The organism is Paenarthrobacter sp. Y-19 (assembly GCF_029223985.1).
Lineage (GTDB): Bacteria > Actinomycetota > Actinomycetes > Actinomycetales > Micrococcaceae > Arthrobacter > Arthrobacter nicotinovorans.
The window spans coordinates 4,275,114-4,332,784 of sequence record NZ_CP119414.1; the positions used below are offsets into that span (position 1 = coordinate 4,275,114).

Annotated in this window: 50 protein-coding genes and 6 rRNA genes (2 of these 56 cut by a window edge); 42 read left to right on the forward strand and 14 right to left on the reverse strand. The window is 62.4% G+C overall.

The annotated features are described in order from the left end of the window. The 3 genes in view from PYR64_RS20120 to PYR64_RS20130 are tightly spaced (each overlapping or abutting the next) and all read left to right on the forward strand, a layout consistent with a single transcriptional unit that may run on beyond the window. A protein-coding gene (locus tag PYR64_RS20120; RefSeq protein WP_275777268.1) for a hypothetical protein crosses the window boundary here: on the forward strand, positions 1 to 824 show its 3' portion. 112 nt of this gene lie to the left of the window's left edge; the window shows 824 of its 936 coding nt (coding positions 113-936); its start codon lies off the left edge, out of view; the stop codon is at positions 822 to 824. After that, a complete protein-coding gene (locus PYR64_RS20125) occupies positions 821 to 1,252 on the forward strand; it encodes a phage holin family protein (RefSeq protein ID WP_018778355.1) in 432 nt (143 codons plus the stop codon). The genes PYR64_RS20120 and PYR64_RS20125 overlap by 4 nt, the downstream gene beginning before the upstream one ends. Then, entirely contained in the window at positions 1,249 to 1,824 is a 576-nt protein-coding gene (locus PYR64_RS20130) for a DUF3618 domain-containing protein (protein ID WP_275777270.1), read from the forward strand. Before PYR64_RS20125 ends, PYR64_RS20130 begins: the two co-directional genes overlap by 4 nt. 80 nt (positions 1,825 to 1,904) lie before the next feature. Here PYR64_RS20130 and PYR64_RS20135 read toward each other — a convergent pair whose 3' ends face one another. The 6 genes from PYR64_RS20135 to PYR64_RS20160 form a co-directional block, all read right to left on the reverse strand. Further along, positions 1,905 to 2,504 carry a hypothetical protein gene (locus tag PYR64_RS20135; protein ID WP_018778353.1) on the reverse strand — a complete coding sequence of 200 codons (600 nt, stop codon included), beginning with the start codon at positions 2,502 to 2,504 and terminating at the stop codon, positions 1,905 to 1,907. 93 nt (positions 2,505 to 2,597) lie between these two features. After that, positions 2,598 to 3,248, reverse strand: coding sequence for a hypothetical protein (locus PYR64_RS20140; RefSeq protein WP_275777272.1), 651 nt, complete (start codon positions 3,246 to 3,248; stop codon positions 2,598 to 2,600). Beyond that, positions 3,220 to 3,855, reverse strand: coding sequence for an RDD family protein (locus tag PYR64_RS20145; RefSeq protein WP_026267254.1), 636 nt, complete (start codon positions 3,853 to 3,855; stop codon positions 3,220 to 3,222). The genes PYR64_RS20140 and PYR64_RS20145 overlap by 29 nt, the downstream gene beginning before the upstream one ends. A 46-nt stretch (positions 3,856 to 3,901) precedes the next feature. Beyond that, the gene (locus tag PYR64_RS20150; protein WP_018778350.1) at positions 3,902 to 4,708 is read right to left on the reverse strand and encodes a hypothetical protein; all 807 of its coding nucleotides are present in this window, start codon (positions 4,706 to 4,708) and stop codon (positions 3,902 to 3,904) included. Further along, positions 4,705 to 5,718, reverse strand: coding sequence for a hypothetical protein (locus PYR64_RS20155; RefSeq protein ID WP_018778349.1), 1,014 nt, complete (start codon positions 5,716 to 5,718; stop codon positions 4,705 to 4,707). The genes PYR64_RS20150 and PYR64_RS20155 overlap by 4 nt, the downstream gene beginning before the upstream one ends. A 220-nt stretch (positions 5,719 to 5,938) precedes the next feature. After that, a complete protein-coding gene (locus tag PYR64_RS20160) occupies positions 5,939 to 6,430 on the reverse strand; it encodes an inorganic diphosphatase (RefSeq protein ID WP_039239147.1) in 492 nt (163 codons plus the stop codon). A gap of 212 nt (positions 6,431 to 6,642) precedes the next feature. Between PYR64_RS20160 and dacB the strand changes: the two genes are divergently transcribed. The 19 genes from dacB to rrf (PYR64_RS20255) all read left to right on the forward strand — a co-directional run bounded on the left by dacB (position 6,643) and on the right by rrf (PYR64_RS20255) (position 28,976). Continuing rightward, on the forward strand, positions 6,643 to 8,088 hold the full coding sequence (gene dacB / locus PYR64_RS20165) for a D-alanyl-D-alanine carboxypeptidase/D-alanyl-D-alanine-endopeptidase (protein ID WP_275780019.1): 1,446 nt from the start codon (positions 6,643 to 6,645) through the stop codon (positions 8,086 to 8,088). A gap of 61 nt (positions 8,089 to 8,149) precedes the next feature. After that, entirely contained in the window at positions 8,150 to 9,271 is a 1,122-nt protein-coding gene (locus PYR64_RS20170) for a zinc-dependent metalloprotease (protein WP_018778346.1), read from the forward strand. A 110-nt stretch (positions 9,272 to 9,381) separates the two neighbouring features. Next, complete coding sequence (gene tilS, locus PYR64_RS20175) at positions 9,382 to 10,452, forward strand: tRNA lysidine(34) synthetase TilS (RefSeq protein ID WP_345799348.1); 1,071 nt, start codon at positions 9,382 to 9,384, stop codon at positions 10,450 to 10,452. Positions 10,453 to 10,483: 31 nt separating this feature from the next. Then, positions 10,484 to 11,035, forward strand: coding sequence for a hypoxanthine phosphoribosyltransferase (gene hpt, locus PYR64_RS20180; RefSeq protein ID WP_011772910.1), 552 nt, complete (start codon positions 10,484 to 10,486; stop codon positions 11,033 to 11,035). Positions 11,036 to 11,206: 171 nt separating this feature from the next. Further along, entirely contained in the window at positions 11,207 to 12,052 is an 846-nt protein-coding gene (locus tag PYR64_RS20185) for a hypothetical protein (RefSeq protein WP_275777281.1), read from the forward strand. Between the two features lie 193 nt (positions 12,053 to 12,245). Beyond that, complete coding sequence (ftsH, locus tag PYR64_RS20190; RefSeq protein WP_018778343.1) at positions 12,246 to 14,315, forward strand: ATP-dependent zinc metalloprotease FtsH; 2,070 nt, start codon at positions 12,246 to 12,248, stop codon at positions 14,313 to 14,315. A gap of 10 nt (positions 14,316 to 14,325) precedes the next feature. Then, positions 14,326 to 14,958, forward strand: a complete 633-nt coding sequence (folE, locus tag PYR64_RS20195) for a GTP cyclohydrolase I FolE (RefSeq protein ID WP_018778342.1) — start codon at positions 14,326 to 14,328, stop codon at positions 14,956 to 14,958. 6 nt (positions 14,959 to 14,964) lie between these two features. Further along, positions 14,965 to 15,870, forward strand: coding sequence for a dihydropteroate synthase (folP, locus tag PYR64_RS20200; protein ID WP_018778341.1), 906 nt, complete (start codon positions 14,965 to 14,967; stop codon positions 15,868 to 15,870). Between the two features lie 12 nt (positions 15,871 to 15,882). Further along, the gene (gene folB, locus PYR64_RS20205) at positions 15,883 to 16,242 is read left to right on the forward strand and encodes a dihydroneopterin aldolase (protein WP_018778340.1); all 360 of its coding nucleotides are present in this window, start codon (positions 15,883 to 15,885) and stop codon (positions 16,240 to 16,242) included. After that, on the forward strand, positions 16,239 to 16,784 hold the full coding sequence (folK, locus tag PYR64_RS20210; protein WP_055976521.1) for a 2-amino-4-hydroxy-6-hydroxymethyldihydropteridine diphosphokinase: 546 nt from the start codon (positions 16,239 to 16,241) through the stop codon (positions 16,782 to 16,784). Before folB ends, folK begins: the two co-directional genes overlap by 4 nt. Continuing rightward, the gene (locus tag PYR64_RS20215) at positions 16,781 to 17,302 is read left to right on the forward strand and encodes a DUF3180 domain-containing protein (protein WP_275777284.1); all 522 of its coding nucleotides are present in this window, start codon (positions 16,781 to 16,783) and stop codon (positions 17,300 to 17,302) included. Before folK ends, PYR64_RS20215 begins: the two co-directional genes overlap by 4 nt. Next, positions 17,283 to 17,795: a PH domain-containing protein gene (locus PYR64_RS20220; RefSeq protein ID WP_018778337.1), complete on the forward strand. Its 513-nt coding sequence runs from the start codon at positions 17,283 to 17,285 to the stop codon at positions 17,793 to 17,795. The genes PYR64_RS20215 and PYR64_RS20220 overlap by 20 nt, the downstream gene beginning before the upstream one ends. Then, positions 17,792 to 19,336, forward strand: a complete 1,545-nt coding sequence (locus PYR64_RS20225; RefSeq protein ID WP_227453627.1) for a PH domain-containing protein — start codon at positions 17,792 to 17,794, stop codon at positions 19,334 to 19,336. Before PYR64_RS20220 ends, PYR64_RS20225 begins: the two co-directional genes overlap by 4 nt. Beyond that, the gene (locus PYR64_RS20230) at positions 19,329 to 20,237 is read left to right on the forward strand and encodes a DUF2520 domain-containing protein (RefSeq protein WP_275777287.1); all 909 of its coding nucleotides are present in this window, start codon (positions 19,329 to 19,331) and stop codon (positions 20,235 to 20,237) included. The genes PYR64_RS20225 and PYR64_RS20230 overlap by 8 nt, the downstream gene beginning before the upstream one ends. A 6-nt stretch (positions 20,238 to 20,243) precedes the next feature. After that, positions 20,244 to 21,146: a pantoate--beta-alanine ligase gene (panC, locus tag PYR64_RS20235; RefSeq protein ID WP_079581979.1), complete on the forward strand. Its 903-nt coding sequence runs from the start codon at positions 20,244 to 20,246 to the stop codon at positions 21,144 to 21,146. 105 nt (positions 21,147 to 21,251) lie between these two features. Beyond that, positions 21,252 to 22,739: a DHA2 family efflux MFS transporter permease subunit gene (locus PYR64_RS20240; protein WP_275777289.1), complete on the forward strand. Its 1,488-nt coding sequence runs from the start codon at positions 21,252 to 21,254 to the stop codon at positions 22,737 to 22,739. Between the two features lie 764 nt (positions 22,740 to 23,503). Beyond that, positions 23,504 to 25,019: ribosomal RNA gene (locus PYR64_RS20245) — 16S ribosomal RNA — on the forward strand. Positions 25,020 to 25,564: 545 nt separating this feature from the next. Further along, a 23S ribosomal RNA gene (locus tag PYR64_RS20250) occupies positions 25,565 to 28,707 on the forward strand. A 152-nt stretch (positions 28,708 to 28,859) separates the two neighbouring features. Further along, a 5S ribosomal RNA gene (gene rrf, locus PYR64_RS20255) occupies positions 28,860 to 28,976 on the forward strand. Between the two features lie 203 nt (positions 28,977 to 29,179). On the opposite strand, the gene PYR64_RS20260 is transcribed toward rrf (PYR64_RS20255), so the two are convergent. After that, on the reverse strand, positions 29,180 to 29,773 hold the full coding sequence (locus PYR64_RS20260; protein ID WP_275780021.1) for an HhH-GPD-type base excision DNA repair protein: 594 nt from the start codon (positions 29,771 to 29,773) through the stop codon (positions 29,180 to 29,182). Positions 29,774 to 30,241: 468 nt separating this feature from the next. On the opposite strand from PYR64_RS20260, the gene PYR64_RS20265 reads away from it, so the two are divergent. The 3 genes from PYR64_RS20265 to rrf (PYR64_RS20275) all read left to right on the forward strand — a co-directional run bounded on the left by PYR64_RS20265 (position 30,242) and on the right by rrf (PYR64_RS20275) (position 35,715). Beyond that, positions 30,242 to 31,760: ribosomal RNA gene (locus PYR64_RS20265) — 16S ribosomal RNA — on the forward strand. A 545-nt stretch (positions 31,761 to 32,305) separates the two neighbouring features. After that, a 23S ribosomal RNA gene (locus PYR64_RS20270) occupies positions 32,306 to 35,447 on the forward strand. Between the two features lie 151 nt (positions 35,448 to 35,598). Continuing rightward, a 5S ribosomal RNA gene (gene rrf, locus PYR64_RS20275) occupies positions 35,599 to 35,715 on the forward strand. The 16S, 23S and 5S rRNA genes sit together here, the layout of an rRNA operon. A 96-nt stretch (positions 35,716 to 35,811) precedes the next feature. Here rrf (PYR64_RS20275) and PYR64_RS20280 read toward each other — a convergent pair. From PYR64_RS20280 to PYR64_RS20290, 3 genes are all read right to left on the reverse strand, one after another. After that, positions 35,812 to 36,645: an alpha/beta hydrolase gene (locus PYR64_RS20280; protein WP_275777291.1), complete on the reverse strand. Its 834-nt coding sequence runs from the start codon at positions 36,643 to 36,645 to the stop codon at positions 35,812 to 35,814. Positions 36,646 to 36,709: 64 nt separating this feature from the next. Then, positions 36,710 to 37,564, reverse strand: coding sequence for an alpha/beta hydrolase (locus tag PYR64_RS20285; protein WP_039239168.1), 855 nt, complete (start codon positions 37,562 to 37,564; stop codon positions 36,710 to 36,712). 9 nt (positions 37,565 to 37,573) lie between these two features. Then, on the reverse strand, positions 37,574 to 38,470 hold the full coding sequence (locus tag PYR64_RS20290; RefSeq protein WP_064723495.1) for an alpha/beta hydrolase: 897 nt from the start codon (positions 38,468 to 38,470) through the stop codon (positions 37,574 to 37,576). A 76-nt stretch (positions 38,471 to 38,546) separates the two neighbouring features. Here PYR64_RS20290 and lysS point away from each other — a divergent pair, with 76 nt between their 5' ends. From lysS to PYR64_RS20365, 15 genes are all read left to right on the forward strand, one after another. Then, complete coding sequence (gene lysS, locus PYR64_RS20295; protein WP_039239172.1) at positions 38,547 to 40,076, forward strand: lysine--tRNA ligase; 1,530 nt, start codon at positions 38,547 to 38,549, stop codon at positions 40,074 to 40,076. Positions 40,077 to 40,078: 2 nt separating this feature from the next. Then, positions 40,079 to 40,252, forward strand: a complete 174-nt coding sequence (locus PYR64_RS20300) for a hypothetical protein (protein ID WP_018780099.1) — start codon at positions 40,079 to 40,081, stop codon at positions 40,250 to 40,252. Positions 40,253 to 40,381: 129 nt separating this feature from the next. Then, positions 40,382 to 40,705 (forward strand): Lsr2 family protein, encoded by a 324-nt coding sequence (locus PYR64_RS20305; protein WP_018780100.1) that lies wholly within the window; start codon positions 40,382 to 40,384, stop codon positions 40,703 to 40,705. Between the two features lie 357 nt (positions 40,706 to 41,062). Further along, positions 41,063 to 43,555, forward strand: coding sequence for an ATP-dependent Clp protease ATP-binding subunit (locus PYR64_RS20310; RefSeq protein ID WP_018780101.1), 2,493 nt, complete (start codon positions 41,063 to 41,065; stop codon positions 43,553 to 43,555). Positions 43,556 to 43,635: 80 nt separating this feature from the next. Continuing rightward, a complete protein-coding gene (locus PYR64_RS20315) occupies positions 43,636 to 44,844 on the forward strand; it encodes a glycosyltransferase (RefSeq protein ID WP_275777301.1) in 1,209 nt (402 codons plus the stop codon). 84 nt (positions 44,845 to 44,928) lie between these two features. Beyond that, positions 44,929 to 47,031, forward strand: coding sequence for an alpha/beta fold hydrolase (locus PYR64_RS20320; RefSeq protein ID WP_275777303.1), 2,103 nt, complete (start codon positions 44,929 to 44,931; stop codon positions 47,029 to 47,031). A 273-nt stretch (positions 47,032 to 47,304) separates the two neighbouring features. Then, entirely contained in the window at positions 47,305 to 47,814 is a 510-nt protein-coding gene (locus PYR64_RS20325) for an amino-acid N-acetyltransferase (protein ID WP_275777305.1), read from the forward strand. 178 nt (positions 47,815 to 47,992) lie between these two features. Further along, positions 47,993 to 49,438, forward strand: a complete 1,446-nt coding sequence (locus tag PYR64_RS20330; RefSeq protein WP_275777307.1) for an FAD-binding oxidoreductase — start codon at positions 47,993 to 47,995, stop codon at positions 49,436 to 49,438. A 14-nt stretch (positions 49,439 to 49,452) separates the two neighbouring features. Then, positions 49,453 to 49,641 (forward strand): hypothetical protein, encoded by a 189-nt coding sequence (locus tag PYR64_RS20335; RefSeq protein ID WP_018780106.1) that lies wholly within the window; start codon positions 49,453 to 49,455, stop codon positions 49,639 to 49,641. A gap of 147 nt (positions 49,642 to 49,788) precedes the next feature. Further along, positions 49,789 to 50,790 carry a dihydroxyacetone kinase subunit DhaK gene (gene dhaK / locus PYR64_RS20340; RefSeq protein WP_018780107.1) on the forward strand — a complete coding sequence of 334 codons (1,002 nt, stop codon included), beginning with the start codon at positions 49,789 to 49,791 and terminating at the stop codon, positions 50,788 to 50,790. Between the two features lie 2 nt (positions 50,791 to 50,792). Then, positions 50,793 to 51,455, forward strand: coding sequence for a dihydroxyacetone kinase subunit DhaL (gene dhaL, locus PYR64_RS20345; protein WP_275777312.1), 663 nt, complete (start codon positions 50,793 to 50,795; stop codon positions 51,453 to 51,455). Continuing rightward, positions 51,452 to 52,150, forward strand: coding sequence for a dihydroxyacetone kinase phosphoryl donor subunit DhaM (gene dhaM, locus PYR64_RS20350; protein ID WP_064723490.1), 699 nt, complete (start codon positions 51,452 to 51,454; stop codon positions 52,148 to 52,150). Before dhaL ends, dhaM begins: the two co-directional genes overlap by 4 nt. An 89-nt stretch (positions 52,151 to 52,239) precedes the next feature. Beyond that, complete coding sequence (locus PYR64_RS20355) at positions 52,240 to 52,416, forward strand: CsbD family protein (RefSeq protein ID WP_018780110.1); 177 nt, start codon at positions 52,240 to 52,242, stop codon at positions 52,414 to 52,416. A 91-nt stretch (positions 52,417 to 52,507) separates the two neighbouring features. Next, positions 52,508 to 52,768, forward strand: a complete 261-nt coding sequence (locus PYR64_RS20360) for a DUF4235 domain-containing protein (protein ID WP_018780111.1) — start codon at positions 52,508 to 52,510, stop codon at positions 52,766 to 52,768. Positions 52,769 to 52,770: 2 nt separating this feature from the next. Then, a complete protein-coding gene (locus tag PYR64_RS20365) occupies positions 52,771 to 53,130 on the forward strand; it encodes a VOC family protein (RefSeq protein ID WP_275777315.1) in 360 nt (119 codons plus the stop codon). Here the strand turns inward: PYR64_RS20365 and PYR64_RS20370 are convergent. Further along, on the reverse strand, positions 53,127 to 53,639 hold the full coding sequence (locus tag PYR64_RS20370) for a VOC family protein (RefSeq protein WP_275777317.1): 513 nt from the start codon (positions 53,637 to 53,639) through the stop codon (positions 53,127 to 53,129). The genes PYR64_RS20365 and PYR64_RS20370 overlap by 4 nt on opposite strands. A gap of 117 nt (positions 53,640 to 53,756) precedes the next feature. Between PYR64_RS20370 and PYR64_RS20375 the strand changes: the two genes are divergently transcribed. Continuing rightward, positions 53,757 to 53,957, forward strand: coding sequence for a hypothetical protein (locus tag PYR64_RS20375; RefSeq protein WP_018780114.1), 201 nt, complete (start codon positions 53,757 to 53,759; stop codon positions 53,955 to 53,957). A 30-nt stretch (positions 53,958 to 53,987) separates the two neighbouring features. On the opposite strand, the gene PYR64_RS20380 is transcribed toward PYR64_RS20375, so the two are convergent. After that, entirely contained in the window at positions 53,988 to 54,719 is a 732-nt protein-coding gene (locus tag PYR64_RS20380; protein WP_275777319.1) for a GAF and ANTAR domain-containing protein, read from the reverse strand. A 262-nt stretch (positions 54,720 to 54,981) separates the two neighbouring features. Between PYR64_RS20380 and PYR64_RS20385 the strand changes: the two genes are divergently transcribed. Next, positions 54,982 to 55,788: a helix-turn-helix domain-containing protein gene (locus tag PYR64_RS20385; RefSeq protein ID WP_275777321.1), complete on the forward strand. Its 807-nt coding sequence runs from the start codon at positions 54,982 to 54,984 to the stop codon at positions 55,786 to 55,788. Here PYR64_RS20385 and dctA read toward each other — a convergent pair. Both dctA and PYR64_RS20395 read right to left on the reverse strand, forming a co-directional pair. Further along, positions 55,748 to 57,133, reverse strand: coding sequence for a C4-dicarboxylate transporter DctA (gene dctA, locus PYR64_RS20390; RefSeq protein ID WP_275777323.1), 1,386 nt, complete (start codon positions 57,131 to 57,133; stop codon positions 55,748 to 55,750). The two genes, PYR64_RS20385 and dctA, sit on opposite strands and share 41 nt — an antisense overlap. A 158-nt stretch (positions 57,134 to 57,291) precedes the next feature. Further along, on the reverse strand, positions 57,292 to 57,671 hold the 3' portion of the coding sequence (locus tag PYR64_RS20395) for a hypothetical protein (protein ID WP_055973723.1). The gene runs 103 nt beyond the window's last position; the window shows 380 of its 483 coding nt (coding positions 104-483); its start codon lies off the right edge, out of view; it ends in the stop codon at positions 57,292 to 57,294.

Here is a 57,671-nt window from a genome sequence, read left to right on the forward strand (position 1 = left end):
CCGATGCCACGTTAACAACTGGTTCCGCAGGTTCCGGTACCGGATCTGCGGATTCCGGCACCGTTGAAACTGCCAAGCAAGAGGCCGCGGGTGTGGCCGGAGCCGTCGGTGACGCGGCCAGCGGAGTGGTGGACACCGCCAAAACCGAGGCCGGCCACGTAGCCCGTGAGGTCAAGGTGAACGCCCGCCAGCTGCTCACCCAGACCAAGGGTGAGCTTGCCGACCAGGCCCAGGTCCAGCAGCAGCGCGTTGCCGAAGGGCTGCGCTCCATCTCTGACGAACTGTCGACCATGGCAAATTCCACCCAGGACGGCGGCGTTGCCACGGATCTCGTCCAACAGGCTGCCCAGCGGTCTTCATCCGTTGCGCAGTGGCTGGAAGGCCGCGATCCCGGTTCGCTGCTCGACGAGGTCAAGGGCTTCGCCCGCCGCAAGCCAGGGACGTTCCTCCTGTTGGCCGCCGGAGCCGGTGTCCTTGCAGGTCGACTGGGCCGTGGCATGGCCGGTAACGCCTCCGATGCCGCCTCGGCGCAAAGCACGACGCCGGCAACCACCCCCCGCGCGGAGTACTACCCCTCTTCCGGCGGAGCGGTAACGCCTCCGGCCGTGGATCTGCCCGGACCGCAGGCAACCACTGCAGGATACGGCTCGGCAACCACCGTGGGAACTCCCGGAACGCCTGGGTACGACGCCGGAACCACCGGAGGCTTCGAAGGCTCCACGCTCCCGTACCCGGAGACCGAAGCCGGCGGGATCAAGGCGCAGGGCGATCCGCTCGCGGGCCCGCTTGATCCGGACAATTCGCAGTACGGAGGTAACCGATGAGCAGTCCCACCGACTTGCCCCCCACCGCGGCCCACGAGAAGGCGGAAAACCTGCCACTCGGCGAGCTGCTGGGCGACCTGACGCGTGACGTTTCGACGTTGATGCGCCAGGAAGTGGAGCTGGCCAAGGTGGAACTCAAGGAGTCCGCCACCAAGGCAGGGAAGGGCGCCGGACTGCTGGGCGGAGCTGCCTACGCCGGCCACATCACGGTGCTGTTCCTGTCCATAGCCCTCTGGTGGGCCTTGGGCCAGCTCGTTGGACTCGGGTGGTCCGCCGTCATCGTCGCGGTCATCTGGGGAATCGTCGCTGCGGTCCTGGCGGTCAAGGGCCGCAAGGAACTGAACACCATCAAAGGCATGCCCCGGACCGCTGAGACGGTCAAGGAAATACCACCCGCTTTGAAACCCAACACTGAGGAGACACGATGACGCAGAACCCCGACGCCCTGCGCGCGGACATTGAAGAAACGCGCCGCCGGCTCAGCACCAACGTTGATGCCGTGGCTGACAAAGTCACGCCGTCACACATCGTCAACCGCCGGGTGGACAAGATCAAGACAGCTGTTTTCGGCGCCCGCGACGACGTCCAGGACCGGGCAAGCACCGCCGCCCACCAAGCACAGGACTCTGTGTCCGGAGTGGTTTCGGATATCGGCGATGCCCCGCAGGCCATCACCCGCAAGGCCCAGGGCAGCCCTGTCGCCGCAGGGCTGATTGCTTTCGGCGCCGGCCTTCTGGTCTCCTCGCTGTTCCCCGCCTCTGAAAAGGAGCGCGAAGCAGCGCAGGCAGTCAAGGAAGCAGCCCAGCCGCTGACCGATGAGCTGAGCCACGCGGCACAGGAAGTCGCGGAGCACCTTCGCGAGCCCGCCCAGGACGCCATGCAGAACGTCAAGGACAGCGCCACGGAAGCTGCTGCCAACGTCAAGGATGAAGGCCAGGCCGCGGCCGCCGACGTCCAGGACCGGGCAGAGACAGCCAAGGACAACGTCAGCAACCAGTAAGCTGGCCTGCAACCCGGGAAGGGGACAGCAAACGCCGCAGTGCATCCTCATTGCGACGTAAGTTGTCCCCTTTCCGGGTGTCAGCGTACTTCGAGGATCATTTGCAGCAGCCGCGCAGCAGCCGGGCGTGCTGCGTGCTCTTCGGCCCATTGCGCGCGGGCCAGTGCCTTGCTCACAGCCTGCGTAGTGATACCCAGTTCCTGGGCAACGGCTTTTTGCTGGCCCCGGACTCCGGGCGTCAGCAGGTCCAGCACCCGCCACTCCGCAGCGCTGCGGTGTTGAACAATATGGCCAAGAAGCCGCAGTACGGCTTCTGCTTCGGAAGCCAGGGCGGCCAGAGGGCCGTCCACCGCGACGGGTATCCGCTCCTTGCTGGACCGCAGCCTGTCCACGGCCCGCCTGGCATATACCAGCCCGTGGCCTGAGGCGTCTTTCACCAGGTTGGGCAGCGGCTCATTGATGGGGCCAACACCAATTCCCACATACCACTGGCCGGTCCGGAGCGCGATCAAGGCGGTCTCCACGGCCTGGTGGCTGGATTCCACGATGCCCTGCACCTCATCCTCAACCGAGCGGTCGAAATCCAGGCGGGCAGGAATGTGCCGCAGGTCCTTGAGCAACTGCGGCACAAGATCGCCGTCGCGGCGGCTGTCGCGCTGGTTGATGGTGAGAGTGAACATAGTGGATCAAATGCTACCGGCTGGTAGCAGCTCTGCAAGGGCACAATTCCCCTGTTACTTGCTTCGTGACGGGCTCCGCGAACTTCCGGCGGCTCAGTCCAAGGCGGTGGGTCCAGTCAGTACGACGGCGGGCAGCGCACCTGCCGCTGGACGGCCGGCGCCGGGTGTGTCGGAATCGCGCATGGCTCCTTGGATGGCCTTCACCAGCGGGGCCGGATCCTCGTTCGCGGCGAAGACCCAGAACGTATCGCGGGCCCGGAACACTACTGCGTTCCTGCCGCCCGCACCCAGCGAGACCTTGTTCCTTGCCACCAGGCGCCTGTCCGGATCAGTGTTGTCGGCTGTAGTCACGGCCTTGAGCGTCCCAGGCGCGATCGCGTTCCAAGGAAACACCAGCAGGGTGCTCTTTTGCGAGTACTTGGCCACGATTCCCCCGTCAAAGACCAGGAGTTTCCGGAAACTGCCCAGCAGGGTCATGGACCACAGCACCAAACCGGTGAGGGCGCTGGCGGCAATGAAGAGCAGGGGATCACCGAAATGTCCGGCCTCCCGGGTGGAGCGGAGCGGGCTGACGAACTCGGCGATGGTTCCAAAGAGGAAGCCAACCAGCAGGCAGGGAATCAGCGCCTTCCAGTAGATGCGCCGCGAAGAAGCGACATACCGGAGTCGCCCCAGCCCGGGTCCAAGCCGGCGCTCAACACGTCGTACCAGCCAGTTACGGCCGCGCATCCGGGCGCTGGCCATAGAGGTTGGGCAGGTTTTGCTGTTGTGCCGAGGCCGCTTGCTCCGCGGCAACGGCTTTGGGATCCGGGACCGGCTGCTGGCCTTTGGCGATGCCGGAGCGCCGGTCCATGGCAGCAAACTTGGGATCCCAGGTGTCATCTCCGCCGCCGCTCAGTGCAGCAGCGATAACCATGACCACGAAGAACGGGAAGAACGACCAGCAGATGGCGCGCCATCCGCCCAACCAGGCACCCGCCGTCGTGCCGTTCTTGATCCGCACCGAGCGCATGCCTGCAGCGGCGTCACCGACGCTGCCCACAGTTCCCCAGATCATGCCGTAGATGAACAGACCCACGAACCACAGGACGACGTACAGGGTCAGCCAGAAGCCGTCATTGAACCCGAGCGTCGATCCGTTGTTCATCATGGACTCACGGACCACTGCGGCGATGGCTGCCAGGATGACGTAGCCCACCAGGAACACGACCGCATCCAGCACGCGGCCCCAAAAGTGGGCTGCTCCGGATGCCTTGACGAAGTACGCGCCCGTGTCGGGGTGGCGGCGTACGGCACGTCCGGTGAGGGGGTCCACCATGCCGGTTGCGGTTGTGGGCTTCGTAGCGCTCATGAGGGGCTTTCGGTTCGACGGCGGGTTGCGGCTTGATTGCGGGAGATCAGGCCAGCCCGGCAAGTCCGCCCAGGACGCGGGCCAGGGACGGGGCCGATGTTTCCTTCAGTTCGAAGGAAACGCCCTCGCCCTGCTCCGGAAGGCCGGGCTCCTGCGAGCCCTCCACGCGAGGCGTCAGAACGTGGACTCCGGACGGGCCGGTGTAAACGGTGACGGTAGGAAATTCATTGGTGTCGGAGTTGAACGCAACAACGTTGCTTGCGGCCTGCGTATCGGCCAGGGCCGTGGCGGCATGGGCTTCGAACTGGGCTTCCGTGTACACCGCAGGGTCCGAGTCGCGGGCGGCCGCGTGCTCGGGATCCACGAATTCGGCGAGGCGCGGTACCAGTTGATCCCGGGTGACAACGGTGAAGCCGTGAAGGCCGCCTTCGTCCACTTCCTCCAGCAGGACGCCCTCGTCGTGGACGTAGCCGTACAGCCAGCGCTTGCCGGTGGAGACGGTCCGCTCGACGGAGACAACGTTGCTGCCGCTGCGGCGAAGGGTCAGGGCGCCGGTGATTTCCTCCGTGGCGTGCAAACGGGAGGGTTCCGTTTCGCCTTCGAAGATCACCGGGTATACGAGTTCCTTGGCGAGCAGCCCGCGCAAGGCCACGGCGCACATGATGTCCTTGTTGGCGTCCTGGGCTGAAAGCCAGGGCAATGCCACCAGTTGCTCGTGCTGGACGCCGTCCAGTGCCACGACTTCCTCATCGGTCAGCGTGGGCAGGGGCGCTCCGATGGCGCTGGCTGATGCCAGGACCTTGGCTGCGGCCTGGACATCCCGTTCGGTCCAATTCATGGTGCTCGTTGTCATCCGAATATCCCTCCGACAAAGTTTCCGACCGACTTGGCGGCATTACTGACTCCGTCTGCCACCTTACTGCCTACATCCTTGGCGAAATTGCCCACTTCCTTGGCGCCGTCGGCAATGTAACTGCCGGGGTTGCGGGCAAAGTTGGAGATGGAATCCCAATTGTCAGCCACCAGGTTGCCCAGCGCCCACGCTCCGGCAACCAGCCCGGCACCAATGACGATCGGCGCACCGATGGGACCCAGAAGGGCCGCGCCGCCGGCCGTCATGAGCATGATGCTGCCCACGCCGCCCACCACGGACAGCCCGCCGGCAACCCTGTCGCCGGTTCCGCGCCAACCGTCGTGCTGGGGGCTGATCATATCGCTGATGCCGCCCACGATGTTCAGTGGTGCAGCGACAGCTCCGGCGATCCGGAGCCCCTTGGAGAACTTGCTCGCCTCCTGGAATGCCGTGCTGTACGGGATGTTGGCTTTGAGGTCGGTGATGACGTCCGTGACCTTTTCGCCGTTGCGCAGCGCGGTGATGCCGTCCCGCAGCACGCTGCCACCGGCGCGCCAGTTGGTCAGGATCTCTTTGGTCTGCCCGTACCGCAGGTGCCGGGGGATGACGTTTCCGGCGGCGTCCGGCTTGACCGGAAGGAGGTACTTGAAGGCCGTCCACAGCGGAGCAGCCACACCTTTGGCGCCCATGGCGGTGTCGTAGACATCCTTGAGGACGCCCACCGACGTGCCCGAGCCGTCATTGTGGCTGGCGAATTCCTGCTGGTTGGCGTGCTTCTTCAGCTGGCTCGCGTTTTCCCGGAGCATGTTGGCGGCCTTGACCAGGCTCTGCCGGTGCTGGCTGTTCCAGTCACCCTTGAAGACCGTGGCGTCGCGGCCCTGCCAGGCTGTCGTGGAATTGATCGCGTTGGACAGCTGCGTGCTTTGCAGGCTGATGGCGTCGGCGGCTTTGCCCATCACACCCGCCAGACTGCGAAGTTGCGCGATATCCGCGCCGTAAAACCCAGCCATATGGAACCCCCTGTGTGCAAGCATCGAAAAGTCTCGTCCCAGCCTAGGGGGCCGGGCAAGCTCCCGCGATGGGTAGTCATGCCCATCAAAGCAACGCGGGGTCACTTATGGCCCATGTTCGACTCCCGAATGGGCCATAAGTGACCCCGCGTTGCTTTAAAAGCACGACGGCGGTTGGTGGGGTTCCAGGGAACCCCGCCAACCGCCGTCGTGGTCTGCGTTAGTGGCCTGCGGCCGGAACGTAGCGCTTGATGGAGGCTTCCAGCTCGGCTTCGGCGGCGGCGCGGTCGCCCCAACCCTCGGCCTTGACCCACTTGCCGGGCTCCAGGTCCTTGTAACGGGTGAAGAAGTGCTCGATTTCCTTGATCAGGAATTCGCTGACGTCGCTGACTTCCTGGATGTGGTCGAAGCGTGCGTCAACGGGAACGCAAAGGACCTTGGCATCTCCGCCGCCGTCGTCGGTCATGTTGAAGACGCCGATGGGGCGGGATTCAACGATGACGCCCGGGTGGAGGTCGAAGTCCTGCAGGAGCACCAGTGCGTCCAGCGGGTCGCCGTCTTCGCCCAGAGTGTTCTCGAAGAAACCGTAGTGCGTGGGGTACTGCATGGAGGTGAACAGGACGCGGTCCAGGCGGACACGGCCGGTTTCGTGGTCAACTTCGTACTTGACGCGCGATCCCTTGGGGATCTCGATGGTCACGTCGTGCTTCATGGAATGCTCCTTGACGGGTGAGGGTGGGGCGTTGCTCCGCCGAAGCGGCCGCCACGGGTGACGGTGCCTCAGGCAGGCTGCTTAGCCCGGGGCTGGCGGCAGGCAAAAGTACAGCCGGTGCCGCCGACTACTATTGAGGATATAGCGAGAGGCCCGGGTTTCTTGAACCGGCGGTGACATTTCAGGACTGACAGGACCAAGCAACTTCCATGATGGGCGTTAAAAACGGGGGTTCCCGGAAGAGGGTGCCCACGGTGTGGGGGCGCTTGATGTGGCCGGTGCTGTTGGCAGTTGTCCTGCTCTGTGTCGGCGCCGTCGTGGTGTCCGGAATGGCGCCCGGGTTGTTCAGTGTTCCCCGGCCTTCGCCGTCGATCCCCGCGTGGCAGCAGCAACCCACGCAACTGTCCGGCTCCAGCGCGCTGCTGCCCCTGGATGACAAAGCGCCCGTCCCCCTGCCGTCCGAAGTGTCCCGGCTCCTGGACGGGACCCTGAAACCAGATGGCGCGGGCAACATCAGCGGCATGGTCATCGACGCCATCACGGGGAAGGTCCTGTTCGACCGCGACGCCAACGCCAACAGGATCCCGGCGTCCAACATGAAATTGTTGACCGCCGTGGCCGCCCTGAAGGCACTCGGGCCCGACGCGCGGTTCACCACCAAGGTTCTCGGATCCGACAATCCCTCCACAGTGGTCCTGACCGGCGGCGGGGACGTGCTGCTGGGTGCGTCCGCTTCCGACCCTTCCGCCATTCTTGGACGTGCCGGCCTGGCTTCCCTGGCCGCGGACACTGCGGCAGCCCTGGCCGCAGCGGGTGTGCAGGGCCCCATCACGGTGAAGGTGGACGACTCCCTCTTCACCGGACCGGCCCTGAACCCGGCCTGGAGCCTCGACGACGTGGCGGCCGGCGAAACTGCTCCCTTGTATTCCCTCGCGCTGAACTCAGGACGCTATTCACCCGGCGTTCAAACAGGTCCCAGGCCCCAGGACTCTGCCATGACCACCGCCCAGGCTTTCGCGGAGCAGTTGGCGGCGGCCGGCGTCGTGGTGAGTCCCGGCGTCGAACGCGCCAAAGGCCTCCCCACCAAAGTCCTGGCCGCCGCTGAATCCGCCACGGTCAGCGAGCAAGTGGACCTGATGCTGGAGACCTCCGATAACTTCCTGGCCGAGGCCCTGGGGCGGATGACCGCTGCCGCCAGCGGCAAGGAAACCACCTACGACGCCGCCACTGCAGCCGTGCGGCAAAGGCTGGGGGAGTTGGGCATCGCCACGGACTCAATGCAGCTGGCCGACGTTTCGGGACTGGCGTTGGAGAACCAGGTCAGTGCCCGGCAGTTCGCCGAGGTCGTCCGGGCCATTACCAGTGGTCCGGATCCTGCGCTTCGTTCAGCCCTGGACGGTTTTCCCGTTGCGGGACTCACCGGCACCCTCAACGACAGGTACGGCGACGCCAGCACCGCCGGGGGAGCGGGACTGGTCCGCGCCAAGACCGGAACCCTCAACACCGTCATCGCCCTGAGCGGTTATGTGGTGGATGCGGACGGACGGCTCCTGGTGTTCTCCTTCATAGGCAACGGACTGGACCCCGGCGCGGCCGGGAACAAAGTGGCCATGGACCGATCCGCGTCCGTACTGGCCTCCTGCGGCTGCCGGGGCTGAAAGCTCCGCGTCCAGCGAACTTAAGGGTTCACTGTCAGCCACGTGTGGTGTGATGGACCGTATGGTGTCATCTGCCCGCGAATCGTCAGCAGGGGCCCAGTCCCTGATCAATTGGGATCTGGCCGCCGCTACGGCTGCCCGACTTGCCCCCTCCGGCCCTGAGCTCAGCGCCGGGGAAATCGGCAAGGCGGTAGAGAACCTGCGCTTCAACGCGGATATCTCCGTGCCCCACGTGCACGACATCACAGGGCTGGACGCCGCGCGGGACCTGCGCGATTCCCATGTCCTCGTGGTGGACCGGGCCTCGTGGTCCAAGGCCAATACCCAGAGTTTCTCGGTGATGCTCCAGCCTGCGCTGAAGAAGATGCTGGAAAGCCGCAGCGGGGTTGCCATGACACCGGCGGCAGCTGCAACCAGCGGGGCCATCACCGGAACCCAGCTCGGCGCCGTACTGGCCTTCCTCTCCAGCAAAGTGCTCGGCCAGTATGATCCCTTCGCTGCCCTGGCACCCGATTCCACTGTGCCCCCGGGCGGCCGCCTCCTGCTTGTGGCGCCGAACATCATCTCCGTGGAACGCGAACTCAACGTCCACCCGGACGACTTCCGCCTCTGGGTGTGCCTCCACGAGCAAACGCACCGCGTCCAGTTCGCTGCCGCACCCTGGCTCAGGCACCACATGCTCGACGAAATCGAGAAACTCAGCGGCAACCTCCTGGGCAACATGGACTCCCTCGTTGAACGGGCCGGCGCAGTGGCCAAGTCCCTCCGGGACCGCAACCCCACAGAGAAGACACCGGGCCGTGGCGCCATTCTGGACCTCCTGCAGAATCCCGAAGAAAAAGCGTCCCTCTCCCACATCACCGCTGTCATGAGCCTCCTCGAGGGCCACGCCAACGTCGTGATGGATGCCGTCGATTCCAGCATCGTCCCCTCCGTGAAGACCATCCGCCAGCGCTTCAACGACCGCGGCAAGGACCGGGGCGTTGTGGAGAAGTTCATCCGCAACCTCCTCGGCCTGGATGCCAAGATGCGCCAGTACACCGACGGCGCCAAATTCGTCCGCGAAGTCGTTGCCGTGGCCGGGATGGAAGGCTTCAACAAGGTCTGGGAATCCGCCGAGTACCTGCCCACCGAAGAAGAAATCCACAACTCCCGGCTGTGGCTAGAGCGGATGGGCCTTTGAGCCTTCCGGCCGGTTCCGGTGCTGGTTCAGGTTCCGGTGTGGGTTCAGCAGGCAAAGGACGACGCCGGCCCGGACGACTGGCGCCAGTCGTCGGCAAAGCACGGAAACAGTTGCAGAACGCCCTCGCCGTTGCCGGGTACCCCGCGCGGGTGCTCGTGGCCTGCAGCGGAGGTCCGGATTCCCTGGCGCTCGCAGCCATTGCAGCCTATTTCGGCAGGCGCGGCCACGTGGATGGGCATCCGGTGTCCGTTGCCGCCGTCGTGGTTGACCATCAACTGCAGGACGGATCGGCGGAAGTAGCTGCCAGGACCGCATCTGTTTTGCGCGAGCTGGGGCTTTCTCCCGTGGAAGTGCGGACAGTGGACGTCGCAGCAACCGGGTATGGCCCCGAGGCCGCAGCGCGGGACGCCCGGCATGCGGCCCTTGAATCCGCCGCCGATGACCTGGGGTGTGATGCGATCCTGCTCGGCCATACCCTGGATGACCAGGCTGAACAGGTGCTCCTCGGCCTGGCCCGGGGTTCCGGGACACGCTCCTTGGCAGGCATGCGCCCTGCCCGCGGCCGGCTTCTCCGCCCATTCCTCGGTCTCCGCCGCCAGGAAACAGTGGAGATCTGCGACGTCGAGGAACTGGACCCCTGGCACGATCCGAGCAACGCCGATCCCGCCTTCGCCCGCTCCAGGACACGCGTGGAAGTCATGCCGGTCCTCGAAGAAAAGCTTGGGCCCGGGGTGGCTGAATCCCTGGCCCGGACTGCGGCGATCCTTCAGCAGGATGCGGACTTCCTCGAGGATTTGGCCAACGAGACCTATCTCTCACTCGTCCATCGTGAGGATGGGGGCGTCTGGCTGCCGGAGGACGCCGTCCGCGGACTTCCGCCGGCGTTAAGGTTCCGGGTCATCGCCAAGGCTGCAGCCGACGTCGGGGGTCAACAACCCGGGTACGGTCGGCTTCAAGCCGCGGAAGCCCTGCTGCGCAGGCAGGGGTCGGCCGGGCCCGTGCAGCTTCCCGGCCACGTCAGCGTTTCACGTCTGTCCCTCAGCGATCTGGCGCAGGAAAGGACCGTTTCCGCGGGCGCTCCGCCGGCGGATGCGACCGGTGATTCGGCCAACGCCGGTCCCCGCGAAGCCGCGCGCTGTGGGAAGCTAGTATTCCGGCATCAGAAACCGTCCCAGCAGTAGCCGCACCCGAGCATCAAAACAGGAGCCATTGGTGGATTCAAACGACGTCCAGGCAGATCTCAAGCACGTTCTTTACACCAAAGAGCAGATCCAAACGCGTATCGCGGAACTCGCAGCGCAGATCGACAAGGACTACGAAGGCCGCGACATCCTCATTGTCGGGGTCCTCAAGGGTGCGGTCATGGTCATGGCTGACCTTGCCCGCGCACTGCACAGCCACGTCAGCATGGACTGGATGGCTGTCTCGTCCTATGGCTCCGGCACCCAGTCCTCCGGCGTCGTCCGGATCCTCAAGGACCTCGACACCGACCTCATGGGCAAAGACGTGCTCATTGTTGAGGACATCATCGATTCCGGCCTCACTCTTTCCTGGCTGAAGTCGAACCTCGAATCCCGCGGTACCGCCAGCGTCGAGATCTGCACCGCTTTCCGGAAGCCGACCGCCGCCAAGGTGGAAATCGACGTCAAGTACGTCGGCTACGACATTCCCAACGAGTTCGTTGTCGGCTACGGCCTGGACTACGCCGAGAAGTACCGCAACCTCGACTTCGTGGGCACCCTGGCCCCGCACGTTTACGAGTAACCACCCGGTTCCCGCTTCGCCGCGCCACTTTCCGCCGACCGCACCTGCAACCGGGTGCCTTTGGTGGAAGGGGCGCGGCGTTGCTGATTAACGGGTGCGAATGGCCTGGGTGGTTGATCTTTGGCTTGACCGGGCCTGCCGCCTCTCCGCTTGCCGGGGCTAAACTGAACCATGACCGGTGCTTCTGCCCGTCTTCTGACCTGGCTTGCCGTCATGGCGACGCTCCTCACGGCCTGCACTCCCGCCGTCGACCTCCCCGGGACCGATGCCGGCCAGCCGGTCGCGACCTCTTCCGCCATGCCGACTGCGAGCGAAACCACCGCGGCCCCGTCTACGAACACCCAACCTCCCCCTCCGGCTGTGGCTCCAATCCCAGCTGCACCTCCCGTCCCGGCGGCGCCTCCGGCGATTCCCCAGCCGTTCGCGTTCAACCTGTACCAGGCGGGTGACTTCGTACCGCAGTACACCTTCGATTGGTGCGTTGCGGCGAGCGTCCAGATGGCCCACAACCTCATTGACGACACCGGCGGGGCTTCCTGGACCGACTCTGCGCAGCAGGGTCAACTGTGGGAGATGGCAAGGGCCAGATCATCCGATTCGTTCAACGGTGCCAACCCGTTCGGTTGGGCGCAGGTGCTGACCGAATCCGGCATGGGGCCGTACACGGTGGTGAGCGTCGCGGATTATGGCGGCGCCCTGCAAACGGCTGCGCGCGCCATGGCGGGTACCGGGCGACCGGTTGGCCTGGTCATGTGGAGCGGCCGCCACGCGTGGGTCATGAGCGGATTCGAATCGATGGGCGATCCCGCCCAGTTCCCGGACTTCAAGGTAACGGGGATTCACGTCATGGATCCGCTGTACCCATACGGCAGCGGGCAGTGGGGGCCATCGCCCGAGCCCAACAGCCTGCTCAGTCCGGAGCAGCTGGCCACGCAGTTCGTGGTCCGGGAGCCCCGACGCTGGAGCAGCGGACTCCCGACCGGCTACTTGCTGGTCCTCCCCGTCGCTGCGGCCTGAACGAACCAGCAACAAACCCTGTCCACTCGAGCCCACCGCGAGTATCCTGTGTACGCCCAGAGGGAACTTTTGGACTTTCCAGTGCGTGAATTACTGGGAACGGTGTATAGCTTGAAACCGAAGCAGCACCACTCGCGCGCAGAAGTTGCGCCTTGCAGCACTACCAGGAGGGACGGGGCAAAACCCCGATCAGATGAAAGCTAAGAGTTTCTTCAAGGGCCCGGGCATCTGGATTGTTGTCGTCGTTGGCTTGCTCCTGGTGGCATTCGCAACACTGGCTCCGGGCGGTTCCACACGCATTGACACCAAGGAAGGCCTGGATCTCCTGTCGCAAAGCGGCAAGGTCGAGCAGGCCAAGATCTTCGACGCCGAGAACCGCGTCGACTTGGTGCTGAAGGACAACCTGAACCTGGATGGACAGGACAAGGGCAAGAATGTCCAGTTCTTCTACGTCACGGATCGTGGTCCGGATGTCGTGAAGGCTGTTACCAACGCCAACCCGGACAAGGGCTTTACTGACCAGCCCGTCGAGAACAACTGGTTCTCCGGCCTGTTCTCGCTCCTTATCCCGGTGCTGTTGCTCGGTGTCCTGTTCTGGTTCCTGCTGTCCCGCATGCAGGGCGGCGGCTCCAAGGTCATGCAGTTCGGCAAGTCCAAGGCCAAGCTGGTCAACAAGGACATGCCCCAGGTGACGTTCTCCGACGTTGCCGGTGCTGACGAGGCCGTGGAAGAGCTCCAGGAAATCAAGGAATTCCTCCAGGAACCGGCGAAGTTCCAGGCGGTCGGCGCCAAGATCCCCAAGGGTGTGCTGCTCTACGGCCCTCCGGGTACCGGTAAGACCCTGCTCGCCCGTGCTGTCGCAGGCGAAGCCGGTGTTCCGTTCTTCTCCATCTCCGGCTCGGACTTCGTGGAGATGTTCGTCGGTGTGGGTGCCTCCCGCGTCCGCGACCTCTTCGAGCAGGCCAAGGCCAGTTCGCCGGCAATCATCTTCGTGGATGAGATCGACGCCGTCGGCCGTCACCGCGGTGCCGGCATCGGCGGCGGAAACGACGAGCGTGAGCAGACCCTGAACCAGCTCCTTGTGGAGATGGATGGCTTCGACGTCAAAACCAACGTCATTCTCATCGCGGCGACGAACCGTCCCGACGTCCTGGACCCCGCACTGTTGCGCCCGGGCCGTTTTGACCGGCAGATCACCGTGGAAGCTCCGGACATGATCGGTCGCGAACAGATCCTCAATGTCCACGCCAAGGGCAAGCCCATGGCTCCCGGCATCGACCTCAGGGCTGTTGCCAAGAAGACCCCCGGCTACACAGGTGCCGACCTGGCCAACGTCTTGAACGAGGCCGCGCTGCTGACCGCCCGTTCAAATGCGAACCTCATTGATGACCGTGCGTTGGACGAGGCAATCGACCGCGTCATGGCCGGCCCGCAAAAGCGCAGCCGCGTGATGAAGGAACTCGAGCGCAAGATCACCGCCTACCACGAAGGCGGCCACGCCTTGGTGGCGGCAGCACTGCGGAATTCCGCCCCGGTCACCAAGATCACCATCCTTCCCCGCGGCCGTGCACTCGGCTACACCATGGTGATCCCCGAGGACGACAAGTACTCGGTCACCCGCAACGAACTGCTCGATCAGATGGCCTACGCCATGGGCGGCCGCGTCGCAGAGGAGATCGTGTTCCACGACCCCTCCACCGGTGCCTCCAACGACATCGAGAAGGCCACCTCCACTGCCCGCAAGATGGTGACGCAGTACGGCATGAGCGAACGCGTTGGTGCCGTGAAGCTGGGCCAGGGTGGCGGCGAGCCGTTCCTCGGCCGCGATGCCGCACAGGAGCGCAACTTCTCGGACCAGATCGCGTACGTCGTGGACGAGGAAGTTCGTCGCCTGATCGACCAGGCACACGACGAGGCCTACGCCATCCTTACCGAAAACCGGGACGTCCTGGACCGCCTGGCACTGGAACTCCTGGAACGGGAAACCCTGAACCAGGCTGAGATCGCCGAGATCTTCCACGACATCCGGAAGCGCGATTTCCGCGAGATCTGGTTGTCCAAGGAATCCCGTCCGGTCCAGTCCATTCCGCCGGTGGAAAGCCGTGCAGAAAAGGCCGAGCGGGAAGCCCAGGAGGAGGCCAAGAAGGCTCGCCTGGACGAACCGTTGGACACCGTAGCTCCGCACGCACAGGGCGTCAGTAGCCAGGACTCCTTCCAGGCGCCGCAGCCCGACGGCGGCAACGACCACCCGCATCACGGCTAAGCTTTCTGCTGTGACTCATTTCGACGACGACGACCTCGCCGCCGCCCACGGTTCCGCCACGGGCTCCAAAGCCCACTCCAAGGTGGACCGTCCGCGCATTGAAGCGGCTGTCCGCGAGATCCTGCTGGCAATTGGTGAAGACCCTGACCGTGGCGGGCTGCAGGACACGCCAAAGCGCGTGGCCAAAGCCTATGCCGAGGTGTTCGCGGGCCTGCACCAGCACCCCGCGGACGTCCTGTCCACCACCTTCGACCTCGACCACGAAGAGCTTGTCCTGGTGAAGGACATTCCCTTCTACTCCACGTGCGAACACCACCTGGTGCCGTTCCACGGAGTAGCGCATGTCGGTTACATTCCGTCACATGACGGCAAGGTGACCGGCCTCAGCAAGCTGGCACGGCTGGTGGATATCTACGCCCGCCGGCCGCAGGTGCAGGAGCGCCTCACCACGCAGATCGTGGAGGCCCTGGTGAAGCACCTCAACCCGCGCGGGGCGATTGTCGTCGTCGAATGCGAACACATGTGTATGTCCATGCGCGGCATCCGCAAGCCCGGCGCGAAGACCGTCACCAGCGCGGTGCGCGGTCAACTCCATGACCCGGCCACCCGCGCCGAGGCCATGAGCCTCATCATCGGAAGGTAAGCATTTATGGACTCCCTCGCTGCAGCACCCGGAACCGGCCCGGCCACAAGCCCGCTGCCGGTTCTCCGTAAGCCGCGGCCCGCGGCCAGGTTCGAGGACCTGCCCACGGACCGCACGCTCGTCATGGGAATCCTCAACGTCACCCCGGATTCCTTCAGCGACGGCGGCACGCACCGCACACCGGACACAGCCATTGCGCTGGGCCTGCGGATGTTCTACGCCGGCGCTGACATCATCGATGTCGGCGGCGAGTCCACCCGTTCGGGCGCGGAACCTGTTTCCCCCGAAGAAGAACAGCGCCGCGTGCTGCCGGTGATCCAGGCCCTGGTGAAGGCCGGTGCGCTGGTCAGCATCGACACCATGCACACCTCCACGGCGGCCGCCGCTGTTGAGGCCGGAGCTGCCATCATCAACGATGTGTCCGGCCTGACCATCGAGCCCGATATGCCCGAGCTCGTGGCCCGCACCAAGGTCCCGTACATCCTGACGCACCGCCGGGGCGACGCCCTGACCATGGACAGCCTGACGGACTACAACAACGTCACCGAGGACGTGGTGGCCGAGCTGAGCGGCGTCCGCGACAAGCTGTATGCCGCCGGCGTTGCCCCGGAACAGATCATCGTCGATCCCGGTATCGGGTTCTCCAAGAACGAGAACCAGAACTGGGAACTCCTGAAGAACCTGGACCAGTTGTTCGTCCTGGGACACAAGGTGATGGTGGCCGCTTCACGCAAGCGCTTCCTTGGCTCGCTCCTCACAGTGGCCGGCAAGTCGGCAGCGCCGTTGGAGCGCGACTCCGCCACCGCCGCCATCACCGCTCTGAGTGCTGCCCAAGGCGCTTGGGCTGTCCGCGTCCACGACGTCGGCCCCAGCCTTGACGCCGTCAAGGTTGCCGCCCGTATCGCCCGCTGATTGGATAACGCTGTGGACAGGATTACGCTGACCGGCGTCACCGCCGTCGGTTATCACGGGGTGTTCGATTTCGAGCGCCGTGACGGCCAGCCCTTCGTCGTGGATGCCGTGCTGCACACGGATTTCACCAAGGCTGCCGAGACCGACGACCTGCAGTACACAGCGCACTACGGCGAAGTCGCCGAGTTGATCACGAAGCACATCGAGGGCGAGCCCTTGAACCTGATCGAGGGTCTCGCGGTCAGGATCGCCGAGGCCATCCTCGCGAACTACAGCGTGACCGCCGTCGACGTTACCGTCCACAAACCCAAGGCGCCCATTGAGGTTCCGTTCGGCGATGTGACCGTCAGCGTCCACCGGGAGCGATCATGAGCCCTGGCTATACCAAGGTCATTCTGGCTTTGGGCAGCAACCTGGGGGAGCGCAACGACACTCTTTCCACGGCCGTTGCCGACCTCGTTGATCCGCCGGAGGTCCGCCTCCTGGGGGTTTCTCCGGTGGTGCAGACCAAAGCGGTCGGCGGGCCGGAAGGACAGCCTGATTTCCTGAATATGGTCATGGCGGTGGAGACCACGCTCACTCCCTTGGAGCTGCTCAAGCATTGCCACGAGATCGAACAGAAGCATCACCGAACCCGTGAAGTGCGTTGGGGTCCCAGGACTCTTGATGTGGACATCATCGTTTTCGGGGACCTTGCAAGCGACGACCCCGTCCTCACCATCCCGCATCCCAGGGCAGCCGAGCGGGCTTTCGTGCTCTACCCCTGGTCGCTGCTTGAGCCACACGCCCGGCTGAATGGCCACAGCGTGGCTGAACTGGCCGCCGTCGCAGCCGACATGCCGGACATCCGCAGGTTCGACGGCTTTGGCGACGTCGCCGGCGTACCTGCCACAGGGGCGGTGGAGCCGCAGTGAAAGCCATGCGCCCGGTTGTTTTGGTGCTCATCGCCGTCATCGCTGCCGTCGTAGGCTGGCTGGCCACTGTCTCTACCAACCGTTTCAGCATGCCCACCCCTGTCCTGCCAACGTCCGCGTTGATCACCATGGGTGTCATCGCCGGACTCACGCTCGTCATGGGCGTGCGGGTCCTGCGGTGGCGAAACGGCAAGAAGAAGAACATGCTGAATCCGATTCTTGCCGCCAGGACCCTGATCCTTGCCCAGGCCTGCGCTTACGCTGGAACGCTCCTCCTTGGCTGGCATGCGGGTATCGGCGTGGACCTCCTGCGGATCGGCACGCTGCGCACCGGTGAAGGCATCCTGTGGAATGCACTGCTGATGGGTGGCGGCGGTGTGGTGATGGTGGTCGTCGGCCTGGTAGTGGAGCGTTTTTGCCGGATACCGCCGGAGGACATCGAAGGCGGCTCCGCCGGTCCTGAAACCCGCCGGGGCGAAACCAAAGGCGAAGGCGAATATGCCTACCGAGGCGATTGACCCTCCCGGCGTCCAGTGGCTCCGGGTTTCCCCCAAGTACGTCACTGTCCGCTTGGTGGAGTGGGCCATCGGAAATGTGCTGATGGTTGCCGTCCTCAGCCTGCCGCTTGTCTTCGTGCTTCTGGGATGGTGGCGGTGGCCCCCGTTGTGGCTGGCCATTGCTGTTCCTGCCGTGATGCTGGTGCTCGCACTATGGCGTCTGGCCCTCATTCCGCGCCAGGTGCGTGCCATTGGATACGCCGAACGCGACGATGACCTGCTCATTCGCCGGGGCATCTTCTTCCAGCGCACCATGGTGGTTCCGTACGGCCGCATGCAATACGTTGATGTCGCCGTCGGGCCGGTTGAGCGCAGCCTGGGGCTGTGCACGCTGAAACTCCACACCGCTTCCACCGGTACGAATGCCCAGCTCCCCGGCCTTCCTGCCCAGGAAGGCGCCCGCTTGCGCGAACAGCTTTCGGCCCGCGGAGAAGCCAGGCTGGCCGGGCTGTGAGCCCGGGAGACTCTGCGGTGGTGTTACCGGACAAAGCCGTCGACGGCGACTGGAAGCGGGTCCATCCTGCCTCGCCTTTCGTCCGCGGCTGGGTGGCGTTGGCCGCCGTCGGGTTCTTCTTCAGCAGGGACGCTTTCGAGCGGATGCTGCAGGGCCGGGATTTTGTGGATCCGCACCTGAGCGGCCGGGTGCCGTGGCTCCTGGCCGGTGGCGCTGTGGTGCTGCTCCTGACAGTCGGCGGTTTCATTCTCAGCTGGTACTTCACCCGCTACCAGGTGGCCGAAGGCTTTGTCCGGGTGAACACGGGTTTCCTGTTCAAGCAGCAGCGGCAGGCGCGCCTGGACCGCGTTCAGGCCATCGACATTGTGCAGCCGCTTCTGGCGCGGATTTTCGGTCTCGCAGAACTCAAGTTTGAGGTGGCCGACGCCGGCGAGTCGGCCGTGCGGCTGGCGTACCTTCCCATCGACCAGGCCAAGCAGCTGCGCGCCACGATCCTTGCGCGGGCGGCGGGTGTGGTCAGCGGGGCCGGGTCGGAGCAGGAGATCCCGGAAGCCCCGGAGCATGTTGTCCTGTCCGTGCCTCCGGCGCGCCTCCTCGGTTCCCTGCTGCTGAGTGAACAGACCGTGGGCATCCTCCTCGGGGCCGCCGCGGTGGTCTCAACCTCGGTCCTTCTGGACAACACAGCAATCTTCCTGGCCCTCATCCCCGCCATCCTAGGTATCGGCGCTTCGTATTGGAGTTCATTCAACAAGGGCTACAACTTCACCGCGGCCATATCGCCGGACGGCATCCGGCTCCGCTACGGACTCCTGGATACGCAGGCCCAGACGCTCCCCCCGGGCCGTATCCAGGCCGTGATGGTCAGGCAGCCCCCCATCTGGAGGCTCTTCGGTTGGTACCGGATGCACGTCAATGTGGCCGGCTACGGCGCCGCGGGGAATTCCGACGGCGCTGCCCGCACCATGCTGCTCCCCGTGGGGTTGAAGCCGGACGTCCTGCGGATGATGTCCTTGGTGTTGCCGGATCCCGGGGTGGACGAACCCGCGGCCGTCTTTGATGCCGGTTTGGAGGGACTGGCGCCGTCGGGCCGCGTCCCGGCCGGCACTGATGGATTCGTTACGACACCCCGCCGTGCACGGTTGCTGGCTCCGTTGGGCTGGCGTCGGAACGGCTTTTTGGCCACCGGGACCGCCCTGCTGATCCGGTCCGGCCGATGGTGGCGCACCCTGGTAATGGTGCCGCATCAACGCACACAGTCCATGGCGTTGCACCAAGGGCCGCTGGCACGGCGCTTTGGTGTGGCTGATCTTGTCCTCCACACCACAGCGGGCCCGGTGCTTCCCCGCGTGTTCCAGGCCGGGGTGTCCCAGGCAGTTGAGCTTTTCGACCAGCAGGCCGCCCGTGCCCGGGAGGCACGGAAGCGGCAGACCAGCGAACAATGGCTGGCGCAGGTGGCGCCGCAAGCCCCGGAAGTTGCCGCAGCGGCAGCACAGCCAGAAGAACCCCAAACACCTAACCAGGAGGACCGCCACGATGGCTAAGCCAGGACGACTCGGAGTCGGGATCGTAGGTGCAGGCAAAGTGGGCGCTGTCCTGGGCGCGGCTTTGCGCGCGGCCGAGCACGCCGTCGTCGGGGTTTCCGCTGTGTCCGAGGCGAGCCGCGAGCGGGCCGAAAATCTGCTGCCGGGCGTTCCGATCCTTGAAATCCAGGACATCGTCGAGCGTTCCGAGCTGGTGCTGTTGGCCGTGCCGGATGATTCGCTGGGCGAATTGGTGGCGGGCCTGGCAAAGCTGGGAGCCTGGCAGCCCGGCCAGTTGGTGGCCCACACCTCGGGCCGGTTCGGGGTCGGAATCCTCAACCCTGTGCGGTCCGCCGGCGCGATTCCACTGGCCCTTCACCCGGCCATGACCTTCACGGGCATGAGCCTGGACCTGACCCGCCTCATGGACTGCACTTTCGGCGTCACCGCGGACGCTGCCATGCTGCCGATTGCCCAGGCGCTCGTAGTGGAGATGGGCGCCGAGCCCGTGGCGATCGCCGAAGCCGACCGCACCCTCTATCACGCAGCCCTTGCACACAGCTCGAACCACATGGTCACCTTGGTGGCCCAGGCCTCGCAGATGCTGCGGGAAATCGGCGTTGAGACACCGGAATCCATGCTCGGTCCGCTGCTGCGCGCCACGCTGGAAAATGCCCTCGCATCGGGCGAATCCGCACTGACCGGCCCGGTGGCCCGCGGAGATGTGGGTACGGTAACGGCGCACGCCCAGGCGTTGAAGGAGTACGACGCCGGTGCGGGCGGCGATGTCCTCGCGGCCTACCAGGCCATGGCCCGGGCCACCGCACTCAGGGCAGGCAACAGGGGACTGCTGCGCCCGGAACAATTGACTGGTATCGACGAGGCTTTGGACGCAGATCCCAAGGCGCCGGAAGGAAACTGAACAACAATGGCCATCAAACTCGTCACCACAGCATCGGAATTGCGTGCGGAAAGTGCCCGGCTTCTCGCTGAAAAACGCGGGAGTTCTCAGGGCCTGGTCCCCACCATGGGCGCACTGCACCAGGGCCACGCAGCGTTGGCCCGCACTGCGGTGGCTGATAACGATGTTGTGGTGGCCACGGTTTTCGTCAACCCGCTGCAGTTCGGTGATGCCGTGGATCTGGACCGTTATCCCCGCACGCTTGAGGCCGACATGGACCTCCTCGATGCCGAAGGCGTGGACCTTGTTTTCGCGCCGTCCTTGGAGGAGGTCTACCCGGGCGGGCAACCGTTGGTGCGGGTGACCGCCGGCCCGCTGGGCGAAAAGTGGGAAGGCGCCTCGCGTCCCGGGCATTTCGACGGCGCCCTGACCGTGGTTGCCAAACTGCTGCACTATGGACTCCCCGGCGGAGCGGCAGCGGACGGCACGACGGCGGCCTACCGTGCCTACTTTGGGCAGAAGGACGCGCAGCAGCTGGCCTTGGTGAAGCGGATGGTCTCGGACCTGAACTTCCCCGTGGAGATTGTTCCCGTGCCGATTGTCCGGAGCGACGACGGATTGGCGCTGTCCAGCCGCAACCGGTTCCTCTCGGACGAAGAGCACGAGGCCGCCTTGGTGTTGTCGCGGGCTTTGCGCCTTATTGAGTCGCGCGCAAACGCGCACGAACCGCTTGACCTGGATTCCGCCGTCGCGCTTGTTGAATCCCAGCCGTTGGTGGAATTGGACTACTTCGACGTCGTCGACCCCGCCACCTTGGAACCCCTCGCCGAAAACTGCAAGGAAACGCCGTTCCGCGGCGAAGGGCTGGCGATTATCGCGGCCAAAGTCGGTCCGGTCCGGCTCATCGACAACGCCCCATTGTTTTCCTAAGGTTTGGTTTTTCCCCCGTGACGGGAATTCGCTGGGCGTTTAGACTGTTCAAGTCTTCACCGGCACCGCTCGCCGGACACCAAATCCAAACCTTGGGGAATCCTCATGTCTACCGACGTCACGTCCGACGCTAACGGCAAACCCGAATCCGGCACTTCCGGAGCCGCCGCCTCGGCAGGGACAACGTCCACGCAGGCTCCGGCCTCCGGAAAGATGTCGCGTGAGTCCGTGACGGTCATCGTCACGCTGCTGGTGGCGACCTTCGTGGTGATCCTCAACGAGACCATCATGAACGTTGCCTTGCAGCGCCTCATGACGGATCTTCAGGTGAGTGCTTCCACGGTTCAGTGGCTTGCCACCGGGTTCATGCTCACCATGGCAGTGGTCATCCCCACCACGGGCTTCATCCTGCAACGCATGAGTACCCGGGGCGCGTTCATGCTTGCCATGGGACTCTTCAGCGGCGGCACTTTGCTGGCGGCGTTGGCACCCGGATTCCTGGTGCTGCTGCTGGCCCGCATCGTCCAGGCCGGCGGAACGGCCATCATGCTGCCGCTGCTGATGACCACCATCCTCACGTTGGTTCCCATGTCCAAGCGCGGCGCCGTCATGGGCAACGTGAGCATTGCCATTTCCGTGGCGCCTGCGATGGGGCCCACCGTTTCCGGCATCATCCTTGACCATTTCTCGTGGCGTTTCATGTTCGTGTTCGTGTTGCCGGTCGCCTTGGCTGCTTTCGCGATTGGTGCCAAGTACCTCACCAATGTGGGGGAGCGCGAGAAGACGACCCTCGACGTCACGTCCGTGATCCTGACGGTTCCGGCCTTCGGTGGACTGGTCTATGGCCTTAGCCAGATCGGTGGTTCCAACGCGGGGGTTGTTCCGGTGATCGCCCTGGTGGTCGGCCTTCTATGCCTGGCGCTGTTTGTCGTCCGGCAGCTCAAGCTGCAGGAGTCCGATGCTCCGCTGCTGGACCTGCGCGCCTTCAAGTTCCGCATGTTCACGGTGTCCACGTTGTTGATGGTGGTGGCAATGATGGCGCTGTTTGGCGGAGTCATCCTGCTTCCGCTGTACCTGCAGAACACCTTGCACTTGCAGCCCCTGGAGACCGGGCTGGCCTTGCTGCCCGGCGGTTTGGCCATGGGCCTGCTGGGCCCCGTCATCGGCAGGATCTTCGACAAGGTGGGCCCTTTGCCCCTGACCCTGTCCGGTTCGGTCCTGATGGTGCTGACCTTGTGGCAGTTCTCGCGGCTTGATGAGGCCAGTTCGCTTGGTTGGGTGATTGCCCTTCACGTGGCCCTGAGCTTCGGCCTTGCGCTGCTGTTTACTCCGGCCTTCACCACGGGCCTGAACCCGCTGCCGCCGCACCTCTACTCGCACGGTTCGGCGATTATCAGCACGGCCCAGCAGGTTTCAGGTGCAGCCGGTACCGCGCTGCTCGTGTCCATTTACGCTGTGGTTTCTGCTTCGTCTGGTCTGGTGGCCGGCATGCAGGCGGCCTTCCTGGCCGCGACCGTCATTGCCCTCGCCGCCGTGGTGCTCAGTGCCATGATGCGGAAGACCGAAGGCGCGGGAGGCCACGGCGGCCACTGACCCTCACTCACATCCCGCGGGTTTGGGCGTGACCCTCGCTCACATCCCTCGGGTTTCAGGCCGACGCTTGCTCACATCCCTAGGGTTTGGGCCGGTCGCTTGCTCATTTTCTTCGACGCTCTCTCACTTTGGTGGGGGAGCGTTGTTGTTTTGGTGTCGGGTGTCGTCTTTGGGGGTTCGACGGCGGTTGTTGGGTTGGGTGTGTGGGTGTCCGGGGGGTTTGGGTGGGTTGTGATGGGGTTCACGGTGGTTGTTTTGGTGGGTTTGGGGGTGGTTTGCTGGGTTGGTGGGGTTGTTTGGGTTGTGTTTGCGGGGTTTTTGGGTGGTGTTGGGGTGGATTTGGTGTGGGGGTGGGGCGCGTGTAAAGTTATTCGAGTCGCCGCCGCTGATGCGGAAAGATAGCGACCGACTCCCTTTCAAATCACCGGTTCCGGTTGTGCTTTTGTGTGCTTCTGGTGGGTGGGGGAGGCCCGGGGTTTGGTTTGCTTTGTGCGGCCGGTTCGGGTAAGTTTGGAAAGTTGCTCCGGAGCGATCCTGGACCCTGTGGGGTGTGGGTGGTGCCGGTAGTGTCTGTTGTTTGAGAACTCAATAGTGTGCCAAGTTTGTTGATACCGATTGTTTTATTGATTGGTTGAAATTTTGCCAGGTTGCTGCGCACCCCCGTGTGTGGTGGTCTGGTTTTCAGCTGGTTTCGAATTTTGTGCAGCCGCGTTTTGCCGTTATTTCCGGTGGGTGTGGTTGTGTCTGTTTGATTTTGTTTTATTTCAACGGAGAGTTTGATCCTGGCTCAGGATGAACGCTGGCGGCGTGCTTAACACATGCAAGTCGAACGATGATCCCAGCTTGCTGGGGATTAGTGGCGAACGGGTGAGTAACACGTGAGTAACCTGCCCTTGACTCTGGGATAAGCCTGGGAAACTGGGTCTAATACCGGATATGACTCCTCATCGCATGGTGGGGGGTGGAAAGCTTTTGTGGTTTTGGATGGACTCGCGGCCTATCAGCTTGTTGGTGGGGTAATGGCCTACCAAGGCGACGACGGGTAGCCGGCCTGAGAGGGTGACCGGCCACACTGGGACTGAGACACGGCCCAGACTCCTACGGGAGGCAGCAGTGGGGAATATTGCACAATGGGCGCAAGCCTGATGCAGCGACGCCGCGTGAGGGATGACGGCCTTCGGGTTGTAAACCTCTTTCAGTAGGGAAGAAGCGTAAGTGACGGTACCTGCAGAAGAAGCGCCGGCTAACTACGTGCCAGCAGCCGCGGTAATACGTAGGGCGCAAGCGTTATCCGGAATTATTGGGCGTAAAGAGCTCGTAGGCGGTTTGTCGCGTCTGCTGTGAAAGACCGGGGCTCAACTCCGGTTCTGCAGTGGGTACGGGCAGACTAGAGTGCAGTAGGGGAGACTGGAATTCCTGGTGTAGCGGTGAAATGCGCAGATATCAGGAGGAACACCGATGGCGAAGGCAGGTCTCTGGGCTGTAACTGACGCTGAGGAGCGAAAGCATGGGGAGCGAACAGGATTAGATACCCTGGTAGTCCATGCCGTAAACGTTGGGCACTAGGTGTGGGGGACATTCCACGTTTTCCGCGCCGTAGCTAACGCATTAAGTGCCCCGCCTGGGGAGTACGGCCGCAAGGCTAAAACTCAAAGGAATTGACGGGGGCCCGCACAAGCGGCGGAGCATGCGGATTAATTCGATGCAACGCGAAGAACCTTACCAAGGCTTGACATGAACCGGAAAGACCTGGAAACAGGTGCCCCGCTTGCGGTCGGTTTACAGGTGGTGCATGGTTGTCGTCAGCTCGTGTCGTGAGATGTTGGTTAAGTCCCGCAACGAGCGCAACCCTCGTTCTATGTTGCCAGCGGTTCGGCCGGGGACTCATAGGAGACTGCCGGGGTCAACTCGGAGGAAGGTGGGGACGACGTCAAATCATCATGCCCCTTATGTCTTGGGCTTCACGCATGCTACAATGGCCGGTACAAAGGGTTGCGATACTGTGAGGTGGAGCTAATCCCAAAAGCCGGTCTCAGTTCGGATTGGGGTCTGCAACTCGACCCCATGAAGTCGGAGTCGCTAGTAATCGCAGATCAGCAACGCTGCGGTGAATACGTTCCCGGGCCTTGTACACACCGCCCGTCAAGTCACGAAAGTTGGTAACACCCGAAGCCGGTGGCCTAACCCTTGTGGGGGGAGCCGTCGAAGGTGGGACCGGCGATTGGGACTAAGTCGTAACAAGGTAGCCGTACCGGAAGGTGCGGCTGGATCACCTCCTTTCTAAGGAGCTGCTTGCAATGGCTGGTGCCCTGCATGGGGTGTCTGGTTGTTGTCAGTGTTGCCCATTGCGCAGGCGTTTGTTCTGCGGTGGGTGCTCATGGGTGGAATATCAACGAATCATTTTTTTGGCATGGCTTTCGTGGTTGTGTCCTGGTGCTAGTACGGCGGTTCGTGCTCCTGCTTTGTGTGGGGGTGTGGGTTGTTGGGAACGTGTCCGGGGTGCGGCTGGTGGGGGTTGTGTTTGGCGCACTGTTGGGTCCTGAGGCAACAGGACCTTTTTGCAGCAATGCAGGGGGGCACTTCTGGTGTTTCTTTTGTTCCTGCAGCCGGTTCCTCCGGTCTTTGTGTTGCGGCCTGCGTGTGTGGGTTGTGGCGGGTTGGGGGGTTGGTTGATGGGGTTGTTGTTTGAGAACTACATAGTGGACGCGAGCATCTGGGACATACACGCTTTGGTGTGTGTGTTCCATACAGCAATTTCTTATGAATGAACCTTGGGCCGTAGTGGCTCGTGGTTCTCTCGAGTAAGTTTTTGATCATGTTTGTGTGGTCAAGTTTTTAAGGGCACACGGTGGATGCCTTGGCATTAGGAGCCGAAGAAGGACGTAGGAATCTGCGATAAGCCTGGGGGAGTTGATAACCGAGCGTTGATCCCAGGATGTCCGAATGGGGAAACCCCGCACAACGCTGTCATGGTGATTGTGTGACCCGCATCTGAACACATAGGGTGCGTGGGGGGAACGCGGGGAAGTGAAACATCTCAGTACCCGCAGGAAGAGAAAACAAGAGTGATTCCGTTAGTAGTGGCGAGCGAACGCGGATCAGGCTAAACCGTTTCCATGTGTGATAGCCGGCGGGCGTTGCATGGGCGGGGTTGTGGGACTTTCCGTTCTGGTTCTGCCGGGCCAGTGAGGTGAGAGTGCGTGCATAGGTGAACGGTCTTGAAAGGCCGGCCAGAGAGGGTGTGAGCCCCGTAACCGTAATGTTGTGTGCCGCCTGGAGAGTATCCCAAGTAGCACGGGGCCCGAGAAATCCCGTGCGAATCTGTCAGGACCACCTGATAAGCCTAAATACTTCCTAATGACCGATAGCGGACCAGTACCGTGAGGGAAAGGTGAAAAGTACCCCGGGAGGGGAGTGAAACAGTACCTGAAACCGTGTGCTTACAATCCGTCGGAGCAGTCTTGTTACTGTGACGGCGTGCCTTTGAAGAATGAGCCTGCGAGTTAGTGTTACGTCGCGAGGTTAACCCGTGTGGGGTAGCCGTAGCGAAAGCGAGTCTGAATAGGGCGAGTGTAGTGGCGTGATCTAGACCCGAAGCGGAGTGATCTACCCATGGCCAGGTTGAAGCGACGGTAAGACGTCGTGGAGGACCGAACCCACTTCAGTTGAAAATGGAGGGGATGAGCTGTGGGTAGGGGTGAAAGGCCAATCAAACTCCGTGATAGCTGGTTCTCCCCGAAATGCATTTAGGTGCAGCGTTGCGTGTTTCTTGCCGGAGGTAGAGCTACTGGATGGCCGATGGGCCCTACAAGGTTACTGACGTCAGCCAAACTCCGAATGCCGGTAAGTCAGAGCGCAGCAGTGAGACTGTGGGGGATAAGCTTCATAGTCGAGAGGGAAACAGCCCAGACCACCAACTAAGGCCCCTAAGCGTGTGCTAAGTGGGAAAGGATGTGGAGTTGCGAAGACAACCAGGAGGTTGGCTTAGAAGCAGCCATCCTTGAAAGAGTGCGTAATAGCTCACTGGTCAAGTGATTCCGCGCCGACAATGTAGCGGGGCTCAAGTACACCGCCGAAGTTGTGGATTTCACACAGTACCCTAGCCTTCGTGGTTCAGGGGTGTGGAGTGGTAGGGGAGCGTCGTGTGGGCAGTGAAGTCGCGGTGGAAACCAGCGGTGGAGCCTACACGAGTGAGAATGCAGGCATGAGTAGCGAAAGACGGGTGAGAAACCCGTCCGCCGAATGATCAAGGGTTCCAGGGTCAAGCTAATCTGCCCTGGGTAAGTCGGGACCTAAGGCGAGGCCGACAGGCGTAGTCGATGGACAACGGGTTGATATTCCCGTACCGGCGAAAAACCGCCCATGCCAAGCGGGGGATACTAACCGCCCGGAGCCTGCCCGCTCACCCTTGTGGTGTTGTGGGTTTTGGCCGAGCGCGGGACCTGATCCCGGGAGGTAAGCGTATTAACAGGTGTGACGCAGGAAGGTAGCCGGGCCGGGCGATGGTTGCCCCGGTCTAAGGATGTAGGGTCAGGGATAGGCAAATCCGTTCCTGTGTGCTTCGAGCACGTTCCTGAGATCTGATGGGACTCCCGTAAGGGGGGATCCGGTGATCCTATGCTGCCAAGAAAAGCATCGACGCGAGGTTTTAGCCGCCCGTACCCCAAACCGACACAGGTGATCAGGTAGAGAATACCAAGGCGATCGAGAGAATTATGGTTAAGGAACTCGGCAAAATGCCCCCGTAACTTCGGGAGAAGGGGGGCCTGCCCCGTGATGGAGACTTGCTCTCCGTGAGCGGGTGTGGGCCGCAGAGACCAGGGGGAAGCGACTGTTTACTAAAAACACAGGTCCGTGCGAAGTCGCAAGACGATGTATACGGACTGACTCCTGCCCGGTGCTGGAAGGTTAAGAGGACCGGTTAGCCACTTGTGGCGAAGCTGAGAATTTAAGCCCCAGTAAACGGCGGTGGTAACTATAACCATCCTAAGGTAGCGAAATTCCTTGTCGGGTAAGTTCCGACCTGCACGAATGGAGTAACGACTTCCCCGCTGTCTCAACCATAAACTCGGCGAAATTGCAGTACGAGTAAAGATGCTCGTTACGCGCAGCAGGACGGAAAGACCCCGAGACCTTTACTATAGTTTGGTATTGGTGTTCGGAGTGGCTTGTGTAGGATAGGTGGGAGACGTTGAAACCCGGACGCCAGTTCGGGTGGAGTCATCGTTGAAATACCACTCTGGTCACTTTGGACATCTAACTTCGGCCCGTGATCCGGGTCAGGGACAGTGCCTGATGGGTAGTTTAACTGGGGCGGTTGCCTCCTAAAAAGTAACGGAGGCGCCCAAAGGTTCCCTCAGCCTGGTTGGCAATCAGGTGTCGAGTGTAAGTGCACAAGGGAGCTTGACTGTGAGAGAGACATCTCGAGCAGGGACGAAAGTCGGGACTAGTGATCCGGCGGTACATTGTGGAATGGCCGTCGCTCAACGGATAAAAGGTACCTCGGGGATAACAGGCTGATCTTGCCCAAGAGTCCATATCGACGGCATGGTTTGGCACCTCGATGTCGGCTCGTCGCATCCTGGGGCTGGAGTAGGTCCCAAGGGTTGGGCTGTTCGCCCATTAAAGCGGTACGCGAGCTGGGTTTAGAACGTCGTGAGACAGTTCGGTCCCTATCCGCTGCGCGCGCAGGAAATTTGAGAAGGGCTGTCCTTAGTACGAGAGGACCGGGACGGACGAACCTCTGGTGTGTCAGTTGTACTGCCAAGTGCATCGCTGATTAGCTACGTTCGGATGGGATAACCGCTGAAAGCATCTAAGCGGGAAGCTCGCTTCAAGATGAGATTTCCATACACATTATGTGTGAGAGGCCCCCAGCCAGACCACTGGGTTGATAGGCCGGATGTGGAAGCGAGGACTAAAGACTCGTGAAGCTGACCGGTACTAATAGGCCAACAACTTACACCACACACAAAACACTGCACGCGTCCACTATGTGGTTCCCGAACAACAACCGTTCCAGGAACCAACAACAACAACAACTACATAACACCACAGTTGTAACCACAAGCTTCCCACCCACCCCCACACCAACGCGGGGGTCGGGACGGGTAACAGAGTTACGGCGGTCATAGCGTGGGGGAAACGCCCGGTCCCATTCCGAACCCGGAAGCTAAGACCCACAGCGCCGATGGTACTGCACCCGGGAGGGTGTGGGAGAGTAGGACACCGCCGGACAACCATTAACGAAGAGCCCCAACCACGGTTGGGGCTCTTCCATTTAACAAACACAACCCCCACACAAGCACCGGCCCTGCCCCCTCGTGGCAGTATGCGCGTTAGGGCATTGCCGGGCGTGCGTCAACGTAATCTACGGCAATGCCGTAGACGGCCACCCACACAACCCACCCGACATTGAATGTGCCGGGCGGGCGGCGGGTTCAGGAGCCGCTTGTCTTGGCAGCCTTTGCTGCGGCTTTCGCTGCTTGCTTGCTGGCGCGGACCTTGGCCAGGGATGCAGGGTCCACGATGTCGGCCACGGACAAGTAGGAGCCGTCTTCTCCGTAGTGGCCGGCGGCCTCACGCCATCCGGTGGCTTGGAGACCGCATTGCTTGCCCAAAAGCGCCAGGAAGATCTTCGCCTTTTGTTCTCCGTAACCGGGCAATGCCTTGAGCCTGCGGAGCACTTCGGGGCCGTCAGGGTTACCCTTGGTCCAGATCGCTGCTGCGTCTCCGTCCCAGTCACTGTGCACCGTGGCAGCAAGGGTCTGGACTCTGCCTGCCATGGAGCCCGGAAAGCGGTGGACGGCGGGCCTCTCCTTGAAGAGCTCCACGAAGCCGGCCGGATCCTGGCCAGCGATGACGCCCGGATCGAGAGTGCCCAAACGCGTACGGATCTTCTCCGGGCCGGCAAAGGCCGATTCCATGGTGACCTGTTGATCGAGCAGCATGCCCGTCAACAATGCAAAGGCGTCTTGACTGAGCAGCTGGTCGGCGGCGTCTTCGCCTGTGATGTGGAGTTCCATGCGTCCCATCCTCCCACCCACCGGCGGTGTCGTCACGGCCGCGTTGTAGGTGGTGTTCGACGGGGGTTTGGTGGGTTTTGGGGGTTGGTGTGGGGGTGTTGGGTGGTGGATTTGCGTTGGGGTTGTGGGGCGTGTATTGTTTTCTGAGTCGCCGGGTGCGAAACGGAAAGCCGGAAGGTGTGTACGGTTCGGTAGGCGGCCAAAAATAACTCTTCTTTTCCAATGGCCCTGTTGTGGTGCGCTGCTTTGTGTGGTGTTCCGGTGGGGTGATGTTTTGGGGGGTCTGTTGTTTGAGAACTCAATAGTGTGCCAAGTTTGTTGATACCGATTGTTTTATTGATTGGTTGAAATTTTGCCAGGTTGCTGCGCACCCCCGTGTGTGGTGGTCTGGTTTTCAGCTGGTTTCGAATTTTGTGCAGCCGCGTTTTGCCGTTATTTCCGGTGGGTGTGGTTGTGTCTGTTTGATTTTGTTTTATTTCAACGGAGAGTTTGATCCTGGCTCAGGATGAACGCTGGCGGCGTGCTTAACACATGCAAGTCGAACGATGATCCCAGCTTGCTGGGGGATTAGTGGCGAACGGGTGAGTAACACGTGAGTAACCTGCCCTTGACTCTGGGATAAGCCTGGGAAACTGGGTCTAATACCGGATATGACTCCTCATCGCATGGTGGGGGGTGGAAAGCTTTTGTGGTTTTGGATGGACTCGCGGCCTATCAGCTTGTTGGTGGGGTAATGGCCTACCAAGGCGACGACGGGTAGCCGGCCTGAGAGGGTGACCGGCCACACTGGGACTGAGACACGGCCCAGACTCCTACGGGAGGCAGCAGTGGGGAATATTGCACAATGGGCGCAAGCCTGATGCAGCGACGCCGCGTGAGGGATGACGGCCTTCGGGTTGTAAACCTCTTTCAGTAGGGAAGAAGCGTAAGTGACGGTACCTGCAGAAGAAGCGCCGGCTAACTACGTGCCAGCAGCCGCGGTAATACGTAGGGCGCAAGCGTTATCCGGAATTATTGGGCGTAAAGAGCTCGTAGGCGGTTTGTCGCGTCTGCTGTGAAAGACCGGGGCTCAACTCCGGTTCTGCAGTGGGTACGGGCAGACTAGAGTGCAGTAGGGGAGACTGGAATTCCTGGTGTAGCGGTGAAATGCGCAGATATCAGGAGGAACACCGATGGCGAAGGCAGGTCTCTGGGCTGTAACTGACGCTGAGGAGCGAAAGCATGGGGAGCGAACAGGATTAGATACCCTGGTAGTCCATGCCGTAAACGTTGGGCACTAGGTGTGGGGGACATTCCACGTTTTCCGCGCCGTAGCTAACGCATTAAGTGCCCCGCCTGGGGAGTACGGCCGCAAGGCTAAAACTCAAAGGAATTGACGGGGGCCCGCACAAGCGGCGGAGCATGCGGATTAATTCGATGCAACGCGAAGAACCTTACCAAGGCTTGACATGAACCGGAAAGACCTGGAAACAGGTGCCCCGCTTGCGGTCGGTTTACAGGTGGTGCATGGTTGTCGTCAGCTCGTGTCGTGAGATGTTGGGTTAAGTCCCGCAACGAGCGCAACCCTCGTTCTATGTTGCCAGCGGTTCGGCCGGGGACTCATAGGAGACTGCCGGGGTCAACTCGGAGGAAGGTGGGGACGACGTCAAATCATCATGCCCCTTATGTCTTGGGCTTCACGCATGCTACAATGGCCGGTACAAAGGGTTGCGATACTGTGAGGTGGAGCTAATCCCAAAAAGCCGGTCTCAGTTCGGATTGGGGTCTGCAACTCGACCCCATGAAGTCGGAGTCGCTAGTAATCGCAGATCAGCAACGCTGCGGTGAATACGTTCCCGGGCCTTGTACACACCGCCCGTCAAGTCACGAAAGTTGGTAACACCCGAAGCCGGTGGCCTAACCCTTGTGGGGGGAGCCGTCGAAGGTGGGACCGGCGATTGGGACTAAGTCGTAACAAGGTAGCCGTACCGGAAGGTGCGGCTGGATCACCTCCTTTCTAAGGAGCTGCTTGCAATGGCTGGTGCCCTGCATGGGGTGTCTGGTTGTTGTCAGTGTTGCCCATTGCGCAGGCGTTTGTTCTGCGGTGGGTGCTCATGGGTGGAATATCAACGAATCATTTTTTTGGCATGGCTTTCGTGGTTGTGTCCTGGTGCTAGTACGGCGGTTCGTGCTCCTGCTTTGTGTGGGGGTGTGGGTTGTTGGGAACGTGTCCGGGGTGCGGCTGGTGGGGGTTGTGTTTGGCGCACTGTTGGGTCCTGAGGCAACAGGACCTTTTTGCAGCAATGCAGGGGGGCACTTCTGGTGTTTCTTTTGTTCCTGCAGCCGGTTCCTCCGGTCTTTGTGTTGCGGCCTGCGTGTGTGGGTTGTGGCGGGTTGGGGGGTTGGTTGATGGGGTTGTTGTTTGAGAACTACATAGTGGACGCGAGCATCTGGGACATACACGCTTTGGTGTGTGTGTTCCATACAGCAATTTCTTATGAATGAACCTTGGGCCGTAGTGGCTCGTGGTTCTCTCGAGTAAGTTTTTGATCATGTTTGTGTGGTCAAGTTTTTAAGGGCACACGGTGGATGCCTTGGCATTAGGAGCCGAAGAAGGACGTAGGAATCTGCGATAAGCCTGGGGGAGTTGATAACCGAGCGTTGATCCCAGGATGTCCGAATGGGGAAACCCCGCACAACGCTGTCATGGTGATTGTGTGACCCGCATCTGAACACATAGGGTGCGTGGGGGGAACGCGGGGAAGTGAAACATCTCAGTACCCGCAGGAAGAGAAAACAAGAGTGATTCCGTTAGTAGTGGCGAGCGAACGCGGATCAGGCTAAACCGTTTCCATGTGTGATAGCCGGCGGGCGTTGCATGGGCGGGGTTGTGGGACTTTCCGTTCTGGTTCTGCCGGGCCAGTGAGGTGAGAGTGCGTGCATAGGTGAACGGTCTTGAAAGGCCGGCCAGAGAGGGTGTGAGCCCCGTAACCGTAATGTTGTGTGCCGCCTGGAGAGTATCCCAAGTAGCACGGGGCCCGAGAAATCCCGTGCGAATCTGTCAGGACCACCTGATAAGCCTAAATACTTCCTAATGACCGATAGCGGACCAGTACCGTGAGGGAAAGGTGAAAAGTACCCCGGGAGGGGAGTGAAACAGTACCTGAAACCGTGTGCTTACAATCCGTCGGAGCAGTCTTGTTACTGTGACGGCGTGCCTTTGAAGAATGAGCCTGCGAGTTAGTGTTACGTCGCGAGGTTAACCCGTGTGGGGTAGCCGTAGCGAAAGCGAGTCTGAATAGGGCGAGTGTAGTGGCGTGATCTAGACCCGAAGCGGAGTGATCTACCCATGGCCAGGTTGAAGCGACGGTAAGACGTCGTGGAGGACCGAACCCACTTCAGTTGAAAATGGAGGGGATGAGCTGTGGGTAGGGGTGAAAGGCCAATCAAACTCCGTGATAGCTGGTTCTCCCCGAAATGCATTTAGGTGCAGCGTTGCGTGTTTCTTGCCGGAGGTAGAGCTACTGGATGGCCGATGGGCCCTACAAGGTTACTGACGTCAGCCAAACTCCGAATGCCGGTAAGTCAGAGCGCAGCAGTGAGACTGTGGGGGATAAGCTTCATAGTCGAGAGGGAAACAGCCCAGACCACCAACTAAGGCCCCTAAGCGTGTGCTAAGTGGGAAAGGATGTGGAGTTGCGAAGACAACCAGGAGGTTGGCTTAGAAGCAGCCATCCTTGAAAGAGTGCGTAATAGCTCACTGGTCAAGTGATTCCGCGCCGACAATGTAGCGGGGCTCAAGTACACCGCCGAAGTTGTGGATTTCACACAGTACCCTAGCCTTCGTGGTTCAGGGGTGTGGAGTGGTAGGGGAGCGTCGTGTGGGCAGTGAAGTCGCGGTGGAAACCAGCGGTGGAGCCTACACGAGTGAGAATGCAGGCATGAGTAGCGAAAGACGGGTGAGAAACCCGTCCGCCGAATGATCAAGGGTTCCAGGGTCAAGCTAATCTGCCCTGGGTAAGTCGGGACCTAAGGCGAGGCCGACAGGCGTAGTCGATGGACAACGGGTTGATATTCCCGTACCGGCGAAAAACCGCCCATGCCAAGCGGGGGATACTAACCGCCCGGAGCCTGCCCGCTCACCCTTGTGGTGTTGTGGGTTTTGGCCGAGCGCGGGACCTGATCCCGGGAGGTAAGCGTATTAACAGGTGTGACGCAGGAAGGTAGCCGGGCCGGGCGATGGTTGCCCCGGTCTAAGGATGTAGGGTCAGGGATAGGCAAATCCGTTCCTGTGTGCTTCGAGCACGTTCCTGAGATCTGATGGGACTCCCGTAAGGGGGGATCCGGTGATCCTATGCTGCCAAGAAAAGCATCGACGCGAGGTTTTAGCCGCCCGTACCCCAAACCGACACAGGTGATCAGGTAGAGAATACCAAGGCGATCGAGAGAATTATGGTTAAGGAACTCGGCAAAATGCCCCCGTAACTTCGGGAGAAGGGGGGCCTGCCCCGTGATGGAGACTTGCTCTCCGTGAGCGGGTGTGGGCCGCAGAGACCAGGGGAAGCGACTGTTTACTAAAAACACAGGTCCGTGCGAAGTCGCAAGACGATGTATACGGACTGACTCCTGCCCGGTGCTGGAAGGTTAAGAGGACCGGTTAGCCACTTGTGGCGAAGCTGAGAATTTAAGCCCCAGTAAACGGCGGTGGTAACTATAACCATCCTAAGGTAGCGAAATTCCTTGTCGGGTAAGTTCCGACCTGCACGAATGGAGTAACGACTTCCCCGCTGTCTCAACCATAAACTCGGCGAAATTGCAGTACGAGTAAAGATGCTCGTTACGCGCAGCAGGACGGAAAGACCCCGAGACCTTTACTATAGTTTGGTATTGGTGTTCGGAGTGGCTTGTGTAGGATAGGTGGGAGACGTTGAAACCCGGACGCCAGTTCGGGTGGAGTCATCGTTGAAATACCACTCTGGTCACTTTGGACATCTAACTTCGGCCCGTGATCCGGGTCAGGGACAGTGCCTGATGGGTAGTTTAACTGGGGCGGTTGCCTCCTAAAAAGTAACGGAGGCGCCCAAAGGTTCCCTCAGCCTGGTTGGCAATCAGGTGTCGAGTGTAAGTGCACAAGGGAGCTTGACTGTGAGAGAGACATCTCGAGCAGGGACGAAAGTCGGGACTAGTGATCCGGCGGTACATTGTGGAATGGCCGTCGCTCAACGGATAAAAGGTACCTCGGGGATAACAGGCTGATCTTGCCCAAGAGTCCATATCGACGGCATGGTTTGGCACCTCGATGTCGGCTCGTCGCATCCTGGGGCTGGAGTAGGTCCCAAGGGTTGGGCTGTTCGCCCATTAAAGCGGTACGCGAGCTGGGTTTAGAACGTCGTGAGACAGTTCGGTCCCTATCCGCTGCGCGCGCAGGAAATTTGAGAAGGGCTGTCCTTAGTACGAGAGGACCGGGACGGACGAACCTCTGGTGTGTCAGTTGTACTGCCAAGTGCATCGCTGATTAGCTACGTTCGGATGGGATAACCGCTGAAAGCATCTAAGCGGGAAGCTCGCTTCAAGATGAGATTTCCATACACATTATGTGTGAGAGGCCCCCAGCCAGACCACTGGGTTGATAGGCCGGATGTGGAAGCGAGGACTAAAGACTCGTGAAGCTGACCGGTACTAATAGGCCAACAACTTACACCACACACAAAACACTGCACGCGTCCACTATGTGGTTCCCGAACAACAACCGTTCCAGGAACCAACAACAACAACAACTACATAACACCACAGTTGTAACCACAAAGCTTCCCACCCACCCCCACACCAAACGGGGTCGGGACGGGTAACAGAGTTACGGCGGTCATAGCGTGGGGGAAACGCCCGGTCCCATTCCGAACCCGGAAGCTAAGACCCACAGCGCCGATGGTACTGCACCCGGGAGGGTGTGGGAGAGTAGGACACCGCCGGACAACCATTAACGAAGAGCCCCAACCACGGTTGGGGCTCTTCCATTTAACAAAACCAGCCAGGCCCCAACGGGGCTGCAGCCGGATCGCCCGCTGAAACTAGCCGGAGAAGAACTCGGACAATTCTGAGATCAGCTTGTCCGGGGCTTTGTTGGGGCCGTCGTGCCCGAAGCCGGGAAGGATGGTGTAGCTGGACCCGGACAGGACATCGTGGATCTGTCCGCAGGCAACACCGAAGTAGGCGGGGCTCTTTTCACCTACCACGATCAAGGTCTCCAGCGGCAGTGCCAGGAACGGCTCGGCGGGCATGTCGGCCGCAATGACGGCCTTGATTTCGCGGACGCCACAGGTCATGAGCTCCCGCATCTGCTTGCCGACAGGTGTGCCGGCGGCCAGCTTGTTGGCCAGCGTCAGCATCGAGAGCGGCATTCGCGCGAAAGCGCCGCCTGTCTCAACTCCCTTGATGAGGACGGCGAGGGCGCGGTCGTAGTCTCCTGCCGCCGTCGCGCGTTCATAATCGGGCGTCCAGTCGGCTTTGACGCTGTGGTTGACCGACACGGCGGGATCATAGACGGCCAGCCGCTCCACCGGGAGCGTGCGTGCTGCATGCAGCGCCACCGCACCGCCGAAGCTATGGCCGAACACGTCGGTGCTGGACGTGTGCTCCATAACCGTTTGAAGGTCCCGGATATCGGCTTCCAACGTGTAGTCCTCGGCTTGGGGCGATGAGTCGCCCCTGCCTCGCCGATTGAACGTGTGGACCGGCCGGCCGAGCGCCTCACTGAGCTTCTGGGCGAAACGCGTGTAATCGGAGGCGGTCACCATGGAGGCAGGAACGACGACTACGCCGGAGCCTGCCGCTGCCAGGTCACCACCTGTGGTGAGGAGTTCGAGGTGTCCGCCGTCCTGGGTCATGATGATGTCGCGCGTCATGTCTTGAGCCTAGCCGAGCCACCCGACAGCCGGCCGCATGGCAACCCCGTATGTGGATACCGAATCAGCTCTTGAAGTACTCCGAGATATCCGAAACCAGTTCATTCACTGCCGCGGGGACTGAGCCATGGAAGCCTTTGGGGGAGACTTCCAACGTGCTCCCGGGGACGGCCCTGTTCAACCTGGCTGCGGCGACTTTGTAGAACTGCGGGCTTTTCTTGCCCACCATGAAATGGGTGTTCGACGGCAGCACAGCGAAGTCCCGGGGCGTGTCGGCGTCCTCGAAGGCGGCCTTCAGCTCGCCGACACCCGAGGGCAGGAGTTCCCGGAAGACCTTGTTCACCTTGGTACGTGAAACCACTGCCATGAGTCCTGCCAGGATGGGCTCGGGTACTCGGGCCAAGGCTGTTCCGGGCTCCATTCCACGCCGCATCCGTGCCATCGCGCGGTTGATGTCGCCCTTGTCCACAGCGTCCGCGAAGCCGGGCAGCCAATCCAGGTCCATGCTTCCGTCGATGTTGACGGCGGCATCGTAGACAGCGAGTTTGCCGGGTTCGTGGCCGGTCCCGGCGAAGTCCTGTGCGGCATTCAGCGCGACGGATCCGCCCAGGCTGTGGCCAAGGATGTTCCGTGCACCGGTGGCGTCCATAACGGTGCGGACATCCTCTACTTCCGTCGCCATGGAGTAGTTGTCCGGCTGCCCTGTGGACTTTCCCCGGCCACGACGGTCGTAGACGTCCACGGCCCAGCCGTCACCCAGGCCCTTGGCCAAAGCGATGGAGAACGGCCGGTAGATGAGGGCCGTCAGAAACGCACCCCCGATCAGCACCACCCTGCGCTCCCCGGGCGCCTCTTCGGCGCCGTAGCTGTACAAGGCGAGCCTGCCGCCGTCGTGTGTCCTGATCCCGCGTTCCTTCACCGGAACATCTTAGGTGGCTTCTGCCTGTCCTACGGGGAGGTGGTTCCCCGAGAGGAACCGGGCCACCCGTGCGGCAAGCCGCCGTCCCGGGCGCAGCGGGCCTTCGTGGAATTGCAGCGGTACCTGCGCGAACGCGATCGCGGGCACCGCGCCGGCCAGCGCCCGGGCCGTTTCGGCGAAGTATGACGGACTCCAGCCGCCGCTGAGCATGAGGGTTGGAGTGGAGATTTTTGTGAAGTCCCCAATGTGCGCGTCAGCGTCAAGGACCGCCCGCATTTCCACGACGGCGGTGGGCAGCAGGGAACGCATCTCCAGTCCCAGCCTGGTTTGGGCGGACAGCACGCTCAAAGTCCGCAGGGCCCGCATCGGAAGATAGGAAATCGGGCCAGCCGTTCCCAACCCCTGTACAAGGTGCGCCCAGGCCTGGTCCAACTGGCCCGCGGTGACTGCTTCCTCCAGCTCCGGCCGCCACCGGCTGCTCAGGTTGCCGGACAACGACACCGCGGCGTCGTAGGTGACCAGCCGGTTGATGGTGGTCCGCCGTGCGGCCTGGAGCGCCACGAACCCACCGTAGCTGTGCGCTACGACGTCGGTGGATCCGCTCTTTTCCATGACTGACTGGAGGTCCGCGATCTCAGTGTCGACGGAATAGCCCGGGGGCTGCGGTGCCGAATGGCCACGGCCGCGGCGGTTGTAGCTGTGGACCGGGCGGCCCAGCATCACGCTGAGGGTACGCGCGAACGGCCAGTACAGGGCATCAGTCACCAGGGTGCCGTGGACAAGCACGACGCCGGCCGTTTCCGCGGGCGCTTTGGAACCGGGGATTGTGGCAGCCGACGCGGGCCTGAAGCTGTGCACCTCAAGGTGCCCGCCGCCGTCGTTCGTTTCAACTGTCCATGTCTCCACCGTCCGAGTCTATGCTTTTCACCGTCGGGCGAAGTCCGGAAATGAAGGTCCGCAATCACCGGTAAACTTAAGGACTGTGACTTCCGCAAACACCCCAGCCCTGAACACCTCCGCAGAGCCCGTCGACGCCAGCGAGCAAATGCGCATCCGCATGGAGAAGCGCGCCAAGCTGATCGAGCGGGGCACAGAGGCTTATCCGGTGGGTGTCGAACGGACCCATTCCCTCGGCGAAATCCGCGAGAAATACGGGCACCTCCAGGCCGACGAGACCACCGGAGACGTCGTAGGCATCACCGGCCGCGTGGTCTTTGTGCGCAACACCGGCAAGCTCTGCTTCGCCACCCTCCAGGAAGGCGGCGTGGACGGCAAGGGCGTGCGCGTGCAGGCCATGCTGAGCCTCGCGAACGTAGGCGAAGAAGCACTGGCCGATTGGAAGGCCCTGGTCGACCTCGGCGACCACGTATTCATCAAGGGAGAGGTCATCTCCTCCCGTCGCGGCGAGCTGTCCGTGATGGCAGATTCCTGGTCCATGGCTTCCAAGGCCCTGCGCCCGCTTCCCGTGCTGCACGCAGAGTTGAACGAAGAAACCCGCGTCCGCCAGCGCTACGTGGACCTCATGGTCCGTGACGAAGCCCGCGAGATGGTTTACAAGCGTGCCGCCATCACCCGTTCGGTCCGCGACACCCTTGACCGCCACGGATACGTGGAGGTGGAAACCCCCATCCTGCAGCTGGTCCACGGCGGCGCCACGGCCCGTCCGTTCGAAACGCACATGAATGCATTCGACCAGAAAATGACCCTCCGCATTGCCACGGAGCTTTTCCTTAAGCGCGCAGTGGTGGGCGGAATTGATCGTGTTTACGACATGGGCAGGGTCTTCCGCAACGAGGGCGTGGACTCCACCCACAGTCCGGAATTCACCACGCTTGAATGCTACGAGGCATGGGCTGACCAGTTCGTCATGGCAGATCGCATGAAGGAAATCATCCTGAATGTGGCAGATGTTGTGGGTACCCGCACCATCCAGACCGAAGCCGGGGAAATAAACCTCGACGGCGAGTGGGCCTGGCTTGCGGTATACCCCGGTATTTCCGAAGCAGTGGGCGTGGAAATTACGCCGGATACCACTGTGGAGGAGTTGTTGGCGATTGCCGCCAAGCACGACGTCAAGGTGGACCCGAAATGGGATGCCGAGAAGATCGTGGTGGAACTCTTCGGCGAAATCGTCGAGCCCACGCTCCTTAACCCGACTTTTGTCTATGACTACCCGCCGTCGGCCCAGCCCCTGGCCCGCCCGCACCGCGAGGATGGCCGCCTGATTGAGGCCTGGGACCTCATTATTGGCGGAATGGAGCGCGGTACGGCATTCTCCGAGTTGATTGACCCTGTTATCCAGCGCGAACGCCTTACGGAGCAATCCCGCAGGTCTGCCGCCGGTGATGAAGAAGCCATGCAGCTGGACGAGGACTTCCTCCGCGCACTCGAATATGGCGCGCCGCCCATGGGTGGAATCGGGCTTGGCATCGACCGCTTGGTCATGTTGTTCACCGGTGCCGGTATCCGCGAAACCATTCTTTTCCCCTTGTTGAAGCCTGAAGGGCACTGATCATGGAGTACATCGCAGTCCTGGCGCCGTCCGTGGTGGTCGGTTTGATTTTCTGGTTCGCCATGAAGTCGATCTTCAACGCGGATAAATCCGAGCGCCAAGCGGAAGCCCGCGCGCAGGAGGAGGCCAATTTGAGAAATCAGGGTCCGGCTCCGGAAGGTCCAGCGGCTAAATAAGCCCGCAATTGGCTTCCGCTAACGGAGGAATCCAATTGTTCTTTGACGTGCATGCTTGCCGTGACAGATAATCAAGAAAGAAACCCGGGGAATTTCTGATTATCCAACCCTCCGAATGAGAGGCAACTCATGGCACAGAAAGTAAAAATCATCCTCGTCGATGACCTGGATGAAGGGGCCGCGGACGAAACTGTCCGCTTTGGCCTGGACGGCGTGAGCTACGAGATGGACCTGTCCACCGCTAACGCAGCTTCCCTCCGGAAGGCCCTGGAACCATACGTAGCCAAGGCCCGGAAGACTTCCGGTCGTGCAACGCGGGGCCGCGCTACTGCAGCCCGTAACCAGGATTCCGCGCAGATCCGGCAATGGGCCCGTGACAACGGTTACACGGTCAACAGCCGCGGACGTATTCAGGCAGAAATTCAGGAAGCTTACCAAAAGGCCAATTCCTGATTCATCACTTCAATGCCCCGGCAGATGCTGCCGGGGCATTCGTTGTTTAAGCGGGGTTTGTTTAGGCTCCGGCCAGCCCATGGCTGGGAATATTCTGTGAATCCCCTGCCCCGGTGGAAAGGCTCCTTAGAGCCCATTTTTGATTCACCGCGATTCCAGGGGCCCGAGTCCGAAAACCCACAGCCCGGGTTCCTCCTGCGGGCAGGGCGGCAGGGTGTCACCGCCGGCGCTTCCGGTCAAGGCTGCCAACTGGATTTATTCCGCAACGACGTCATGTTTCCCCTGTGGCGAACACGCTCCAAAAGTGTTGCCCGGGCACGTAGCATCAAAGTACGTCGTAGCTAGGAGTGTGGCGAAATGTTTGAGAGATTTACGGACCGTGCCCGTCGCGTGGTCGTCCTTGCCCAAGAAGAGGCACGGATGCTCAACCACAATTACATTGGTACCGAGCACATCCTCTTGGGTCTGATCCACGAGGGTGAAGGCGTTGCAGCCAAGGCGCTCGAGTCCCTGAGCATTTCGCTCGATGGCGTTCGCGAGCAGGTGCAGGAGATCATCGGCCAGGGCCAGCAGGCCCCGTCCGGTCACATCCCCTTCACGCCGCGCGCCAAGAAGGTGCTTGAGCTTTCGCTCCGCGAGGCACTGCAGCTCGGCCACAACTACATCGGTACTGAGCACATCCTGCTCGGCCTCATTCGCGAAGGCGAAGGCGTTGCCGCACAGGTGCTGGTCAAGCTTGGTGCAGACCTCAACCGGGTCCGCCAGCAGGTCATCCAGCTGCTCTCCGGCTACCAGGGCAAGGAGACCGCAGGCAGCGGCTCCGGCCAGGGCCAGCCCGAAGGTACCCCCGCCGGCTCAGTGGTGCTGGACCAGTTCGGCCGCAACCTGACGCAGGCTGCCCGCGAAAACAAGCTCGATCCTGTGATCGGCCGCGAGCAGGAGATGGAACGCGTCATGCAGGTCCTCTCCCGCCGCACCAAGAACAACCCCGTGCTGATCGGTGAGCCGGGCGTCGGCAAGACCGCCGTCGTCGAAGGCCTCGCCCAGGCGATCGTCCGCGGCGATGTCCCGGAGACCATCAAGGACAAGCAGCTCTATACGCTGGACCTTGGCTCACTGGTTGCCGGCTCCCGCTACCGCGGTGACTTCGAAGAGCGCCTGAAGAAGGTCCTCAAGGAAATCCGCACCCGCGGCGACATCATCCTGTTCATCGACGAGATCCACACCCTCGTTGGTGCAGGTGCTGCCGAAGGCGCCATTGATGCTGCGTCCATCCTGAAGCCGATGCTTGCCCGTGGCGAACTCCAGACCATTGGTGCCACCACCCTGGACGAGTACCGCAAGCACATCGAGAAGGACGCCGCTCTTGAGCGCCGCTTCCAGCCGATCCAGGTCAAGGAACCCTCCGTCGCGCACGCGATCGAGATCCTCAAGGGCCTTCGCGACCGTTACGAGGCACACCACCGAGTCACGATCACCGACGGCGCCCTCGCCTCAGCCGCGCAGCTGGCCGAACGCTACATTTCGGACCGCTTCCTGCCGGACAAGGCGATCGACCTCATCGATGAAGCCGGTGCACGCCTGCGCATCCGTCGGATGACGGCTCCGCCGGAGCTCAAGGCCATGGACGAGCGCATTGCCGAAGTGAAGATGGAGAAGGAATCCGCCATCGACGCCCAGGACTTTGAGGGTGCTGCCTCACTGCGCGACAAGGAGCAGAAGCTCATTGCCGAGCGCGCGGAGAAGGAACGCAACTGGAAGTCCGGCGGCATGGACGACATTTCCGAGGTTGACGAAGACCTGATTGCCGAAGTTCTTGCGAACTCCACCGGCATCCCTGTCTTCAAGCTCACCGAGGAAGAGTCCTCTCGACTGCTCAAGATGGAAGACGAACTGCACAAGCGCGTCGTCGGCCAGGACGAGGCCATCAAGGCTCTGTCGCAGGCCATCCGCCGCACCCGTGCAGGCCTGAAGGACCCCAAGCGTCCCGGTGGCTCGTTCATCTTCGCCGGCCCGACCGGCGTCGGAAAGACCGAACTCGCCAAGGCTCTTGCCGAGTTCCTGTTCGGTGAAGAGGACGCCCTCATCACGCTGGACATGTCCGAGTACTCCGAGAAGCACACGGTTTCGCGTCTCTTCGGTGCTCCTCCGGGCTACGTCGGCTACGAAGAAGGCGGCCAGCTCACCGAGAAGGTCCGCAGGCGTCCGTTCTCCGTGGTCCTGTTCGATGAAGTAGAGAAGGCCCACGCGGACCTCTTCAACTCCCTGCTGCAGATTCTGGAAGACGGCCGCTTGACCGACTCCCAGGGCCGCGTGGTGGACTTCAAGAACACCGTGATCATCATGACCACCAACCTTGGTACCCGCGACATCTCCAAGAGCGTGGCCACGGGCTTCCAGTCCGGCACGGACACCCAGACGGGCTACAACCGGATGCGTGCCCGGGTCACGGAAGAGCTCAAGCAGCACTTCCGCCCCGAGTTCCTCAACCGCGTTGACGACGTCGTGGTGTTCCCGCAGCTGACCCAGGACGAGATCATCGAGATCGTGGACCTGTTCGTCACCCGCCTGGAGCGCCGCCTCAAGGACAAGGACATGGGCATCGAGCTCACGCCCGCAGCCAAGGTACTTTTGGCCACGCGTGGTTACGACCCCGCCATGGGTGCCCGACCGCTGCGCCGGACCATCCAGCGCGAGATCGAGGACCAGCTGTCCGAGAAGATCCTGTTCGGTGAGATCCACTCCGGCGACATCGTCGTGGTGGATGTGGATGGCGAAGGTGACGACGCCAAGTTCACGTTCGAAGGGAACGCCAAGCCGCGCATCCCGGAGATCGCTCCCACCGCGTAAGGCACATAGCCTCACAGCACAAAGCCCCGCCCGCTCCGCAAGGAGCAGGCGGGGCTTTGTGCAATCCGAGAAAGGAATTCATGCGCGTTTTGATGGTGGCTCCGGGCACGCGGGGTGACGTTGCCCCCATGGCCGGGCTAGGTAGCCGCTTGCAGGGCCGGGGCTTCGAGGTTGCGATTGCGGCCAACCCTGCCTATGCGCCTTTGGTGGTGGATTCGGGGTGCGAATTCAGGCTCCTGCCCGGTGACCTGGCGGCTTTGATCAGGCACCCGGCGCCGGGTGCAAAGATCCAGGGTACAAGCGTGCTCGATTTCTGGAGAAACCTCCGGGAGTACATGGACGATGCCGCCACCGGCACTCTCGCGGCGGCCGAGGCTGGGGCCGACGTGATTCTGGCCAATTCGGTGGCGCCCTACGCGTATGACGTTGCGGAGGCATTCGGCATTCCCGCCCTCGGGGCACACCTGCAGCCGACCGAACCAAGCGCCGCCTATCCGCCTGTGCTGATGAACTCGGCACGCAGTCTTGGTTCGCTGGGGAACAGGATCATTGGTGAGCGCGCATCCGCTGGCCCGGCGCCCTATGACGCCCCCAGCGCCCGCCTTCGAAAGGCGCTGGGGCTGAAAAAGGAAAGCCGTGCGGCCGGAGAGCGGAGGCGGAGGAAGGCGTCGGCCACTGTCCTGCACGGCGTCAGCCCGACCGTTCTCCCGAGGCCCGCCGATTGGCATTCCGGCTTGGTGATGGCCGGGTATTGGTGGCCCGCCGTCAAACAGGATTGGCAACCGCCTGCTGGCCTGGTGGATTTCCTGGCCGACGGTCCGCCGCCTGTTTTCGTGGGCTTTGGCAGCAGTGCACGCATTGACCCGGAGTTCATCCTCGAAGCCACGAGCCGCGCCGGGGTGAGGGCTGTGGTGCAGGGTGTGGAGGGTTCCCTGGGTCCGGACGCGATCGGCATCGGAAGTGTTCCGCATGAGTGGTTGTTCCCGCGCATGGCTGCCGTGGTTCATCACGCAGGGGCGGGAACCACCGCCGCCGGCTTGCGTGCCGGTATGCCGACCGTGGGCGTGCCCGTTTACACGGACCAGCCTCTCTGGGCTTCCCGGGTGGCCGCCCTCGGTGCCGGACCCGGGCCAATCCCGTACAAGAAGCTCACTGCAGAACGGCTCGGAGAGGCCATCAATCAAGCCGTGAACACCCCGTCGTATGCACAGCGGGCGGAGGAACTCGCGGCGCGCATAGCTACCGAAGATGGAACCGTCGCAGTAGTCGAGGCTTTGCGGCGCCTCTGAGACCTTGGGGAATATCTGAAAGTACTGTTTCACTCTGAGTGAAAACATGTGTGATCAGGAGCACATTTCGTGTTGAATCAGAGCATGGACTCTGCTGACACTCATGCCTCGGGCGAACAGCCCGAAACACCGTTCCACGATCTGGACCACTACCTCTCCATTCCACGGGTTGCCGGCCTCACCCTAAGCCCGGACGGCAAGCGCCTTGTCACCACCGTGACGACGCTGAACGGCAAGGCGACAGAATTCGCTACGGCCCTCTGGGAGCTCGACCCCAGCGGCCGGAACCACGCACGCCGCATCACCCGAAGCGCCAAAGGTGAGGCCGGCGCCGTCTTCGCCGCCAATGGCGACCTGTACTTCACCTCGGCGCGCCCGGATCCGGAAAGCCCGGACGCCGACCCCGTCAACGCACTATGGCTGCTCCCCGCGGACGGAGGAGAAGCCCGCGTGGTGCACTCCCGGGCCGGCGGGATCAGTTCCGTCATGGCCGCGAAGGACGCAGACGCGACCTTCGTCAATGCCGAGGTCCTGGCCGGTTCCACGGACGAGGACAACGACGAAGAACGCCGCAAGGCCCGCAAGGATAAAAAAGTTTCCGCCATTCTGCACACGGGCTACCCCGTACGCTACTGGGATGCCGACCTCGGTCCCGCAGAGCCGCGGCTCTTCGCCGTGGAGCCGGGCGAGGCGAAGGAGCCCGGCAAACCTTCCACCGTGGATGCCAGCGCGCCGCTCACGCTTCGCAACTTGACGCCCGGTGTCGGCGGTTCGCTGCGTGAGGCCAAAACCGTGGTGAGTCCCGACGGCAAGACCATCTACACAAGCATGACCAAAGCGCTTGCGAAAGCAGTCAGCCGCGAGGTGCTCGCCGCCGTCGACGTCGCCACGGGCGCCATCAAGGTGCTGCTGGACCATGAGGGCATGAGCTACTTCCCTGGGCCGGTCGGCCCGGATAACCGCACGCTGGTGGTGGAGAGCGAAAGCGACACGACGCCCACCCAGGCGCCCCAGGTAAAGCTGCACCTGCTGAACGTTGCGGGCGGAGAAACCACTGATCTGGAGCCCCTCGCCCACCAGTGGGACCGATGGGCAACTGCGCTCGCCTGGCTGCCGGACGGCTCTGCCATCCTTGCCAAAGCGGACGACGACGGCGCGTCGCCGATTTTCAGGATCAATGTCGCCGACGGTGGCGTTACCCAGGTGACGAAGGACGGTGCGGCGTACACCGACGTCGTGGTTTCACCCGACGGAACCACAGCGTATGCGTTGCGCAGCTCGTACGGGTTCCCGCCCGAGGCCGTGCGGATCGACCTCGCCACCGGAGAAGTGTTCCGGCTGCCGGCGCCGGCGGAACGTCCCGCCTACAAGGGCAGGTTGGAGCGCGTGGAGACGACGGCGGAAGACGGCTCGCGTGTGCCCGCTTATCTGGCGCTCCCGGACAAGGCCTCCGCTGACAGCCCCGCACCGCTGCTCCTGTGGATCCATGGTGGCCCCCTGGGCTCGTGGAACGCCTGGACCTGGCGCTGGAACCCGTGGCTGTTGGTTGCCAAGGGCTACGCCGTCCTGCTGCCGGATCCCGCCCTGTCCACGGGCTACGGGCAGGAATTCATCCAGCGCGGCTGGGGTGAATGGGGAAAGAAGCCCTTCACGGACCTGATGGCCATCACTGACGCGGTGGTAGCCAGGCGGGACATTGACGAAACAAGGACTGCGGCCATGGGTGGCTCGTTCGGCGGCTACATGGCCAACTGGGTGGCCGGCCAGACGGATCGGTTCAAGGCGATCGTCACCCACGCCAGCCTGTGGGCGCTGGACCAGTTCGGTCCCACCACTGATGCGGCCCAGTACTGGCTGAAGGAAATGACCGTGGAGATGGCCATGGCCAATACCCCGCACCTGAACGTGGGCAACATCAAAACGCCCATGCTGGTGATCCATGGAGACAAGGATTACCGGGTGCCGATCGGTGAAGGCCTGCGTCTTTGGTACGAGCTCCTGTCCTCCTCCCAGCTGCCTGCTGATGAGAATGGCCAGAGCCCGCACCGCTTCCTGTACTTCCCGGACGAAAACCACTGGGTGCTGCAGCCGCAGCACGCGAAGGTCTGGTACGGCGTGGTGGAACACTTCCTGGCCAAGCAGGTGCTGGGTGAGGACGTTGCGCTGCCGGAGGAGCTGGGGGTCTGATGCAGGCCGGCAGCTTGGCGGATCAGCTTCCGCACAACCGCCGGATGCCGGGGGCATAGGCGTCGGGAATCTCCAGTATTCCGCCGTGCTGCCAGACGCGCTTGCGGCCGTGGCCTGGCGTTGGATGAACTTTGCGAACTGGAAGCCGATTCCGTGCGTAAGAGGATTGCTGTCGTACCAACTCTTAGGCCAATAAGTCTTGGCGCAGGACCGCGGCGCCCACGTTTGTGGTCACGAAGCCCCCACTTCCGCGCACCTCGTTAGGATGGGGGAGTGAAATCGTCTTTCAGCCTTCGCCCTGCCCGCACCAGCGATGTGGCGGCCATCAAGAGGTTGGTGGCACCCTTGGCCGAGGAGCGGATCCTGATGGCCAAGGAGACTGTGGCTTACTACGAGAGTCTCCAGGAATTCCGGATTGCCGAGTCCGATTCCGGCGAGGTCATCGGCTGCGGAGCCCTGCACGTGATGTGGGAGGATCTGGCAGAGATCCGCACTCTGGCCGCAGCTGACTCCTGGCGTGGCCGCGGCGTGGGTCATGTGCTGGTGGAGAACCTGCTGGAAGAGGCGAAGGCGCTGGGTGTCAGCCGGGTGTTCTGCCTGACCTTTGAAGTGGACTTCTTCAAGCGCCATGGATTCGAAGTCATGGCGGACCAGTCGGCCGTTGACCCGCAGGTCTACTCCGAGCTGCTGCGCTCGCATGACGAAGGTGTGGCAGAATTCCTGGACCTCGCCCGGGTCAAGCCCAATACCCTGGGCAACACCCGCATGATCAAGCAGCTTTAGGGCGTACGCGGCACTTCCCGAAAAAATCCAGGCGAAAAAATCCACGCAACTTGGCGTGCAATCAACCCTGCCCGATTATGGGTGATTTATTAACTCTTCTCATATATCCAGTTGATGGATAAACTGGTCAAGGCTTGCTGGGGAAGCTTCCACCACTCGGTCAATTTGAGAGAAGATCATGCAGTCCCACGCGTCCTTTTCAGATGTTTCAGAACTCCAACTCAGCGTGCGCGGTCCAGTGTTCACGCCTGCCGATCCCGGCTTCGCCGCAGAGGTAGCGGCCTTTAATTTGTCCACCCAGCACCAACCGGATCTTGCCTTCGGCGCCCTCGACGCAGAGGACGTTGCGGCGGCGGTCCGTTGGGCTGCAGAACGCAGGATGCCCGTTTCCGTACAGTCCACCGGGCACGGCGCAACCAATGCCATTGAAGGCGGGCTGCTGATCAGCACCCGCCGCATGCTGGAACTCAGCATCGATCCCATCGAGAAGACGGCCCGCGTGGGTGCGGGCGTCCGCTGGAGGGCGGTGGTGGACCACGCCGCGACCTTCGGATTGATGGGACTCTGCGGTTCCACCACCGACGTCGGCGTGGTGGGTTACACGCTGGGCGGCGGCTTGCCGATCCTCGGCCGCAAGTACGGTTTCGCCTCGGACCACGTCATTGCCTTTGAGCTCGTCACCGCCGATGGCACCCAGCGCAGGGTGACCAAGGACGAGAACTCCGAACTCTTCTACCTCTTGCGCGGAGGCAAAGGGAATCTCGGCATCGTCACTGCCATGGAATTCCATTTGTTCCCAAGTTCGGACCTCTTTGCCGGCGGCCTCTACTACGACGGCGTCCATGCAGCCGCTGTCTTGCAGCAGTTCAGCGAATGGGTGCCGGAGCTGCCACCGGAAGCATCGGCGTCGTTGGCGTTCCTGCGGCTGCCGGATATGGACATCGTCCCCGAGCCCCTGCGCGGCAAGTTCGTCGTGCACCTTCGCTACGCCTACCAAGGCGATGCCGCTGTGGCCACGCAGCTCCTGGAGCCAATGCGCAAGAGCGCTCCGTTCATGATGGACGGAACGGGCCCCCTGGAATCCACCCAAATGGACATGGTCCATCAGGATCCGGAGCAGCCAGTGCCCGTGCGGGAACGGGGCTTCCTGCTGGACCGCCTGGACCAGGGCGCCAAGGATGCCATCCTGCGGCACTTCGGTCCCGACGTCCCAAGCCCCGTGCTGATGGCCGAAATCCGGCTCCTGGGTGGGGCTTTGGCTGTCTGCGCTGACGGGGAAGACATGGTGGGAGCCCGCGACGCCGCGTTCAGTTTCTTCATGGCGGGCATGGCTGTCCCGCCTTTGGCGGAGCTGCTTCCGGGCGTGTTCGACGCCGTTCGCGAGGACCTGCGCGACGCCTCCAGCGGCGGGACGTTCGTCAACCTGCACGGACACTTCGTGGACGCCGAGGACCGGGAGCGTCCGTGGGGACCAAGCGTCCGTGAGCGCCTCCGCAAGGCCAAGGCCGAATTGGATCCGCACAACATGTTCAGCTTTGGGCACGTCGTAGGGCTGCCGGTCATCGACCAGACCGTCCTGCTGGAAGACGTTGCCACCGGCGGCGACGCCGTTCTGAACAGCTGAAGGGGATGCGGACAATGGACCATAGGGTCACGTTCCCGGATTTCTCCGCCTTCCAGATCGACCTCCCCCACGGGCCGTGGCCGCATGAAGTCCACTGGACCGGCGACAGGAATTCGGACCCGGACCTCTACTCGGCGTTCTGGCCCGAGTTCAATCCCAGGCCGGAGGCGGACGGAGTGACGGCTCCGCCCACCAAGGACTAGGGGCTCGTCATCGACAGCGGCAGGGACAGCTATCAGGGCTGTTCCTGCCGCTATTTAAGTACTGTTTCCCACCCGGTAAGGCCTACCGGGGCCCCGGCTGCCGGTAGTAGGGTCAGAGCACCAGCCACAGCACGCCAGGAGCATCCAATGAAAAAGCTCATCAATGATCCACGCGCCGTGGTGGACGAGTCCGTTGACGGGTTCGGCATGGCGCATGCCGACATCGTGGACGTCCACCCCGACCCCAAGTTCGTCGTCCGGAAAGGTGCACCGGTTGCGGGCAAAGTTGCCCTCGTCTCCGGCGGTGGCAGCGGCCACGAGCCCCTCCACGCAGGCTTCGTCGGACTCGGCATGCTCGACGCCGCTGTCCCCGGCGCTGTCTTCACCTCACCAACACCGGACCAGATCATTCCGGCGACGGTCGCCGTCGACTCGGGTGCCGGCGTCGTGCATATCGTGAAGAACTACACCGGTGACGTCCTGAACTTTGAAACCGCAGCCGAAATGGCGCAGGCCGAAGGTGTGCGCGTCCGGTCGGTGCTGGTCAACGACGACGTTGCCGTGGAGGACTCGCTGTACACGGCCGGGCGCCGCGGTGTTGGCGGGACCGTCCTGGTGGAGAAGATCGCGGGAGCTTCCGCGCAACGCGGAGACGACCTCGACGCCGTGACGGCCATCGCCGAGAGGGTAGTTGCGAACGTCCGTACCATGGGCGTCGCCCTGTCCGGTTGCACGGTGCCCCACGCGGGAACGCCGAGCTTCGAACTGGCCGATGACGAGATCGAGATCGGCATCGGCATCCACGGGGAGCCCGGCCGGCACAGGATCGCCATGGAAAGCGCCGACGCCATCACGGACCGCTTGCTTGAACCTGTGTTGGAGGACCTTTCCCTGGCCTCCGGCGACAAGGTGTTGTTGTTCGTCAACGGCATGGGCGGGACGCCGCTGAGTGAGTTGTACATCGTCTACCGGCGGGCGGCGCACGTCCTCGCCGAGCGTGGTGCCACCGTGGAGCGCTCCTTGGTGGGCAACTATGTGACGTCCCTGGAAATGCAGGGCTGTTCCGTCTCGGTGCTGCGCCTTGACGATGAAATGACCAGGCTCTGGGACGCCCCTGTTCACACCGCCGCCCTGCGATGGGGAGCCTGAGCATGGGCCTTGACGTCAAATGGGCGCAGGAATGGTTGAGGCTGTCTGCCAAGGCGATGGCGGAGCACAGGGTGGAGCTCATTGAGCTGGACCGGGCAATCGGCGATTCGGATCATGGGGAGAACATGGACCGCGGCTTCCAGGCCGTGCTGCAGAAGCTCGATGAAAGCCCGCCAGAAACCGCCGGAGCTGCGTTGAAGGCTGCGGCCATGGCTCTCATGTCCAAGGTGGGCGGTGCTGCCGGCCCGCTCTATGGCACGGCGTACCTGCGTGCGGCAACCTCCCTGGGTGAGGCCACCGACGTCGATGCCGACGCGCTCGCAGCGGCCCTCATCGCTGCGCGGGATGGCATCGTGGCACGCGGCAAGGCAGAAGTTGGCGACAAGACAATGATCGATGCCTGGACTCCTGCCGTGGAGGCAGCAAGTAAGGCTGCGGCCAGCGGCCTGGAAGCATTGGCCGTGCTGGAAGCTGCCGCGGACGCAGCGGAGGCCGGGGCCAAGGCAACGGACCCTCTGGTGGCGCGTAAGGGCCGGGCAAGCTACCTGGGCGACCGCAGTGCCGGTCATCGTGATCCCGGCGCGGCGTCAACCGCGCTGCTGCTGCGGGCAGCCGCTGAAGCAGCGGCCGGTCCAGTCGACGGCGCGGGAGCAGGTGACGGATGACGGTTGGGATCGTGGTTGTTTCGCACAGCAGCAAGATCGCTGAAGGGGCAGTTGAACTCGCCGCCCAGATGGCGCCCGACGTCGAGCTCGCCGCCGCCGGGGGCACTGACGACGACCGGATCGGGACCAGCCTGGAGAAGGTGCTGGCCGCCGTCGAACAGTCCCTGGTGGATTCCGGTGGTGACGGTGTGGTGGTGCTGACGGACCTCGGTTCGGCGGTAATGACGGCTGAGTCGGCAATGGAGTTCGCCAGCAATCCGGACGCCGTCCAGCTGGCGGATGCGCCGCTGGTGGAAGGGCTCGTGGCGGCTGCAGTCGCTGCGCAAGGAGGTGCCGGCGTCGACGATGTGCGCAAGGCCGCCGAAGCGGTCAGCTTCGGCGGCGGGGCTGGGCCGGACCGGCGCGACGGGCCGGCCGAAGCCAGCGGCCTGGGCGACCCGGATGCAACCGGCGACTTCGAACTCATCAACCCCCTGGGAATGCACGCGCGTCCGGCGGCAAAGATTGCAGGCGGACTGTCCGGGCTGGACGCGGAGGTGACGGTGAACGGCGCTGACGGCATGTCCATCATGGCGCTCATGGCGCTCGCCGCGGGGCAGGGCTCCAGCCTCCACGTAGAAGCCCGGGGGAAGGATGCTTCGAAGGCCGTCGAGTACGTGGGCCGCCTGGTGAAAGAGGGCTTCGGTGAGCTTTAGTTTGCGCGGATTTTCCGCCAAATATTGCTAAGTATGCTGATTAGTGATGTTGTAGAGGTACAAGGTTCCTACGACGAAAGAGGTGCGACATGGGTGCAGACGACAAGATGGAAAATGCCGGCGAGAAGCTCGGCGGCAAGGCCAAGGAAGCTGCCGGCAAGCTGACTGACGACAAGGGCCTCGAAGCTGAAGGCAAAGGCGACCAGGTCAAGGCAGACCTCAAGGGTGCCGGCGAAAAGGTGAAAGACGCCTTCAAGAAGGACTAGGAATGTGGACGGGGCCGCTGCTGTTGCAGCGGCCCCGTCCTGTTGTGCGAGATACTGCTCCGGCAGTGAGCTGACTTGATGGAGGATCTTCGTGAACATACTGGTAAAGCTGTTTGGACTCGCCGTGAGCCTGGGCGCCGGCGCGCTCGCCAACAAGACGCTGGAAGGTCTCTGGGAGAAGAAAACGGGCAAGCCCGCCCCCAAGGACGGCACGGACCTCAATGACTCTTTGCCTGGTGTCCTGGTGTTCGCCATTGTGTCCGCCGGCGTTGGCGCAGTTGTCCACGTCCTCACCCAACGGGGCACGAAGAGTGCCCTGGCCCGCATGAAAAAGACAGCTGACGAGGTTTAACCATGGCTATAGCTAAATTCCCGAGTGTTGTCATCGATTGTCCCGATGCGGCCGCACTGGCTGCCTTCTACGCCGAACTCTTCGGCTGGGAAGTCGAGGACAAGGACGGGTGGTTCGATATCCGGCCAAGTGACGGCAGCAACTGCATCTCATTCCAGCAGGTGGACGTGTATCAGGCTCCCGTGTGGCCCGGCCAGACCATCCCGCAGCAAATGCACCTGGACATGATTGTGGAGGACCTGGACAAGAGTGAGGAAGTTGCACTCGCCCTCGGTGCCAGCAAGGCGGATCACCAGCCAGGGGAGACATTCCGGGTGCTCCTTGACCCGGCCGGACACCCGTTCTGCCTCTGCCTCAGCTAACCCTGCCGGGCCGCCCACTCCTCTACCCGGCGGTTGCTCTCCTCCTCGGAGAGGTCCTCGACACGGGTCATGATGGACCAGCGAACGCCGAAGGGGTCCCGGATGCTGGCGTACCGGTCACCTGAAACAAAGGTGGCCAGCGGTTCCCGGACGGTTGCTCCTGCTTGCTCGGCCTTGCGGACCAGGCCGTCCGCGTCGGCGCAGTACAGGCCCAGGGAGTAGCAATCGTCCTCGCCATCCGGAGCCGGTACCAAGTGGTAGTCCGGGTTTGGCTCGCCGAGTTGGAGATGGCCGTGGCCGAAGTCCAACTCCGCGTGGACAACAACACCACCCATCTCCGTCTCGCCCACCACACGGGCTCCGAAGACGTCGCGATAGAACCGTATGGCTTCCCTCGCGTTGGTTACGGCCAGGAACGGCGTGAGGCTGGTCAGGCCGTTGGGTACGCCATGGGTGGTGTACTGGCCGTTGGCTGCAGTGGTTGATTCTGTGCTTGTTGTGTCGGTCATGGCAACGACGCTACGCGCCAGCCGGGCAGCGACGCTTGCAGATTCGCACAGCTTCACGTCTGGGGGCCGGCAGGACGGAACCGACGATCGATACGCGCGGACCTAGGGGGAACAGTGATGAACGATCCACGGCAATCAGCTCGGAATCTTCTTGAGCTGGACATCGTGACGATTGAGCGGTTATGGATCCGGTATTGGGCAGAAGGTGGAAGCGCCGATCTCCTGGAGCTGGATGCCTACGTGCATGAAGCCCTCAGGCCTCCCGCCTTCGAGCTCACTCTTCTTGGATGGGCCACGGAGAGGCTGCAGGGCGGCTGAGGACGCCGTTCACGGCGGGTCCAGTCCTGGCTATGGACGGCGGCCGGCAACGCCGTTGACAAGGGCCCGGGCCAATTCATGCAGTTTTTGGTTCCGGTCGTTGGAAGCCTTCTTCAGGATCTGGAATGCTTCATCCGGGGTGCACCTGTTCTGCGAAATAATCACACCGCAGGCAGTGTCGATGACCGACCGGGTTTCCATGGCGGCGTCAAGGTTCTCCGCTGTTTCGTTCAGGGTGGTTATCCGGATTGCTACCTGCAAGGCCTTGCCTGCGATTCCCGCGAAGGTCAGCGTGTCAGCAACGGCCTCGCGGGTAAATGTTCCGGGCTTGGGAGCAAAGAAGTTCAGGACAGCTGCAGAGTCATGCTCCAGCTCCATCGGCACGCCAAGAGTGCTCCGCATTCCGACGGCGGCCAGCTCCTGGCAGTATTTGTCCCACTGCGGCGAGGACAACGCGTCATCGAGAAGGACGGGGCGCCCGCTCTCCAGGGCGTCGATGCAGGGACCTTGCTCCAGCGACTGCTCGATCCGGTCCAGCAGCATCGCCTGTTCGCTGCTGCCTCCAATCGTCGCAGTACGTTTGCGTCGGCCCAACGTCACCGCACACTCAATTGCTGTTCCTGTGGACCGGGACGCTACCGCCGCGCCCAGTTCAGTAAGCCCGTTCAGGAACGCCCTGATGTCTTCGGCACTGGCAATCAGATCAGCCAGCTTGTTGGCGTCATCCGACCAGTCCTCCGCGGCCCCGGAACGCACAAACACCACCCGCCCTTCGCAAACAAGAACAAAGCACCAGGGGCCTCCCTGCTGAAGCCCGGGACACTCCGGTGCGGGAGAACCGGGGGATGTGAAGCACCCAGGCCGCCGCTTGGCACCAAAGTTCCGGCAATAATCTAGCAGCAATTCCGGTCATGAGGGACGGGACTCTGGCGCTCCACCGCGGCAGTACCACTGGTGGCCCCTGCAGTCGGCAGCCGGGGGCGGTATATTCGTCGCTGACGGCAGCACACCGAACGGAGGTCTTGTGGAGAGCTCCTTCAAGGGCGTCCTTTATCCGGCGCGGTTGCCCGCCTTCCATCGCCTTCCGGCGCCCGAGGAGGTGTCCCATCTGGTGCAGTGGTTCTGGATCCCCGAATGGGATATCGAGCCCGGCCGGTCCTCCCGGCAGCACCTGATCGCCTACCCCGCCTCCAATCTGGTGGTGCAAAGCGGAGCTGCGGGGTTTTCGGGTCCCACAACCCGGGCGGCATTCCGGGACCTCACCGGCAAGGGTTGGGCCGTTGGCGCCCTGCTCCGCCCGGCTGCGGTCCTGCTCTTCACCGACGATCCCGGGACTATGCGCGACCAGGAAGTTGCCTTGCCCCTGGAAGACCTTGTCTCCGCTGTCTCAGCAGCGATGGAGCCGCCTACCGGAAAGGCTCAGCCCGACGGCGGCACCCGCCGTGAGCGTGCGGCGGCTGCTTTCGCTCGCTGGCTGGCTTCCCAGGACGTAGTCCCGTCCGAAGAGGCGTTGCTCGCCAACCGGATGGTGGACGTCATCGCATCCGAGCCGGACGTGCTCCTGATTGAGGATGCAGCACGCCGCCTTGCAGTATCGCCGAGGACCCTGCAAAGACTTGCCAGGAAGTACGTTGGCCTGAGCCCTTCGGCCCTTATCCGGCGTCGCAGGCTGCAGGATGCCGCCGAGCGCGCAAGGTCCGATCCAACAGCGGACCTTGCGGCGATCGCCGTCGAACTTGGTTACGCAGACCATGCGCACCTGACGAACGACTTCCGGAAATACCTGGGCTTTACGCCGAGTACGTATCGGAGGTCAGCCGGGGAGTCGTGAGTGCCGGGACGGAAGGTTCAGCGGCGGCTTCACTGACCTCTGTATTGGTTGTTTCGCCGCGGAATGCCGCCAGCATGGCCTCGCGATCGAACTGCCCCTCCCACTTGGAGACGACGAACGTGGCAACACAATTGCCCAAGAGGTTGACCACGACGCGCATGGAGTCCATCAGCCGGTCGGCACCCAGAAGCAGGGCCACTCCCGCTACCGGGAAGATCCCCAGGGCGCCTGCCGTCGCCGAGAGGGCCAGGAAGGCCGATCCGGGAACGCCGGCCATGCCTTTGGACGTGAGCATCAGGATGCCGAGGGCGGCCAACTGCTGCCCGAGGTCCAGGTTGTGGCCGAAGGCCTGCGCCAGGAACAGGAGGGAGATTGAGAGGTAGAGCGCGGCGCCGTCGAGGTTGAAGGAGTATCCGGTGGGAACCACCAGGCCTGTTGTCGCCCGGGAGCAGCCGGCGTTGGTCAGCTTGGTCATGATGCGGGGCAGCACCGATTCGGTAGAGGCCGTACCCAGGGCCAGCAGGAACTCTTCGCGGGTGTACTTGATGAACTGCCACAGCGGGACGCGTGGGTAGACCCAGGCGACGACAAACAGCAAGGCTATGAAGACCACGGCTGAGCCATAGCAAGCCGCAATCAGCAGGGCGTAGGTACTGAGCGAGCTGAGACCGTACTGGCCGATGATGAAGGCCATGGCCCCGAAAGCCCCCACTGGCGCAACCCTCATGACCCAGCCCATGATCTTGAAGAAGAGCTCCAAGGTGGTCTCCATGACGTCGACGACGGGCTTGCATTTCTCCCGCCCGACAACCACGATGGCGGCGCCAAAGAACACAGCGAAGCACAGGACCTGAAGCAATGAGTTGGACGCGAACGCCCCCACCACGCTGGTGGGGATGATTCCGAGCAGGAATTGGCCCGCGTCTTTGGGCGGAGCAGCGGTGGTCTTGGCGTTCACCGCATCCGCTGACAAGGTGGCGGGATCGATGTTCAGGCCTGCACCCGGCTGCACGACGTTGGCTACTACAAGGCCGAATGCCAGCGCGAACAGCGTGGCGGCAGTGAAGTAGATCAGCGCTTTCACTCCTACCCGGCCCACGGCTTTCACGTCACCCACAGCGGAGATACCTGTGACGATAACCAGGAAAATCAGCGGGGCGATGATCATTTTGATGAGCTGGATGAAGCCGTCGCCCAGTGGGCGAAGAGCGGAACCAAGGTCCGGCCAGAGATAGCCGATGGCGATCCCCAACACCACGGCCACCAGGATCTGGAAGAACAGGGATTTGTACAAGGGCTTCTTTGCCGCGGGGCTCACAGCCGTGGCGGATGTTGGAATCTTCACAATGGCGCCTATCTATGCAAACGGCCGCGCAAGGTCACGGTCCGGGATCACATAAGACGCTATGGAAGGCTTGTTTCCGGAATGCTAATTCCAAGGTCCCGCTATGTTTAATATCGGAAGCAAGTTTCCACAATGCGGAAACTCAATTTGAATCCGACTCAGCGTTGCCGCAGCCCCGCCGCATCCAGCCACACGCCGGCCGCAATGACCCTTCCGCACTTCTCGCCGTACGGGTAGTCGCCCTTCGGTGTGAACTCCAGTGTGCGGGTGGGCAGCGGGGCGCCGGTCTTGGAAGTGCCGTTCACCGTCACTTCGAGGGGAGACTCACTCAGGGCCGGCAACTCGAGGAAGCCCTGCAGGGTGCCATCCGGAGATGAGGTAGCCGAGCACACCCCGTCCGGCGTGCAGCTTTCGTCCGCTGTCACGGCGCCTGGGTTCAGCATGATGTCCTTCTCCGTGCACGCGGCGTCCTGGCAGGCCTTCAGCCGCAGGGAGCCGACCTGGTCCGCGTACTCGGCAACCACAGTGAGGGACACTC

Bases quoted from the DNA above. Each gene is read 5' to 3' on its own strand.
- PYR64_RS20125 (WP_018778355.1), top strand. From the start codon at position 821: ATGAGCAGTCCCACCGACTTGCCCCCCACCGCGGCCCACGAGAAGGCG.
- PYR64_RS20130 (WP_275777270.1), top strand. From the start codon at position 1,249: ATGACGCAGAACCCCGACGCCCTGCGCGCGGACATTGAAGAAACGCGC.
- PYR64_RS20135 (WP_018778353.1), bottom strand. From the start codon at position 2,504: ATGTTCACTCTCACCATCAACCAGCGCGACAGCCGCCGCGACGGCGAT.
- PYR64_RS20140 (WP_275777272.1), bottom strand. From the start codon at position 3,248: ATGGCCAGCGCCCGGATGCGCGGCCGTAACTGGCTGGTACGACGTGTT.
- PYR64_RS20145 (WP_026267254.1), bottom strand. From the start codon at position 3,855: ATGAGCGCTACGAAGCCCACAACCGCAACCGGCATGGTGGACCCCCTC.
- PYR64_RS20150 (WP_018778350.1), bottom strand. From the start codon at position 4,708: ATGACAACGAGCACCATGAATTGGACCGAACGGGATGTCCAGGCCGCA.
- PYR64_RS20155 (WP_018778349.1), bottom strand. From the start codon at position 5,718: ATGGCTGGGTTTTACGGCGCGGATATCGCGCAACTTCGCAGTCTGGCG.
- PYR64_RS20160 (WP_039239147.1), bottom strand. From the start codon at position 6,430: ATGAAGCACGACGTGACCATCGAGATCCCCAAGGGATCGCGCGTCAAG.
- dacB (WP_275780019.1), top strand. From the start codon at position 6,643: ATGGGCGTTAAAAACGGGGGTTCCCGGAAGAGGGTGCCCACGGTGTGG.
- PYR64_RS20170 (WP_018778346.1), top strand. From the start codon at position 8,150: ATGGTGTCATCTGCCCGCGAATCGTCAGCAGGGGCCCAGTCCCTGATC.
- PYR64_RS20185 (WP_275777281.1), top strand. From the start codon at position 11,207: ATGACCGGTGCTTCTGCCCGTCTTCTGACCTGGCTTGCCGTCATGGCG.
- ftsH (WP_018778343.1), top strand. From the start codon at position 12,246: ATGAAAGCTAAGAGTTTCTTCAAGGGCCCGGGCATCTGGATTGTTGTC.
- folP (WP_018778341.1), top strand. From the start codon at position 14,965: ATGGACTCCCTCGCTGCAGCACCCGGAACCGGCCCGGCCACAAGCCCG.
- folK (WP_055976521.1), top strand. From the start codon at position 16,239: ATGAGCCCTGGCTATACCAAGGTCATTCTGGCTTTGGGCAGCAACCTG.
- PYR64_RS20220 (WP_018778337.1), top strand. From the start codon at position 17,283: ATGCCTACCGAGGCGATTGACCCTCCCGGCGTCCAGTGGCTCCGGGTT.
- PYR64_RS20230 (WP_275777287.1), top strand. From the start codon at position 19,329: ATGGCTAAGCCAGGACGACTCGGAGTCGGGATCGTAGGTGCAGGCAAA.
- panC (WP_079581979.1), top strand. From the start codon at position 20,244: ATGGCCATCAAACTCGTCACCACAGCATCGGAATTGCGTGCGGAAAGT.
- PYR64_RS20240 (WP_275777289.1), top strand. From the start codon at position 21,252: ATGTCTACCGACGTCACGTCCGACGCTAACGGCAAACCCGAATCCGGC.
- PYR64_RS20260 (WP_275780021.1), bottom strand. From the start codon at position 29,773: ATGGGACGCATGGAACTCCACATCACAGGCGAAGACGCCGCCGACCAG.
- PYR64_RS20280 (WP_275777291.1), bottom strand. From the start codon at position 36,645: ATGACGCGCGACATCATCATGACCCAGGACGGCGGACACCTCGAACTC.
- PYR64_RS20300 (WP_018780099.1), top strand. From the start codon at position 40,079: ATGGAGTACATCGCAGTCCTGGCGCCGTCCGTGGTGGTCGGTTTGATT.
- PYR64_RS20305 (WP_018780100.1), top strand. From the start codon at position 40,382: ATGGCACAGAAAGTAAAAATCATCCTCGTCGATGACCTGGATGAAGGG.
- PYR64_RS20310 (WP_018780101.1), top strand. From the start codon at position 41,063: ATGTTTGAGAGATTTACGGACCGTGCCCGTCGCGTGGTCGTCCTTGCC.
- PYR64_RS20315 (WP_275777301.1), top strand. From the start codon at position 43,636: ATGCGCGTTTTGATGGTGGCTCCGGGCACGCGGGGTGACGTTGCCCCC.
- PYR64_RS20320 (WP_275777303.1), top strand. From the start codon at position 44,929: ATGGACTCTGCTGACACTCATGCCTCGGGCGAACAGCCCGAAACACCG.
- PYR64_RS20330 (WP_275777307.1), top strand. From the start codon at position 47,993: ATGCAGTCCCACGCGTCCTTTTCAGATGTTTCAGAACTCCAACTCAGC.
- PYR64_RS20335 (WP_018780106.1), top strand. From the start codon at position 49,453: ATGGACCATAGGGTCACGTTCCCGGATTTCTCCGCCTTCCAGATCGAC.
- dhaK (WP_018780107.1), top strand. From the start codon at position 49,789: ATGAAAAAGCTCATCAATGATCCACGCGCCGTGGTGGACGAGTCCGTT.
- dhaL (WP_275777312.1), top strand. From the start codon at position 50,793: ATGGGCCTTGACGTCAAATGGGCGCAGGAATGGTTGAGGCTGTCTGCC.
- dhaM (WP_064723490.1), top strand. From the start codon at position 51,452: ATGACGGTTGGGATCGTGGTTGTTTCGCACAGCAGCAAGATCGCTGAA.
- PYR64_RS20355 (WP_018780110.1), top strand. From the start codon at position 52,240: ATGGGTGCAGACGACAAGATGGAAAATGCCGGCGAGAAGCTCGGCGGC.
- PYR64_RS20365 (WP_275777315.1), top strand. From the start codon at position 52,771: ATGGCTATAGCTAAATTCCCGAGTGTTGTCATCGATTGTCCCGATGCG.
- PYR64_RS20370 (WP_275777317.1), bottom strand. From the start codon at position 53,639: ATGACCGACACAACAAGCACAGAATCAACCACTGCAGCCAACGGCCAG.
- PYR64_RS20375 (WP_018780114.1), top strand. From the start codon at position 53,757: ATGAACGATCCACGGCAATCAGCTCGGAATCTTCTTGAGCTGGACATC.